Here is a 49,125-nt window from a genome sequence, read left to right on the forward strand (position 1 = left end):
TCGGCCGGCCGGATCGAGCGGGTCCAGGACCGGGTTGGCGATGTGGCCGACGTGCCGGACCCCGTCGTCGTCCGGGCAGTCGTACACGAACAGCCGCAGGTCGACACCTACTTGATTGGCCGCGAGCCCGGCCCCGTCGGCGACGTACATCGTCAGGAACATGTCGTCGATGAGCGCGGCGAGGTCGGGACCGAACTCGGTCACGTCCCGGCACGCCTTGTGCAACACCTCTTCACCCACCTCGGTGATCCGCCGCACCGATCCGCGAGCGGCCTCCGGCGTCAACCGGGGGTACGACGTGACGGGCTTTCCCTGGACGAACACACGGGGCATGGCTGGTTCTCCTTCGGCTGGTGTGTGGATGCTGTGGGCGGCCGGGCCGTGGCCTTCCGGCCTCCGGCGCCGCTCCCTACCCTCCCGTACTCATGACAACAGAACATTCGGAACAGTCCCAGGAGCACATCGGACACTCACGCAGACGCTTCCTCGCCGGTGCCGGAGGCGCCCTCGGCGCCGTCGCCTTATGGCCCGGGAGCGCGAGCGCCGCCTCCGGCAAGCGCATCGCCGTCCTCGGGGGTGGTGTCTCCGGCCTCAGCGCTGCCCATGAACTCGCCGAGCGGGGCTACGCGGTGACCGTCTACGAGTACTACGACGTCCTCGGCGGCAAGGCCCGCTCGATGGACGTCCCCGGAACGGCCGGCGGCGGCCGCAAGCCGCTGCCCGGCGAACACGGCTTCAGGTTCTTCCCCGGTTTCTACCGGAATCTCCCGGATGTGATGCGCCGGATTCCCTTCCCCGGCAACGCGAACGGCGTCCACGACAACCTCCGCGGCGGCACCGAGGCCCTCTTCGCCCGCACGGGCGGCCGGCCCGATCTGCACTTCCCGCTGCGGCGGGTGACCACCCCGCCCGCGCCCGGTGACATCACCCCGTCCTGGATCCGCGACCAGCTGCTGTCCGTCCTCGACCTGGGCACCCGGCTGCCCGCCCACGAGGCCGCGTACTTCGCCGACCGTCTCCTCGTCCACCTCACCAGCTGCGACGCCCGCCGCGAGGACCAGTGGGAGAAGACCTCCTGGTGGAACTTCATCCGTGCCGAGGAGATGAGCACGGAGTACCAGACGCTCCTCGGCATCGGCCAGACCCGCAACCTCGTCGCCACCCGCGCCGAGGTCGCCTCCACACGTACCGTCGGCCGCGTCATCATCGAGGCGCTGCTGCTGTGGGGCCTGCTCGGCCGTGGCATGGACGGCGAGGCCGCCGTCGACCGCGTCCTCAACGCCCCGACGAGCGAGGCGTGGATCGCGCCGTGGGAGGCGTATCTGCGCTCGCTGGGCGTCGAGTTCGTCATGCGTACCCAGGTGCGCGAGGTTCTGTACGCGGGCGGACGTGTCGCCGGCGTACGCGTCTCGGCCCCCGACGGAAGCCAGGAACGCACGATCACCGCCGACCACTACGTCTCGGCGATGCCGGTGGAGCACGCGCGCGGGACCTGGGGCCCGGCTCTGCGCGCCGCCGACCCGCAGCTCGCCAAGTGCGATGCCCTGAAGACGGACTGGATGGTGGGAATCCAGTTCTATCTGCGCACGCCGACGCCCGTGGTGCACGGGCACATCAACTGCCTCGACTCACCATGGTCGGTGACAGGCATCGGACAGGCCCAATTCTGGGACGTACGCGACTTTTCGGCCGACTACGGAGACGGCAGCGCCCACGACTGCCTCTCGGCCATCGTCTCCGAGTGGGACAAGCCGGGGATCCTGTACGGCAAGACGGCCCGTGAGTGCACCAAGGAGGAGATCGTCGCCGAGACCTGGGCGCAGCTCAAGGACGGCCTCAACGACTCCGGGAAGACGACGCTCATGGACGCCGACCGGCTCGGCTGGTTCATGGACCCGGCGGTGACGGGCCTCGGCGGTCCGGACCCGCAGAACCGCGAGCCGCTCCTCATCCACCCGACAGGGACCCTCTACAACCGCCCGTCCGCCCGCACGGCGGTGCCGAACTTCTTCCTCGCGGGCGACTACATCCGCACCGACGTGGACCTGGCGACCATGGAAGGCGCCAACGAGTCCGCACGCCGAGCCGTCAACGCACTCCTGGATGCGGACAATTCGGGCGCCGAACGGTGTGAGATCTGGGAGCTGTACCGGCCGCCGGAGATGGAACCCCTCAAGCGCGTGGACGAACTCCGCTACAAGCTGGGCCTGCCCAACACATTCGACCTCGGGTAGAGCGAGTTCGATCCAGGGCAATTCACCCCGGATGGGGCGAAAGGGCCGCCGCCCCCGAGGCGGCGGCCCTCAAGCCGTGTGGTTCGTGCGCCTTAGAGGACCCGCACCGCACCCGTCGCCGGGTAGCCCGAAAGGTCCTGAATCACCACACCCTTGGAGGGGTTGGCGGCGTCCAGGTACTGCCCGTTACCGATGTACACACCCACGTGGTACGCCGAGCCGGCCGAACCCCAGTACAGGATGTCGCCGACCTGGACGTTGGACAGCGAGACCGGCGTACCGGCCGTCGACTGGTCCTGCGAGACGCGCGGCAGGTCGACGCCGACCTGCTTGAACGCGGCCTGCACGAGACCGGAGCAGTCCCACGCGTTGGGGCCGGTGCCGCCCATGACGTAGGCGTCGCCGACCTGCGCCTTGAGGAAGGCGATGACGGTGGCGACACTGCCGCTGGCCGGCGCGGAGACGTTCGAGCTCGTGGAGGCGGACGCGGACAGGGTGGTCCGCTCCGAGGAGCGCGAGGCGGCCTGGGCGGCGGCGGCCTTGCGGGCGGCCTCGGCGGCCGCCTTCTTCTTGGCCTCCGCCTTCTTCTTGGCGTCGGCGAGGTCGGCCTTGGCCTGCTTGGCGGCCTTGGCGGCGGCCGCGTCACGCTCCGCCTGCAGCTCGTAGTTGGCCGCGGCCTGCTGTGTGGCGTCCGCCGACTGGGCGACCTGGGTAGCCAGGTCGGCCGTCAGGGTGGGCAGTTCGAGAGTCTGTGTCGTGGATTCGGCAGCGTTCGCCGCACCCGACGCACCGGCCACTGCCAGGGTGCTGAGAACGCCACCGGCAACTCCGGCGCGCATCGCGAGCGACGTCGCATTGCGGCGGGGCTTCCGGTGGCTTCGTATGTGAGCGGTGTGGGACATGGGTACAAGCGGTACCAGGGGCTCCTCCATACCTTCAAGAAACGTGTGGTGCGCCACAGTTGTTCAATCCGCGGCCGAATTTGGCTCGCGTCACTCTTTATTGACGCCGTAACGGGCATTGCGGACACGACCCATCAAGGCCGTGATCAAGGGCTTTCCGCATTACGTCCGAATTGCCTGCCGCCTACCACTGGTTTGAACGGATGGCCAAGCCCGGCTTATCTGACCCATAGGGAGATGTGGCGCAGGTCACGGAACGGTCACCGCGGAGGTGGCGTCCCGCGCGTGAGTCCCCGCCTCTTCCGCTCGTGAACGCGTGCACGCGTCCACACCCGTCCACGCACCTCCCCCTGAGGTGTGAATGCGGTCCTCTATCAAGGCGCCACGTCCAGCACCAATTTGCATGCAGAGGAAGTCTCTTGATATGGAGACGCCGCCCGGGACCTGCGGTGACGAGCGGAAATGTCACCTCTGGTGATCACCCGGACGCTTCGCGTATGAAGATCACTGCTCATCCGACTTCATGATCGTTCGTCAGGTGGTGGAGATCACAAAGCTTGTGTAATACCCCGTGTCGCAGATCACAGACCGGCGGGCATAGGATGCGAGGCAGTTGGGCTTGTGACCTGCTTCACATGTTCGCGATCTTCACCGGGACGGGTGGGGCTCGTGGGTCTGGTGGAGCGGAGCGCTTGCCCGCCGAACCGCCACCAGTCAGTGCCGACTGAGAGGAGCGAGGAGCGTGAACGCGTATGCGCCGATCCTCGTACTGGGAGCCCTCGGGGCAGGCTTTGCGATCTTCTCCGTGGTCATGGCCACGCTGATCGGTCCGAAGCGGTACAACCGCGCCAAGCTCGAAGCCTACGAGTGCGGTATCGAGCCGACCCCCACGCCGGCCGGCGGCGGGCGCTTCCCCATCAAGTACTACCTGACGGCGATGCTCTTCATCGTCTTCGACATCGAGATCGTCTTCCTCTACCCCTGGGCCGTCACCTTCGACGCCCTGGGTGTTTTCGGGCTCGTGGAGATGCTGCTCTTCGTGCTCACCGTCTTTGTCGCGTACGCGTACGTATGGCGGCGCGGCGGCCTGGAATGGGACTGAGGGGCCTTTAAGACATGGGACTCGAAGAAAAACTGCCGAGCGGATTCCTGCTGACCACCGTCGAGCAGGCTGCGGGCTGGGTGCGCAAGGCGTCCGTCTTCCCGGCCACGTTCGGACTCGCCTGCTGCGCCATCGAGATGATGACGACCGGTGCCGGGCGTTACGACCTGGCGCGCTTCGGCATGGAGGTCTTCCGCGGATCACCGCGCCAGGCGGACCTGATGATCGTGGCCGGCCGGGTCAGCCAGAAGATGGCGCCGGTGCTGCGGCAGGTCTATGACCAGATGCCCAACCCCAAGTGGGTGATCTCCATGGGGGTTTGCGCCTCATCGGGTGGAATGTTCAACAACTACGCCATTGTGCAGGGTGTCGACCACATCGTGCCGGTCGACATCTATTTGCCCGGCTGTCCGCCGCGGCCCGAGATGCTGATGGACGCGATTCTCAAGCTCCACCAGAAGATCCAGACCTCCAAGCTCGGCGTGAACGCCGAGGAGGCGGCCCGCGAGGCGGAGGAAGCGGCGCTCAAGGCGCTCCCCACCATCGAGATGAAGGGCCTGCTGCGGTGAGCGACGCGAACGGTAACGGGGCGAACACGTCGGGCAACGGCGTCAACCCCGAGAAGGACCTCGGCGCCCAGAACCTCCCCGGCCAGCGCGGCGAGGGTGGCGAGGAGATCCGCGTCCAGCGCGGCATGTTCGGCGCCAACAACGGTGGCGACACCTCCGGCTACGGCGGCCTGGTCCGCTCCGTCCGGCTACCCGGTCCGGCCGCCCGCCCCTACGGCGGCTGGTTCGACGAGGTCGCCGACGAGTTGGAAGGCGCCCTGGAGGAACAGGGACTCATCCCCGACAACGCCATCGAGAAGACAGTCGTCGACCGCGACGAGATCACCTTCCACATCGAACGCGAGTACCTGGTCCGCGTCGCCCAGACCCTGCGCGACGACCCGGCTCTCCGCTTCGAACTGTGCACGGGCGTGAGCGGAGTGCACTACCTCAGCGACAAGGGCCGCGAGCTGCACGCCGTCTACCACCTGCGCTCGATCACCCACAACCGGCTGATCCGCTTGGAGGTCAGCGCCCCCGACGCCGACCCGCACGTTCCCTCGCTCGTCTCCGTCTATCCGACGAACGACTGGCACGAGCGCGAGACGTACGACTTCTTCGGGCTGATCTTCGACGGTCACCCGGCGCTGACGCGGATCATGATGCCGGACGACTGGCAGGGCTTCCCGCAGCGCAAGGACTACCCCCTCGGCGGCATCCCCGTCGAGTACAAGGGCGCCCAGATCCCGGCTCCGGACCAGCGGAGGTCGTACTCATGAGCACGCAGACCCCTTCTTCTGCAGCATCCGCTGCGGCCCGGGAGACGACCGAAGGCACGGTATATACGGTCACCGGTGGCGACTGGGACGAGATCGCCCAGTCCGCGGCGAAGTCCGACGACGAGCGCATCATCGTCAACATGGGGCCGCAGCACCCCTCCACGCACGGTGTGCTCCGCCTCATCCTGGAGATCGACGGCGAGACGGTCACCGAGGCCCGCTGCGGCATCGGCTATCTCCACACCGGCATCGAGAAGAACATCGAGTTCCGCACGTGGACCCAGGGCACCACGTTCGTGACGCGCATGGACTACCTGACGCCGTTCTTCAACGAGACGGCCTACTGTCTCGCGGTCGAGAAACTCCTCGGCATCACGGACCAGATCCCCGACCGGGCCACGATCATCCGCGTGCTCCTGATGGAGCTGAACCGGCTCTCCTCCCACCTGGTGTGCATCGCCACCGGCGGCATGGAGCTGGGCGCCACCACGATCATGATCTACGGCTTCCGTGATCGTGAACTCATTCTCGACATCTACGAGCTGATCACCGGCCTGCGGATGAACCACGCGTACATCCGCCCCGGCGGACTCGCCCAGGACCTGCCTCCGGGGGCGGTGGACCAGATCCGCGAGTTCGTGAAGAAGATGAAGAAGAACCTTCCCGAGTACGACAAGCTCGCCACCGGGAACCCCATCTTCAAGGCCCGTATGCAGGACGTCGGCTACCTGGACCTGGCCGGCTGCATGGCCCTCGGCGCCACCGGCCCGATCCTGCGCTCCGCCGGTCTGCCGCACGACCTGCGCAAGAGCCAGCCGTACTGCGGCTACGAGACGTACGACTTCGACGTCCCGACTGCCGACACCTGCGATTCCTACGGGCGGTTCCTGATCCGTCTGGAGGAGATGCGCCAGTCCCTGCGGATCGTCGAGCAGTGCCTGGACCGGCTGCAGCCCGGCCCGGTCATGGTGGCCGACAAGAAGATCGCCTGGCCCGCCCAGCTCGCGCTCGGCCCCGACGGTCTCGGCAACTCCCTCGACCACATCAAGAAGATCATGGGCACCTCCATGGAGGCCCTGATCCACCACTTCAAGCTGGTGACCGAGGGATTCCGCGTCCCGCCGGGACAGGCGTACGCGGCGATCGAGTCGCCCAAGGGTGAGCTCGGGGTGCACGCCGTGTCCGACGGAGGCACCCGCCCCTACCGGGTCCACTTCCGCGACCCGTCCTTCACCAACCTGCAGGCCATGGCGGCGATGTGCGAGGGCGGCCAGGTCGCCGACGTCATCGTCGCCGTCGCGTCCATCGACCCCGTGATGGGAGGCGTCGACCGGTGACCACCACCCCCGAGGGCGTCAGCCTGGGCATGCCGCAACTGCCCGCGCCCGCCTACCCGGACGACGTTCGAGCCCGGCTCGAGGCGGATGCGCGCGAGATCATCGCCCGCTACCCGGACTCCCGCTCGGCGCTCCTTCCGTTGCTGCATCTCGTGCAGTCGGAGGAGGGCCATGTCACGCGCACGGGGCAGCAGTTCTGCGCGAACATGCTCGGTCTGACCACGGCCGAGGTCGCCGCGGTCGCGACCTTCTACTCGATGTACCGGCGCAAGCCGAGCGGTGACTATCAGGTGGGTGTCTGCACCAACACCCTGTGTGCGGTCATGGGCGGTGACGCGATCTTCGCGGCCCTCCAGGACCACTTGGGCGTCGGCAACGGCGAGACCACCGACGACGGCAAGGTCACCCTGGAGCACATCGAGTGCAACGCGGCCTGCGACTTCGCACCGGTCGTGATGGTCAACTGGGAGTTCTTCGACAACCAGACCGTCGACTCCGCCAAGCGCCTCGTCGACGACCTGCGCGAGGGAGCACAGGTCGAACCCACCCGCGGCGCCCCCTTGTGCACCTTCAAGGACACCGCCCGGATCCTGGCGGGCTTCCCCGACGAGCGTGAGGGAGCGGTCGAGGCCGGCGGCAGCGCGGGCCCGGCATCACTGATCGGGCTGCGCCTGGCCAAGGGCGAGACGCAGCCTGCGCGCGTAGTACATCCGCGTGGTGAGGATCCTCAGAATGAGCGGCCGTCCGGCCCGGCCGCAGAGGAGGGGGAGTGATGACCTTGGCACCCGAGCTCAACGAGACGAGCCCCGAGAAGCTGCTCGTACCCGTGCTGTCGGCCTTCTGGGACGAGGACGAGTCCTGGACGCTCGACGTCTACCGGAGGCACGAGGGGTACGAGGGGCTGCGCAAGGCGCTGGCCATGTCGCCGGACGACCTGATCGCGTACGTCAAGGACTCCGGACTGCGAGGCCGCGGTGGCGCGGGATTCCCGACGGGAATGAAATGGCAGTTCATTCCCCAGGGTGATGGCAAGCCTCACTATCTAGTTGTCAACGCCGACGAATCGGAGCCGGGAACCTGCAAGGACATCCCACTCCTCTTCGCGAACCCGCACAGCCTCATCGAGGGCATTGTGATCGCGTGTTATGCCATCCGGTCTTCGCATGCGTTCATCTATCTGCGCGGTGAAGTGGTCCCGGTGCTGCGGCGGTTGCACGAGGCCGTACGAGAGGCCTATGCGGCGGGCTACCTCGGCGAGAACATCCTGGGCAGCGGACTCGACCTCCAGCTCACCGTGCACGCGGGCGCGGGCGCGTACATCTGTGGTGAGGAGACCGCACTGCTCGACTCGCTCGAAGGCCGCCGTGGTCAACCGCGACTTCGTCCCCCCTTCCCTGCCGTCGCGGGCCTCTACGCGTGCCCGACTGTTGTAAATAACGTCGAATCGATCGCGTCAGTTCCCGCAATTCTGCACAAGGGCAAGGAATGGTTCAGGTCGATGGGCAGCGAGAAGTCCCCGGGCTTCACGCTCTACTCGCTCAGCGGCCATGTCGCCAGCCCCGGCCAGTACGAGGCCCCGCTCGGCATCACGCTGCGCCAACTCCTCGACATGAGCGGCGGAATGCGGCCCGGCCACCGGCTGAAGTTCTGGACGCCGGGCGGCTCCTCTACGCCGATGTTCACCGACGAGCACCTCGACGTCCCTCTTGATTACGAAGGAGTGGGTGCCGCGGGTTCCATGCTCGGGACCAAGGCCCTGCAGTGCTTCGACGAGACGACGTGCGTCGTCCGCGCCGTCACCCGCTGGACCGAGTTCTACGCCCACGAGTCCTGCGGCAAGTGCACACCGTGCCGCGAAGGCACGTACTGGCTCGTGCAGTTGCTGCGCGACATCGAGGCGGGCAAGGGCGTCATGTCCGACCTCGACAAGCTGAACGACATCGCCGACAACATCAACGGCAAGTCGTTCTGCGCCCTCGGCGACGGCGCCGCCTCGCCGATCTTCTCCTCGCTCAAGTACTTCCGCGAGGAGTACGAGCAGCACATCACGGGCCGCGGCTGCCCCTTTGACCCGGCCAAGTCCACGGCTTGGGCCGACCGCACGGAGGTGAACGCATGACGGTGACCACCAGCGCTCCCTCCGGTGGAGGAGAGGCTGCGGTTCCGCCGCAGGATCTGGTCTCGCTGACGATCGACGGCGTGGAGATCAGCGTGCCCAAGGGCACCCTGGTCATCCGGGCAGCCGAACAGCTCGGCATCGAGATCCCCCGCTTCTGCGACCATCCGCTCCTCGACCCCGTCGGCGCCTGCCGGCAGTGCATCGTCGAGGTCGAGGGCCAGCGCAAGCCGATGGCGTCCTGCACGATCACGTGCACGGACGGGATGGTCGTCAAGACCCACCTCACCTCCCCGGTGGCCGAGAAGGCCCAGCACGGTGTGATGGAGCTGCTGCTCATCAACCACCCGCTGGACTGCCCCGTCTGCGACAAGGGCGGCGAGTGCCCCCTGCAGAACCAGGCGATGTCGCACGGCAACGCCGAGTCCCGCTTCGAGGGCAAGAAGCGGACGTACGAGAAGCCGGTGCCGATCTCCACCCAGGTGCTGCTCGACCGCGAACGGTGCGTGCTGTGCGCCCGGTGCACCCGGTTCTCCAACCAGATCGCGGGCGACCCGATGATCGAGCTGCTCGAGCGGGGCGCGCTCCAGCAGGTCGGCACCGGTGAGGGTGACCCCTTCGAGTCGTATTTCTCCGGGAACACGATCCAGATCTGCCCGGTGGGCGCGCTCACGTCGGCGGCGTATCGCTTCCGCTCGCGCCCCTTCGACCTCATCTCCTCGCACTCCGTGTGCGAGCACTGCTCCGGCGGCTGTGCCACCCGCACCGACCACCGGCGCGGCAAGGTCATGCGGCGGCTCGCGGCTCCTGACCCCGAGGTCAACGAGGAGTGGATCTGCGACAAGGGGCGGTTCGCCTTCCGGTACGCGCAGCAGCGGGACCGGCTGGAGACACCTCTCGTTCGCGACGCGTCCGGTGAGCTCGTGCCCGCTTCCTGGCCAGAGGCTCTCTCGATCGCCGCCGAGGGGCTGTCGGGCGCCCGCGGCCGGACGGGCGTCCTCATCGGCGGTCGACTCACCGTCGAAGACGCCTACGCGTACAGCAAGTTCGCGCGCGTGGCTCTCGACACGAACGACATCGACTTCCGCGCGCGCGTGCACAGCGCCGAGGAGGCCGACTTCCTGGCCGCCCGGGTCGCCGGACGCGGACGCGACCTCGACGGTACGGGCGTCACGTACACCACTCTGGAGAAGGCGCCCGCCGTCCTGCTCGCCGGATTCGAGTCGGAGGAGGAGGCGCCCGGCGTCTTCCTGCGGCTGCGTAAGGCGTGGCGGGGACACGGACAGAAGACCTTCTCGATCGCCACGCACGCGACGCGCGGTCTGGAGAAGGCGGGCGGCACGCTGCTGTCGGCCGCGCCCGGCACCGAGATCGAGTGGCTGCACGCGCTCGCGAGCGGTGTCGGCCTGGAGGGCGACGGTGCCAAGGCCGCCGAGGCGCTGCGCGCCGAGGGTGCGGTGATCGCCGTCGGCGAGCGGCTCGCGGCCGTGGCGGGCGGGCTCACCGCCGCCGTGCGGGCCGCGACCGCGACCGGTGCCCAGCTGGTGTGGATTCCGCGCCGGGCCGGGGAGCGCGGCGCGATCGAGACAGGCGCGCTGCCGTCACTGCTGCCGGGCGGACGTCCGGCCACCGATCCGCGCGCGCGGGACGAGGTCGCGGCGGCCTGGGGAGTCTCCGAACTCCCGCACCGCTACGGCCGCGACACCGGTCAGATCGTCGAGGCCGTCGCCGGTGGCGAACTGCAGGCCCTGGTGGTCGCGGGTGTGGAGGTCGCCGACCTTCCCGACCCGGCACGCGCGCGTGCGGCGCTTTCCGAAGTGGGCTTCCTGGTGTCGCTGGAACTGCGCCCCAGCGAGGTCACCGAGCACGCCGATGTCGTCCTTCCGGTCGCCGCGGTCGCCGAGAAGGCGGGCACCTTCCTCAACTGGGAAGGGCGGGCCCGCTTCTTCGAGGCAGCGCTCAAGCCCGACCAGATGACCCGCCGCCTGGCGCCCACCGACGCGCGCGTCCTGCAGATGCTGGCCGACGCCATGGACGTACACCTGGGTCTGCCGGATCTGCGCACCGCGCGCGCGGAGCTGGACCGGCTCGGTGCCTGGGACGGACCTCGGGCCACCGAGCCCCTGGCCGTCGCCGCCCAGGTGCCGCGCCCCGCCGCCGGAGAGGCCGTACTGGCCGGGCACCGGCTGCTGCTCGACCTGGGCCGCCTCCAGGAGGGCGACGAAGCGCTCGCCGGGACCCGGCACGCCGCACGCGCGCGCGTGTCGGCCGCCACGGCCGCCGAGGCGGGCGTCAAGGACGGCGATCTCCTCGCTGTGACCGGTCCTTCCGGAGTGGTCGAACTGCCGCTGCAGATCACCGAGATGCCCGACCGGGTGGTCTGGCTCCCGCTGAACTCCACCGGAGGGGGCGTCGCCTCCGACACCGGGGCGCTGCCCGGCGCCCTCGTCCACATCGGCCCGGCGACCCTGGCTGCCGCGGCCCCCAAGGAGGTGGAGGCATGAGCCCGTACCTCGCCGCTGAAGACCTCTCCATGTTCGGCCGCGACCCCTGGTGGCTGGTCGTCGTCAAGGCGGTCTTCTGCTTCGCCTTCCTGATGGTGACCGTGCTGTTCTCCATCGTGTGGGAGCGCAAGGTCGTCGCCTGGATGCAGCTGCGCATCGGCCCGAACCGGCACGGCCCCTGGGGCATGCTCCAGTCGCTCGCCGACGGCGTCAAACTGATGCTCAAGGAAGACGTCATCGTCAAACGCGCGGACAAGGTGGTCTACGTCCTCGCACCGATCGTCGCGGCCATCCCGGCCTTCATGGCGATCGCGGTGATCCCCTTCGGACCGGCCGACAACGAGATCTCGATCTTCGGCCACCGCACCACGATGCAGCTCACCGACCTGCCGATCGCGCTGCTCTACATCCTCGCGGTCGCCTCGGTGGGCATCTACGGGATCGTGCTCGCGGGCTGGAGTTCCGGATCCACCTACCCGCTGCTGGGCGGTCTGCGGTCCTGCGCGCAGATGATCTCGTACGAGATCGCCATGGGCGCCGCCTTCGCCTCGGTGTTCCTCTACTCCGGGTCGATGTCGACCTCGACGATCGTCGAGCAGCAGAACGACCGCTGGTACATCATCCTGCTGCCGGTCTCGTTCCTGATCTACATCATCACGATGGTGGGCGAGACCAACCGCGCCCCCTTCGACATGCCGGAGTCCGAGGGCGACCTGGTCGGCGGCTTCAACACCGAGTACTCGTCCATCAAGTTCGCGCTGTTCATGCTCGCCGAGTACGTGAACATGGTGACGGTCTCGGCCGTGTCGACCACGCTCTTCCTGGGCGGCTGGCGGGCCCCCTGGCCCATCAGCACCTTCTGGGAGGGCGCCAACCACGGCTGGTGGCCGATGCTCTGGTTCGTGGTGAAGGTGCAGCTGCTGCTGTTCTTCTTCATCTGGCTGCGCGGCACCCTCCCGCGCGTCCGCTACGACCAGTTGATGAAGCTCGGCTGGAAGGTCCTCATCCCGGTCTCCGTGGTCTGGCTGATGCTCGTCGCGACCGTACGGACGCTGAGGAACGAGAACTACGACTTCGCGGACATCGCCCTGTACGTCGGCGGAGGCGTCCTCGTCCTGTTGCTGCTCTCGTTCGTCGTGGACATCTTCCGTGACAAGCAGGGAGCCCAGGAGGCGCCCGCCGAACCCGCCGCCTTCGACCCGATGGCGGGCGGATTCCCCGTACCGCCGCTGCCGGGACAGGAGCTTCCGCCGGTGCCGCGGCGCCGCCCGCGCCGCGAGCGGGAGTTGATTGTCAGTGGTGGGTCCGATACTGCGAGTGACGGATCGATTGACGGATCTCGTGACGGAAAGGAGGGGTCCGATGGCTGAGGAGCCGAAGGAGACCAAGCCCGGTTTCCAGAACCCCGTCGCCGGCTTCGGCGTGACCTTCAAGGCCATGTTCAAGAAGCGGCTGACCGAGCAGTACCCGGAGCAACAGAAGACCACCGCCCCGCGGTTCCACGGCCGGCACCAGCTCAATCGCCATCCGGACGGCCTGGAGAAGTGCGTCGGCTGCGAACTGTGCGCCTGGGCCTGCCCCGCGGACGCCATCTATGTGGAGGGCGCGGACAACACCGACGAGGAGCGCTACTCGCCGGGCGAGCGGTACGGCCGCGTCTACCAGATCAACTACGCCCGCTGCATTCTGTGCGGCCTGTGCATCGAGGCGTGCCCCACGCGCGCGCTCACGATGACGAACGAGTTCGAGCTCGCCGACAGCAGCCGCGCCAACCTCATCTACACCAAGGAGCAGCTGCTCGCCGGTCTCGACGAGGGCATGGTCGACACGCCGCACGCGATCTTCCCCGGCATGGACGAGCAGGACTACTACCGGGGCCTGGTGACGGAGGCGGCGCCCGGCACCGAGCGCCAAGTGGCCGTCTCCAAGGGCGAGCTTCATCCATTGGCAAGCCCTTCGGGCACGGCCGCTGGAGAGGAGGTGCAGGCATGAGCGCGCAGCTCGCCGCCTACTCCACCTCCACCGGAGAGGCCTTCCAGTTCTGGGTCCTCGGCACCGTCGCCGTGGTCGGCGCCCTGTGCACCGTCTTCATGAAGAAGGCCGTGCACAGCGCGCTCTGTCTCGCCGGAACCATGATCGTCCTGGCGGTGTTCTACCTCGCCAACGGCGCGTACTTCCTGGGCATCGTGCAGATCGTCGTCTACACCGGCGCGATCATGATGCTGTTCCTCTTCGTGGTCATGCTCGTCGGCGTCACCGCGGCGGACTCACTGAAGGAGACCATCAAGGGCCAGCGCTGGCTGGCCCTGGTGTGCGGGCTCGGCTTCGGCATCCTGCTGATCGCGGGCATCGGCAACGCGTCCATCAAGGACTTCAACGGCCTGGCCAAGGCGAATGCGAACGGCAATGTGGAGGGGCTCGCCGCCCTCATCTTCACGAAGTACGTGTTCGCCTTCGAAATCACCGGCGCCCTGCTCATCACGGCCGCCGTCGGTGCCATGGTCCTCACGCACCGCGAGCGCACCGAGCGCGCCAAGACCCAGCGCGAGCTGTCCGAGCAGCGTGTACGGGAGGGCAAGCACGTACCGCCGCTGCCGGCCCCCGGTGTCTACGCCCGGCACAACGCGGTGGACATCGCGGGCCTGCTGCCCGACGGCACCCCGTCCGAGCTGACCGTCAGCAAGACGCTGCGTGAGCGCGGGCAGATCCGTGACGTGTCGACCGAGGCGCTGAGCGACCTGAAGGCCCTGGAGCAGCGCGCCGAGGAGCGCCTGGAGCGCACGAACTCGGGAGAGGGGTCGAAGTGAACCCGGTCAACTACCTCTATCTCGCCGCCCTGTTGTTCACGATCGGCGCCACGGGCGTGCTGATCAGGCGGAACGCGATCGTGGTGTTCATGTGCATCGAGCTCATGCTCAACGCCTGCAACCTCGCGTTCGTCGCCTTCTCCCGTATGCACGGCAATCTCGACGGCCAGATCATCGCCTTCTTCACGATGGTCGTCGCCGCCGCGGAGGTCGTGGTCGGGCTCGCGATCATCGTGTCGCTGTTCCGTTCCCGCCACTCGGCCTCGGTCGACGACGCCAGCCTGATGAAGCTGTAAGGGGTCGCTGAATCGTGGAGAACCTGATTGCGCTGCTGATCGCGGCGCCTCTGCTCGGAGCGGTCGTACTGCTGTGCGGCGGACGGCGGCTGGACGCCGTCGGCCACTGGATCGGTACGGCTCTCGCGGCCACTTCCTTCGTGATCGGCATCGTGCTCTTCGCCGACATGCTGGGGAAGAACGCGGAGCACCGGGCCATCAGCCAGTACCTGTTCAGCTGGATCCCGGTCGGCAGCTTCCAGGCCGACGTCTCCTTCCAGCTCGACCAGCTGTCCATGACGTTCGTGCTGCTGATCACGGGCGTCGGCTCGCTGATCCACCTGTACTCGGTCGGGTACATGGAGCACGACGAGCGCCGCCGCCGCTTCTTCGGCTATCTGAACCTGTTCCTCGCGGCGATGCTGCTGCTCGTCCTCGCCGACAACTACCTTCTGCTGTACGTCGGCTGGGAGGGCGTCGGTCTCGCCTCGTACCTGCTGATCGGCTTCTGGCAGCACAAGCCCAGCGCCGCCACCGCCGCGAAGAAGGCCTTCCTGGTCAACCGCGTCGGCGACATGGGCCTGTCGATCGCCATCATGGTGATGTTCACGACCTTCGGGACCTTCGCCTTCGGGCCGGTGTTCGACAGCGTGGGCAAGACGGGCGAGGGCAAGCTCACCGCCATCGGCCTGCTGCTGCTGCTCGCAGCCTGTGGCAAGTCCGCCCAGGTGCCGCTGCAGTCCTGGCTCGGGGACGCGATGGAGGGCCCGACTCCCGTCTCGGCCCTCATCCACGCCGCGACCATGGTGACCGCGGGTGTGTACCTGATCGTCCGCTCGGGCGCGATCTTCAACGCGGCGCCCGACGCACAGCTCGTCGTCACCGTGGTCGGCGCCGTCACGCTCCTGTTCGGTGCGATCGTCGGTTGCGCGAAGGACGACATCAAGAAGGCGCTGGCCGGCTCGACGATGTCGCAGATCGGCTACATGGTGCTGGCGGCGGGCCTCGGCCCCATCGGCTATGTCTTCGCGATCATGCACCTGGTGACGCACGGCTTCTTCAAGGCCGGGCTCTTCCTCGGCGCCGGCTCGGTCATGCACGGCATGAACGACGAGGTCGACATGCGGAAGTACGGCGGCCTTCGGACGTACATGCCCGTCACCTTCGTCACCTTCGGCCTCGGCTATCTCGCCATCATCGGCTTCCCCGGCCTGTCCGGCTTCTTCTCCAAGGACAAGATCATCGAGGCGGCCTTCGCCAAGGGCGGCACCGAGGGCTGGATCCTCGGCGGCGCGGCTCTGCTGGGTGCCGCGATCACCGCGTTCTACATGACGCGCGTGATGATCATGACCTTCTTCGGGGAGAAGCGCTGGCAGCCCGATACCGAAGGCCATGAGCCGCACCCGCACGAGTCGCCCAGGTCCATGACGATCCCGATGATCGTGCTGGCCTTCGGATCGGTCTTCGCGGGCGGTCTCTTCAGCATCGGCGACAGTTTCGTGCACTGGCTGGAGCCGGTCACCGGGCACTCGGAGGGCAATTCGCCCGTCAGCGCTCTCACGGTCACCCTGGCCACCATGGTGCTGCTCGTCGTCGGCGCCGGAATCGCGTACGCCCAGTACGGGCGCCGTCCCGTCCCGGTCGTCGCCCCACGCGGTTCCCTGCTCACCCGGGCCGCCCGGCGCGACCTGCTCCAGGACGACTTCAACCACGTCGTGCTGGTGCGCGGCGGTGAGCACCTCACACGCTCCCTGGTGTACGTCGACCACACCTTGGTCGACGGGGTCGTCAACGGCACGGCGGCCTCGATGGGTGGCCTCTCCGGGCGGCTCCGCAAACTGCAGAACGGCTATGCGCGCAGTTACGCGGTCTCGATGTTCGGCGGTGCGGCGATCCTCATCGCCGCGACCCTGCTGATGAGGGCGGTCTGATACCGATGTCCTTTCCACTGCTGACAGCGACGGCGGCGCTCCCGGCCCTCGGGGCGATCGCCACGGCCGCCGTGCCGGCCGCGCAGCGCGTCGCCGCCAAGTGGCTGGCGCTGCTCGTCTCGCTCGGCACCCTGGTGCTCGCCGCCGTCACCCTGGTGCGTTTCGATCCCGACGGCGACCGCTACCAGCTGACCGAATCCCACGCCTGGATCAAGGAATTCGGGGTGCGGTACGAGCTGGGGGTGGACGGCATCGCGGTGGCGCTCATCGCGCTCACGGCGCTGCTGATCCCGTTCGTGATCCTCGCGGGCTGGCACGACGCCGATCCGCACGAGACCGGAAGCAGGCGCTGGCGGCCGACCCAGGGCTTCTTCGCCCTGATCCTGGCCGTCGAGGCGATGGTGATCATCTCCTTCGAGGCCACCGACGTCTTCCTCTTCTACATCTTCTTCGAAGCCATGCTCATCCCGATGTACTTCCTCATCGGCGGCTTCGGGGACAAGGCCCACGAGCACGGCGACGAGGTGGCGGCGACACAACGCACGTACGCCGCCGTGAAGTTCCTCCTCTACAACCTGGTCGGCGGCCTGATCATGCTGGCCGCCGTGATCGGTCTCTACGTAGTGGCCGGAAACTTCTCGCTCCAGGAGATCGTCGAGGCCCGCGCCAACGGTTCGCTGCACATGGCGACCAACACGGAGCGGTGGCTCTTCCTCGGCTTCTTCTTCGCGTTCGCGGTGAAGGCGCCGCTGTGGCCGCTGCACACCTGGCTGCCCAACGCCATGGGTGAGGCCACCGCCCCGGTGGCCGTACTGATCACGGCAGTCGTCGACAAGGTCGGCACCTTCGCGATGCTCCGCTTCTGCCTCCAGCTGTTCCCGGAGGCGTCGAAGTGGGCGACGCCCGTCATCCTGGTACTGGCACTGATCAGCATCATCTACGGGGCGCTGCTCGCGGTCGGCCAGCGGGACATCAAGCGGCTGGTCGCGTATGCGTCGATCTCCCACTTCGGCTTCATCATCCTGGGCATCTTCGCGATGACCAGCCAGGGCCAGTCGGGCGCGACGCTCTACATGGTCAACCACGGGATCTCGACCGCAGCCCTGATGCTGGTGGCGGGCTTCCTGATCTCGCGGCGCGGTTCGCGTCTGATCGCCGACTACGGAGGGGTGCAGAAAGTCGCCCCGGTGCTCGCGGGCACCTTCCTGATCGGTGGACTCGCGACCCTCTCGCTCCCTGGGCTCGCGCCCTTCGTGAGTGAATTCCTGGTCCTGGTCGGCACGTTCACGCGTTACCCGGCCGTCGGCATCATCGCCACCCTCGGCATCGTCCTCGCCGCGCTCTACACGCTCGTCCTCTACCAGCGGACGATGACGGGCCCGGTGAAGGCCGAGGTCGCCGAGATGCCCGACCTCAGGGTGCGCGAGCTCCTGGTGGTCGCCCCGCTGATCGCTCTGCTGATCTTCCTGGGCGTCTACCCGAAGCCGGTCACCGACATCGTCAACCCGGCGGTCCAGCAAACCATGTCAGACGTACACCAGAAGGACCCCAAGCCCGAGGTGGAGGCGGCCAAGTGAGCGCAACAGCCGTCCACAGCCTGTGGACAACCGCGGCCGATCCGATCTCCAAGATCGACGCGCCGAAGATCGAATACGGGCAATTGTCGCCCACCTTGATCGTCATCGGCGCGGCGATCGTCGGGGTGCTGATCGAGGCGCTCGTGCCGCGCAAGTCGCGCTACTACGCCCAGGTGTTCGTCTCCGTCGTCGCGCTCGCCGCCGCGTTCGCCGCGGTCGTCGCGCTCGCGGCCGGCGGATACGGCACCACGAAGGCGCACATCGCGGCGATGGGCGCGATCGCGGTCGACGGGCCTTCCCTGTTCCTGCAGGGCACGATCCTGCTCGCGGGCATCCTCGGCGTATTCACCTTCGCCGAGCGCCGGCTCGATCCGGAGGTGCACGGCAACCGCGTCGACTCGTTCGCCGCGCAGGCCGCCTCCGTGCCCGGGAGTGACAGCGAGAAGGCCGCCGTGAAGGCCGGGTTCACCACCACCGAGGTCTTCCCGCTCCTGCTCTTCGCGATCGGCGGCATGCTGGTCTTCCCGTCGGCCAACGACCTGCTGACGCTGTTCGTCGCGCTGGAAGTCTTCTCGCTGCCCTTGTACCTGCTGTGCGCCGTGGCCCGCCGCAAGCGGCTCATGTCGCAGGAGGCCGCGGTCAAGTACTTCCTGCTCGGCGCCTTCGCCTCCGCGATCACGCTCTTCGGCATCGCCCTGCTGTACGGCTACGCGGGCTCGGTGTCGTACGCGACGATCGCGCAGGTCGTCGACGGCACGATCACGAATGTCGACCCGGCGCTGGCCGGCACCATGGGCAACGACGCGCTGCTGCTGATCGGCGCCGCCATGGTCGTCATGGGTCTGCTCTTCAAGGTCGGCGCCGTGCCGTTCCACATGTGGACGCCGGACGTCTACCAGGGCGCGCCGACACCGGTCACCGGCTTCATGGCGGCGGCGACAAAGGTGGCCGCCTTCGGCGCGCTGCTGCGCCTGCTGTACGTCGTCCTGCCGGGCCTGCGCTGGGACTGGCGGCCGGTCATGTGGGCCGTCGCGATCGTCACCATGCTGGGCGGCGCGATCGTCGCGATCACCCAGACCGACATCAAGCGGCTGCTGGCGTACTCGTCGATCGCGCACGCGGGCTTCATCCTCGCGGGTGTCATCGCGACCTCGCCCGACGGCGTCTCGTCCGTGCTCTTCTACCTGGGTGCGTACTCGTTCGTCACGATCGGCGCCTTCGCCGTCGTGACGCTCGTCCGGGACGCGGGCGGCGAGGCCACGCACCTGTCCAAGTGGGCGGGGCTCGGACGCAGGTCCCCGCTGGTGGCGGCCGTGTTCGCGGTCTTCCTGCTTGCCTTCGCGGGCATCCCGCTGACCTCAGGTTTCGCCGGAAAGTTCGCCGTGTTCAAGGCGGCGGCGGAGGGCGGCGCGGGTGCGCTGGTCGTGGTCGGTGTGATCTCGTCGGCGATCGCGGCGTTCTTCTACATCCGCGTGATCGTGCTGATGTTCTTCAGTGAACCTCGGCCGGAGGGGCCGACGGTCGCCGTGCCGTCGCCGCTGACGATGACGGCGATCGCGGTGGGCGTGGCGGTCACACTCGTGCTGGGTGTGGCGCCCCAGTACTTCCTCGACCTGGCAGGTCAGGCGGGGGTCTTCGTTCGCTGAACCGCGCGGGTACCGGGCCTCGCTCCCTTCTCGGGGGCGGGGCCCGCGGCATGTTCAGGGGGCTGCGTGGGCGGAGTGCGTCGAGGGGGGCCGCGTCGGCCGGGCACGTCACCGTGGGACTCCACCGGTCGAACAGGCCGGAAGGGGCCGACACGCTGAACGCCGACGGGGGGCGCCGCCCGGGGGAGCGCGGTGGGCCGGATGCCGGTGCGCACCGAAGCCGTCCGGTCGCAGCCTGTGGATAACTCTGAGGCTGTCGGTGCGGGGCCCTATGGTGGCTGTCGTGGGCGAAGCACGACATACGGGGGACGACGGGCGATGAGCGGGACGGGCGGGGCAGGTGCGATGACCGGAGCGGACATGACGGAGACCCTGGGCGACGGCGAGGCACTGGCCACGCTCCATCGGGTCTTCGGGTACGACGCCTTCCGTGGCGAGCAGGAAGCGATCATCGAGCATGTGGTGGCGGGCGGTGACGCCGTCGTCCTGATGCCGACGGGTGGCGGCAAGTCGCTCTGCTACCAGATCCCTGCGCTGGTCAGACCAGGTACGGGCGTCGTGGTCTCCCCTCTTATCGCACTGATGCAGGACCAGGTGGACGCGCTGCGCGCGCTGGGCGTGCGCGCCGGGTTCATGAACTCCACGCAGGACTTCGACGAGCGGCGGGTGGTGGAGGCGGAGTTCCTGGCGGGGGAGCTGGACCTGCTCTACCTGGCCCCGGAGCGCCTCCGTCTGGACTCGACACGGGACCTGCTGTCACGCGGGAAGATCTCCGTCTTCGCCATCGACGAGGCGCACTGTGTGGCCCAATGGGGCCACGACTTCCGCCCCGACTATCTGGCGCTGTCGCTACTGGGCGAGCGCTGGCCGGACGTTCCGCGGATCGCGCTGACGGCCACCGCCACCCGCGCGACGCACAAGGAGATCACTCAGCGCCTCGGCATGCCGAAGGCCCGGCACTTCGAAGCGAGCTTCGACCGCCCCAACATCCAGTACCGGATAGTTCCGAAGGCCGACCCCAAGAAGCAGCTGCTGTCCTTCCTGCGCGAGGAGCACGCGGGCGAGGCGGGCATCGTGTACTGCCTCTCGCGCAACTCGGTGGAGAAGACGGCCGAGTTCCTCTCCCGCAATGGCATCGAGGCGGTGCCGTACCACGCGGGGCTGGACGCGGGCACCCGTGCGGCCCACCAGTCGCGCTTCCTGCGCGAAGAGGGACTGGTCGTGGTCGCCACCATCGCCTTCGGTATGGGCATCGACAAGCCGGACGTACGGTTCGTCGCGCACCTCGATCTACCGAAGTCCGTCGAGGGCTACTACCAGGAGACGGGCCGCGCGGGCCGTGACGGACTCTCGTCCACGGCATGGATGGCGTACGGCCTTCAGGACGTGGTCCAGCAGCGCAAGCTGATCCAGGGCTCGGAGGGCGACGAGGCGTTCCGCCGGCGAGCGGCCGCCCATCTGGACTCGATGCTGGCGCTGTGCGAGACGGCCCACTGCCGGCGCTCCCAGCTCCTGGCCTACTTCGGCCAGGACCCGCACACGCCCGCGTGCGGCAACTGCGACACATGTCTGACGCCGCCCGAGACCTGGGACGGCACGGTCGCGGCGCAGAAGGTGCTGTCCACGGTGGTGCGGTTGCAGCGTGAGCGGGGACAGAAGTTCGGCGCGGTCCAGATCGTCGACATCCTGCTGGGCCGCCGGACCGCCAGGGTGATCCAGTTCGACCACGACCAGCTGTCCGTCTTCGGCATCGGAGAGGAGCTTTCCGAGTCCGAATGGCGGGGTGTCGTACGGCAGTTGCTGGCCCAGGGGCTGCTCGCGGTCGAGGGCGAGTACGGGACGCTGGTGCTCACCGAGGCCAGCGGGACGGTGCTGCGGCGCGAGCGTGAGGTGCCGCTGCGCAAGGAGCCGCCGAAGCCGGTGACCTCACGGTCGGGGTCCGGTTCGGGCTCGGGCCGGGGCGAGCGCAAGCCCAAGAGCGCCGTGGCCGAGCTGCCTGTCGAGCTCGTCCCCGCCTTCGAGGCCCTGCGCTCCTGGCGCGCCGAACAGGCCCGCGAGCAGGGCGTCCCCGCGTACGTCATCTTCCACGACGCCACACTCCGGGAGATCGCCACGGCATGGCCCGCCTCGGTGGCCGAACTGGGCACCGTCAGCGGCGTGGGCGAGAAGAAGCTGGCGACGTACGGGGAGGGCGTGCTGGGGGTGCTTGCCGGACTGGGCGGTGCTCCCGGGGTGACTCCGGCTCCAGCGGCCGCCGAGGCACCGGATCCGGATTGGCCCGAGATGGACGCGGAACCGGAGCCCGAGGACTGGATATAGGTGCGCGGCGCGTTCGTAGCCGCCTGCGCTGTGGGCATGCGTGCCGCTGGGAACGGCACGGGTGGGCACGGCTGCGGCAGCGTCTCGACCAGCTCGCGCAGCGAGGCGGCGGCGGGCGGGTCCGTGCCGGTACATCCGCCCGTCCCGGTGCGGGCGTCTTCGGGGCGGTTGAACGTGCCTGTCGAGAGTGACGGGCAAGCGATGTACCGGCACGGATTCTTCGGCGAAGCCGTGGACGACGGCAGGCTTGTGTCAAAGGGTTGATACAAGACGCGGATGACGCCGTCCCGCGCTCGGGCCCCGGGCGGCCGTCTCCGCTCAGGTGCCCGGCGTGATCCGACCCGTCACCTCGCCGAGGCCCACACGCGTGCCGCCCGGACCCGGAGCCCACGCCGTCAGGGTCACCTCGTCGCCGTCCTCCAGGAAGGTGCGCTTGGCGTCGGGGAGGGCGAGGGCGTCGCGGCCGTTCCAGGTGAGTTCGAGGAGGGAGCCGCGTTCGGTCTCGGCAGGACCGCTGACGGTGCCGGAGCCGTACAGGTCGCCGGTGCGCAGGGAGGCGCCGTTGACCGTCATATGGGCCAGCTGCTGGGCGGCGGTCCAGTACATGGTGGAGAAGGGGGGTTCGGAGACGACGTGGCCGTTGATCGCGACGGAGATACGGAGGTCGTAGCCGCCGGGATCCTCGGAGGAGTCGTCGAGGTAGGGGAGCAGGGGGTGCGTGCGGGTGGGGGGAGCCACCCGGGCGTCCTCCAGGGCGTCGAGCGGGGTGATCCACGCCGACACCGATGTGGCGAAGGACTTGCCGAGGAAGGGGCCGAGGGGGACGTACTCCCACGCCTGGATGTCGCGGGCCGACCAGTCGTTGAGGAGGCAGAGGCCGAAGACGTGGTCGCGGAAGGCGGAGAGCGGGACGGGGGTGCCCATGGGAGAAGGCGTGCCGACCACGAAGCCGACTTCCGCCTCGATGTCCAGGCGGAGGGAAGGACCGAAGGTGGGCGCGGCGTCGGCGGGGGGCTTGCGCTGGCCGGACGGGCGTACCACCTCCGTGCCGGACACCACCACCGTGCCGGAGCGGCCGTGGTAACCGATCGGCAGGTGCTTCCAGTTGGGGGTGAGGGAGTCGGCGGCGTCGGGACGGAAGATCTGGCCGACGTTCCTGGCGTGGTTCTCGGAGGCGTAGAAGTCGACGTAGTCCGCTACGTCGAAGGGGAGGTGCAGGGTCACCTCGGAGAGGGGGTGGAGATGGGGTGCGAGGGTCTCCCGGTGGGCCGGGACCGTCACCCAGGCCGTGAGCGCGCGCCGCACGTCGGACCAGGCCGTGCGGCCTGCCGCGAGCAGCGGGTTCAGGGTCGGCTGCGCCAGCAGATCGGCGTACGGGGAGCCGAGGGCGCGGGCCGCCGCGCCCGCGTCGAGTACGTGGTCGCCGAGCCGGACGCCGACGGTTCGCTCGGACGAGCCCACCCGGCTGAAGACGCCGTACGGAAGGTTGTGCGGGCCGAAGGGATCACCCTCGGGGACATCGAAGGGGGGCATCGGGTGCTGCCTCACTTTCGGATTCGTACTCGTCATGTGATTCATGTGTTCCATGTGGTCGGGGCACACGTTACGGGGGAGTGACGGTGCTGTGGCAGTGCCTAAAGAGTTTGCAATGTCCGAATTGGTCTTGTCGGACGCGGTAATTCCGGCTTAGCGTCCTTTGGGGGACACGGACGGGGTGGGTCCGGTCCGTAGGGGGGACGCGTGGGGGGACCCGTGGCCAGGAGTTCCAGCAGTGTGCCGGTCGACGCCGATCGGGAGGTCCCGGGCCTCATCGTGAAGTTCGGCGACTATCCGCTGCACCACGGTGGGGTGGGCGCCATCCGCAGTCTGGGCCGGCTCGGGATACCGATGTATGCGATCACCGAGGACCGTTACACGCCCGCTGCGGCCTCGCGCTATCTGCGGCGTGCCTTCGTCTGGCCGACGACCGGGACGGAGGAACCGGAGCGGCTGGTCGAGGGGTTGCTGCGGATCGGGCGGCGGATCGGACGGCCGACGCTGCTCGTCCCGACGGACGAAGAGGCCGCGGTACTGATCGCCGAGCACCAGGACGAGTTGGGGGGCCGCTTTCTCTTTCCGCGTGTGGACGCCAAGCTGCCGCGCCGCCTCGCCAGCAAGCAGGGGCTGCACGAACTGTGCGTGGAACACGGCATCCCCAGCCCGCAGGCGGCCTTTCCCCAGTCGTACGAGGAGATCGTCGCGTTCGCGGAGAGCGCCCGCTTCCCGCTCGTCGCGAAGAACCGCGAGGCGTTCGTGCGCCGCAGCCGGCCCGCGGTGAACGGGACGACGCGGATCGCGACCCGTGAGGGGCTGCTGACGCTCGCCCGGGACTGGGGCGCGCAACCGGGCGTGATCCTCCAGGAGTACCTGCCGAGGGAGGAGGCGGAGGACTGGATCGTGCACGCGTACTTCGACGCGGACTCGACGCCGCTCGCGATGTTCACGGGGGTGAAGGTCCGCTCCTGGCCGCCGCATGCGGGAATGACGGCGAATGCGTACGTCGTCGACAATCCGGAACTCGCGGACCTTGCCGCGCGTTTCATCAAACAGATCGGCTTCAGCGGCGTCATCGACCTCGACCTGCGCTTCGACCGGCGCGACGGACAGTACAAGCTCCTTGACTTCAACCCACGGATGGGCGCGCAATTCCGGCTCTTCGAGAACGAGTCGGGGATCGATGTCGTCCGTGCCATGCATCTGGACCTGACCGGACGCACCGTTCCAGAGGGGGAACAGCGCGCCGGTCACCGGTACATCGTGGAGAACATCGACCTGCCGGCCCTGCTCGCCTACCGGCGCAGCGGCTACACGACACCGCACGCGCCGGCTCGCGCGAGCGGTACCGAGCTGGCGTGGCTCGCAGGTGACGACCTGCGGCCGTTCTTCACGATGCTCGCGCGCTTCGTGCGGCCGGGCGCGAAGCACCTGTATCAGCTGTGGCGGACCAACCGCCGTGGCAGCACCAGCAGTTCCACCGCGAAGTAGACGTAGTACGTCCTGGGGAGGGGACTTCGTGATTCATCCGGTAGCAATCATCGGTGCCGGGCCATTCGGCCTGTCCACCGCCGCCCATCTGCGGGCGCGCGGTGTCCCGGTGCGTGTCTTCGGCGAGCCCATGGTGAGCTGGCGCGATCACATGCCCGAGGGGATGCTCCTCAAGTCGACCCCGGCCGCCTCCACCATCGATGCCCCGCAGAGCGGGTACACGCTCCTCGACTACTGCAACGCGGCGGGGATACCGCGGCTGGTCACGGACGAGGACATCATCCCGGTCGAGACGTTCATCGCGTACGGGGAGTGGTTCCAGCAGAAGCTGGTGCCCGAGCTGGAGCGGGTGCGGGTCGTCTCGGTCGACCACAAGGACGGCCGCCATGGCTCCAGTGACTTCGAACTCAAGCTGGACTCGGGGGAGTTGTTCACCGCGCGCGCGGTCGTGGTGGCCACCGGCCTGTCCGGACTCGCTCATCTGCCGGCAGAGCTCGCGGGAGCGGCGGCCGACGGACCCACCCCCACGGGCCCTGTCTCCCACAGCTCCCAGCACCATGACCTGACCCGGTTCTCGGGCAAGGAGCTCATCGTCGTCGGCGCGGGCCAGTCCGCGCTGGAGACGGCCGCGCTCGCGGCGGAGGCGGGAGCGCGGGTGCGGGTGGTGTCACGCGGCAAGGGCGCCGTCGACTTCGGCGCACCCCCGTGGCAGCAGCCCAGGCTGCGCCCCGAGTCGCCCTTCGGCCGCGCCTGGTCCCTGTGGGCGTTGAGCTACTACCCGCAGCCCTACCGCCATCTGCCCGCGCAGGCCCGGCACTACCTGGTCCGCCGGGTGCTCGGTCCGCTCGGCGCCTGGTGGCTGCGCGACCGCTTCGAGGGCAAGGTCGACGTCCGCGAGGTCTCCCGGATCGTCCGCGCCGACGCCCGCGACGGCCACCCTGTCCTCTCCGTCGTGACCCACGGCGGCCGGACCGAGGAGCTCTCGGCCGATCACGTCCTGGCCGCGACCGGCTATCGCGTCGACATCGCCGCGATGGACTTCCTCGGTCACGAGCTCCGCACCGAGCTGGCGGTCAGCCGGGGTACGCCGAAACTCGGCGCGGGGTACCGATCGTCCGTGCCCGGGCTGTACTTCACGGGGTTGCCGGCGGCGGCCTCATACGGGCCGGTGATGCGGTTCGTGTGCGGGACGGAGTTCGCTTCACCGCGGCTGGCCAAGCACTTGGTGGCTGCGCACGCGTGAGTCGGGGGCAGGGGGCGCCCTTGCCTGTGGGTGCGCCCCCTGTCGTCGCATCACATCAGCGCGCGTCCGGACGCTCGGCCCGCCCGCGTGCTTGAGACGGGCCAACTCCGCATCTGGGAGCGGCCGTTGGACGCGGACACGGTGGCGCACCTGGGAGTGGGCGGAAGTGAACTACCCATGGCCGGTACCGCCCGTACCACCCGTACCGCCCATACCGTCCGTGCGGTGAACGGCGTTGCTGACGGGATACCGGACGTCGTCCGGTTCACGCCGGGCCGATGAGTCGTTCGATCCGTATTCTTCGGATCATGGCCGCTCCGACTGCATATTCACTCATCGCCACTGACCTGGACGGAACGCTGCTGCGCGGCGACGACACACTCTCCGACCGGTCGCGCGCCGCGTTGGCGAGAGCCACGGCCGAGGGTGCCCAGCATCTGGTGGTGACGGGACGGCCGGCGCCGAGGGTGCGACCGCTCCTGGACGAACTCGGCGGCCAGGGACTGGCGGTGTGCGGGCAGGGAGCGCAGTTGTACGACGCCGGGGCGCACCGCCTGCTGTGGTCGGTGACCCTGGACAGGGAGCTGGCGGAGACCGCGCTCGGCAAGATCGAGGCAGAGGTCGGGCTGCTCTACGCGGCGGTGGACCAGGACGGTGTGGACGGCCTGACGCTCATCGAGCCTGGGTATGTCATGCCGCATCCGACGCTGCCGGCGGTACGGGTGCCGCGCCGCGACGACCTCTGGTCGGAGCCGATCAGCAAGGTGCTGCTCCGGCATCCGTCGTTGTCCGACGACGAGTTGGCATCGGCGGCGAGGGGAGTGGTCGGTTCGCTGGCGACGGTCACCATGTCGGGGCCGGGCACCGTCGAACTCCAGCCATGCGGCGTGACCAAGGCGACGGGGCTCGCCCTCGCCGCCGCCCACCTCGGCCTCGGCCGCGTCACCACCCTCGCCTTCGGCGACATGCCCAACGACATCCCCATGTTCGACTGGGCCGCTCATGGCGTCGCCATGGCCAACGCCCACCCGGAGCTGAAGGCGGTGGCCGACGAGGTGACCCTGTCGAACGAGGAGGACGGAATCGCGGTGGTGCTGGAGCGGCTCTTCGGGACGGAGGGTCAGGGCCAGGGCCTGGCCCTGGGCTTGGCCTAGCCCAGGGCCAGGTCAGGACCGGCGCTCGTGCCAGGGCTGGCGCCGGCCGGTCGCCCGCCGAGGGGGGGCGGCGGTGCGGGAGCGGCCGTTCTCCGTCAGTACGCTCCGTGGACGTTGTCGATCGAGCCGTACTTGGCCGCCGCGTAGTTGCAGGCCGCCGTGATGTTCGCGACCGGCTCGTAGGGGTCCCACGAGGTGCCGGGGACGTGGTACGCCTTGAAGGTCGGGTCGATGACCTGGAGCAGGCCCTTGGACGGGATGCCGGCGGCGGCGTTGGAGTCCCAGTTGTTGATGGCCCGGGGGTTGCCGGAGGACTCGCGCATGACATTGCGGTGGATGCCGTTGTAGGTGCCCGGAATGCCCCGCTTGGCCATGATGTCCAGCGAGTGCTTGATCCAGCCGTCGAGGTTGTTGGTGTACGTCTTGGAGGAGGGGGCGGCGGCGGTCGCCGCGGGCTTGGTGGTCGCCGTACCCAGCTTGACGGTCCTCGTGCCCACGGTCAGCGTCAGGCCCGGGGGGAGCACCGTCGGGTTCGGGCCGATGACCGCGCGGTTGGCGTCGTACAGCTTCTTCCAGCCGCCGCTCTTGGGGAACTTCTGCGCGATCTTGGACAGGGTGTCGCCCGCGACCACCTTGTAGGTGACGAGCTGGACGTCGGAGATCGTGACCGTGGCGGGCTTTGTGGCCTGCGTCACCTGCGTCACCTGCGTCGGCTGGGCGGCGTGCGCGCCGGTCGCGCACACGAGGGGGAGTGTGAGCGCGACTCCGCCCGTGCCTGCGGCGATCATGCTGCGGATGAGCGGGTTGGGCTTGGGGTGGCAGTTCTGGCCACGTGCGGGCATGACGACTTTCCTCTCCGGCGCCTGCGAGGTGAGCTGTCGGGTTCGGGCGGGAGGTGCCCGGCCGCGTGGGGGGCGCGGCTTTACCCCAAGCCGTTCCGGTGTCCGGATCGGCGGCTTACCTGGGTCCCCCGCTCCTGCCGTGCGTGCGTGGGTGGGTGGGTTTTCCGAGCGGCGGCAGGATTCGGCGATCCGCTCGGATCGGGGCGAACGTATGCGAGAGCACATGTCGGGAACAAGCCCCGAATTCAATGATCAGTCCGTTTTAATCCCGGAAAAGGATGGAGCGAATTGCCCGATTCCGCCGGAATGTGATCCTCAACTTACCTTTTGCGAATGGGTAATCGAGGTGGTGGGGTGTGGCGCCGGGGCGACTCGAGAGTGACCCAATTCACGCGACCAAGGCACACTAAAGCGGCAATGCTTTCAATTCGGGCATTACGCTTCGAGCGTCCAGGGCGGGGAATGCCGGGGAGGAGCCGGGCGCACCTCCCGCACGGAGAGGTCCGTGTCGGGGTCGTCGTCGGGGAGGCGGCCCGCGTCGGGCTTGAAGTAGAGGCCGTAGCCCCAGTATTCGGGGAGTTCGTGGCACATCGGGTCGGGATACGGCTCGAACTTCCGTCCCTGGTATGCCCTGTTGATCCGCGCGACGGCTTCCGCCCGTGAGATCCCGAAGCGCAACAGGCCCTAGCCCGCTGTTCGGGGGATCCGCTTCTCCCAGGTCCGGTGGAAGACCACCTGGTCGCCGTCCTTGCAGATCACCTCGTTGGAGGTGATGAAGTCCTCGGCGTCGCAGGTGATTTCGGAGATCGTCGAGATGCGTGCGTCCCACGGCAGGTCCGGGCGGTGCAGACGGACCGACCACGTCGAGCGGGCGCGAGCGGAGAGTGGAGCGGAGTCCTTGATGGTGTAGGTCTCCAGCGCGTTCTCGGTGAATTCGAGGCCGTCGGGGTAGACGCGCGTGCCCCCGTAGCGCGGGTCGACCTCCAGACGCCACGCGCCGGCGGCCACGTCGCGGACCATCAGGCGTTCCGGGCGGGGTTCGTCCAGCGTCGTCGGCACGACGACCCCCAGCGGTTCGGACTGCTCCGGTTCCTCGAACGTGATGGAGGACGTCGACTCCCGTGTTCTCACCGGGAGTTCCAGCACACTGCCCATCGGGTCCAGGGTGAAGCCGGCCTCCGAGCCCGGCTGGGGCCAGATCCAGGGCCAGTACGCGGAGGAGACGGAGAGGCGGATGCGGTTGCCGGGCGGGAACGCGTAGCCGATGGCGTTCAGGTCGAGAACCACCTCCTCCGTAGCCCCCGGTTTCCAGGGAACCGCCTGGTCGCGGCCGTGACGCGCTGACAGATTCAGTACACCCCGAGTGACGAGTGTCGAGGCTCCGTGGGGGGCCACGTCACAGAGGCGGGCGATCACCTGGCCCCGGGGAACCGAGGACCGCAGCCGCAGCCGGACTCTCGGACGGCCCAACACCCAGGTCTCCTCCGGTACTTCGAATTCGAAGCAGGCGGATCTCGCGTCCTCCTCCCGCTGGTCCGGGGGCAGGTCCGCGTCGTTCCCGAGGGGGAGGAAGCGCCCCGCGTCCGCCCCCGTGTGCTGGGGCGAGCGGATCAGCACCGGGTCGCCCTGGAGCGCGTACGAGACGGGGGTGACCGAGGGGGAGGGCCAGGCCGGGTCGCCCACCCAGCGGCCGGGGAGCTCCGGGTACACCGTCGCTGGGAGGTGTGCGTCCATCACGTACGAGCGCAGGAGGGGGGTGGACAGGGCGCCCGTGTCCTTGTCCCGCAGCCAGTGGTCCCACCAGCGCAGGGTCTCCTGGAGGAAGCCGATCGCCGGGCCGGGCGGCTGGCCCCGGTCGGGGTACTGGTGCGACCAGGGGCCGATCAGGCCGCGCACGCGATCCCGCGGAAGGTGTTCCACCAGTCGCAGCACCGCGTCGCGGTACGGGTCGTGCCAGCCGCCGACCGCGAGGACCGCAGCCCGGATCGTGCCGTAGTCCTCGCAGACGCTGCCGTGCCGCCAGTAGGCGTCCCGGGTCTGGTGGGACAGCCAGCTGTGGATGGCCGGGTCCACCGCCCGCAGGCGCTCCACCCACATGTCGCGCCACATCACCTGGCCCACGTGCAGCGGGTCGGGCGGGCGGGAGACGAAGGCGAGCAGGGTGGCCGCCCAGGCGTGCATGTCGATGGCGAGGACGGAACCTCCCATGTAGTGCGCGTCGTTGTCATAGCGATCGTCCGTCGAGCAGACCGTGACGATCGCCTTGAGCGGCTCGGGCGCGAGGGCCGCGATCCGAAGGGAGTCGAAGCCGCCCCAGGAGATGCCGAACATGCCGACCTTGCCGGTGCACCAGGGCTGGGACGCGAGCCAGTTGACGACCTCCACCCCGTCGGCAGGCGCCACCTCCGCGTACTCGTCCGTCGGCAGGCCCTCCGAGTTGCCGTGGCCGCGGACGTCCACCCGGACGGAGGCGTAGCCGTGGCCCGCGTACCAGGGATGGCGTTGCCAGTCGCGGGGCGCGGTCCAGTCCGTGAGGCGGCACGGGAGGTATTCGAGGAGCACGGGCACGGGTTCTTCGGTCAGCGGGCGCCATACGCGCGCGTACAGACGGGTCCCGTCCGGAAGCGGGATCCAGATGTCCTCGTGAGTGGTCTCGTACGGAAAGGACGTACGGATGTGCATGACAGTCACCCCAGTGGCTTCAGTGGACCGGGTGCGTCGTGCGGCGCAGCCAGGGAGCGAGGGCCGGCACGGCCGGGCCCGCGGCGACGGCGATCGCGCCCTTGGCGCCGAAGCGCGCTGTCAGCCGTCCGGCGGCGAGGAGTACCGCGCGCACGGCTGCCGTCGGCGGCCGCGGGGCGATCCGGCGGACCGCGCGGCGCGACGCGCCGGGCACGCGGGCGGAATCCGCCGCGTGTCCGCGTCCGGCCGGCCGACGGCGGCCCGCCATGTACGGGATGAGGCCGAACGCCGTCCCGATGGTCGCCGCCGAGAATCCCCCGTCGCGGCCGGTGGGCCGGCCGCCCGCGAGGGAGACCGGATGGACGAGCGTTCCGTATGTCGCCGACACGGGTGTCGCCGTGCCCGCGGTGATGCGCACGCCGCCGTGGCTGACGGGGTCGGAGAGACAGCGGACCAGGATCGCCCGCACGCCGAGGAAGGAGAAGCCTGCTCGGACCTCCGGGCCGGAGAGGGTCGGCAAGCCCCTTCGCCGGCCGGAGAAGGCCTGGTCACCACCCGGCGGCTGCCCGCTGCCGGGCTCGGTCTCGACGGCGCTTCGGGACACGGCGGGGTCCCTCCGGATGGGTCGTTGCATGTCCGGTCGTATCAGCTGATCAAGAACATACCGCTCGTGATCCGATATCGCCCGGGCGAGCGGGGGTACCTGCTGCTGGAGCGAAGTCGAGCGGGGGGGACGGTGGGCGCTCGTGGTGATCGAAACGTGACCGGATACGCTGACTTGAGTGATGGCAGCGACACATCGACAAACCGTGTCATCGACCGAATGATCGACCGAGTTCGCCATGTGATCGTCAGCAGACAGGAGAACCTCTCGTGACCGTCGTCGGGCCGTTCGGGCTGAGCGTGCGGGACCAGGCTCTCGAAGCCGATGTCCAGGCCGGATTGGCGGCTGTGGAGGAGGGCTTGCTCGAAGTCACCAAGAGCGAGGTCCCCTTCATTACGGAGGCCGCGCAGCATCTCCTCCGGGCCGGTGGCAAGCGGTTCCGTCCGCTGCTCGTGATGCTCGCCGCGCAGTTCGGTGACCCGTACGCGCCGGGTGTCGTGCCCTCGGCCGTGGTCGTCGAGCTGACCCATCTCGCCACGCTGTACCACGACGACGTGATGGACGAGGCGGACGCGCGGCGCGGGGTGCCCAGCGCGAACACCCGCTGGGGCAACTCGGTGGCCGTCCTCACCGGTGACTTCCTGTTCGCGCGTGCGTCGCACACCCTGGCCGACCTCGGACCCGAGGCCGTCCGGATCCAGGCCGAGGCGTTCGAACGGCTCGTGACCGGGCAGATCCTGGAGACCGCGGGGCCGCGCGACGGGCGTGACCCGGTCGACCACTACCTGGATGTGCTCGGCGGGAAGACCGGCTCGCTGGTCGCCGTCGCGTGCCGGTTCGGGGCGATGATGTCGGGCGCCGACGAGACGGTCGTGGACGTGCTGACGCAGTACGGGGAGCGGCTGGGTGTCGCCTTCCAGCTCGCGGACGACGTGCTGGACATCGCCTCCGACTCGCACGAGTCCGGGAAGACGCCGGGGACGGATCTGCGCGAGGGGATTCCCACGCTGCCCGTGCTGCGGCTTCGCGAGCGGGCGGAGCGGCTGGGACTTGCCGAGGACATCGCGCTGTGCGAGCTGCTCGACTCCGACCTGACGGATGACGCCCGGCATGCCGAGGCGCTCTCCCGGCTGCGGGTCCATCCCGCGCTGGAGCAGGCTCGACGGGACACCGTGCGGTACGCGGAGGATGCGCGGGCCGCGCTGGCTCCGCTGCCGGAGTGTGACGCGAAGGCCGCGCTGACGGAGCTCGTGGACGCGGTGGTGCACCGGGCCGGGTGAGGTCCGCCAGGGCGTCGCGACGCCGCGGAGATCCATCAGAAGCCCCCTAGGGGCGACGACGGCTCGGCTGCGACCCCACCCGGCGTGCACGGTCGCAGCCGGGGCGGCTGTCTCAGTAGCCGGTTCCTCCCGTGTTCGTTGCCGGTGTGCCCGACGCCTTCGCTCCTGTGGGCGTCACCGCGAACCATGTGCCGTCCACGCCCTGGCCGTACGCCTCCTTCGGTTCGTCGTCCTTGATGTAGCGGTACAGGGGCCAGCCGGCGAGCGTGAGCTGGGTGGTGCCGTCCGTGCGCTTCACCGTGGAGACGAGGCTCTTGTCGATGCCCTTGGTCGTGATGGCGCCCTGGGCCGTCGCGGCGGGCCAGAGCTTGGCGCAGCCGTCGTAGCAGGTGACCTTGGTCGGGTTCGCGGAGTCCGCGTCGAAGCGGTAGAGGACGTAGCCCTTGCTGTCGGTCACGACCGTGCCGACGCTCTTGACGTCGGCGGCGGTCAGCGTGGCCCCCGAGGCCGTCGAGGTGCCGGCCTTCTCGCCGCCACCGCCACCGCTTCCGCCGCTTCCGCATCCGGCGAGCGTGAGCGCCACCACCGCGGTGCCCGTGGCCGCGTAACCAATGATGTGCCGCATGGCTACCCCCTTGGCCGATGCCGATTGCTCCCACCCCGATGTACGGATTTGGGCGGGTTATCGCTTGGCCTTGGAGTCATGTGATGCAGGTCACATTGTTGGATTGAGTCCAGGGTCGGATTCAGTCCGTACTCATGCCCAGAAGCTGACGCAGGGGGTGTCGGCTGAGATACGGGGAGAAAACAGAATCATGGGATCGAACGCCACGTTCACCACGCGTCGCAAGAGCCTGATCCTGACCGGCGTCGCGGTGGCCGCCGCGGCCGGTGTCGCCGCCGCCGTCATCCCGGCGGTCGCCGACAGCGGCAGCCACGGCAAGAGCCACAGCGGTACGAGCCACTCGATGCACGGCGACCGGACCATCGTCACGCAGAGCGGCGTCATGGGCGGCAGCGGCGGCACCATCCTCGCCACCAGCCTCAACGGTGCCAACGAGGTGCCCGTCCAGGGCGGCCCCGCCGTCGGTGACAAGGACGGCGCGGCGCTGGAGTTCATCAAGGTCAAGGGCAACAAGGTGTCCGTCGCCGTGACCTGGCGCGGCACCGGCAGGCCGACCCTGCTTCACATCCACCAGGGCGCCAAGGGCACCAACGGTGGTGTCAAGGTCGACTTCACCAAGTTGCTCGACAAGATCAAGGGACACAGTGTCGTCGGTACCGTCAAGGTCGAGGATGCGGCTCTGCTCGCCGCACTGAAGTCCGACCCCGGTTCCTTCTACGCCAATCTGCACACCGCCGAGTTCCCGGGCGGTGCCGTCCGCGGCCAGCTCCACAAGGTCACCAGCTCCTTCGACTTCCGGCACGCCCTGAACAACTTCCAGGCGTCCGTCGTCAAGGGCAAGCAGATCTACGAGTGCAAGCCGGTCGAGGGCGGCGGGTACGCCTTCGCGCAGCGCGATGTCGCGGCCCTGCTCGGCGGCCATATCGCACACTCGTTCGTGAAGCCCAACTCTGGTACGCCCCAGTGGGTCGCGCCCGACCGCAGCGCGGTCACCGGCGCGCTGATCTCCAAGACCCCGAACGGCGACAAGAACATCCCCGAGCTCGACCTCAAGGCCACCCAGTCCGGCAAGCACCGCGGCCTGCTGGCGGGGACGCAGGAGATCCTGCGCCTCAACACCGTGGGCGGCGTGGCCCCGGCCGGGTCCTGCTCGCCGGGGACGATCGTGGGGGTCCCCTACCAGGCGGACTACGTGTTCGTGCAGCGTTGATCGACCGAGCGCATGGAAGGCGGTGTCTCCGTCGACCCCTACGGGTCGGGGGAGGCACCGCCTCCTCACGTCATACCGCAGGAGTACGTGGAGTTGAGTCCGGGGTCTGACGCTTCTCTGCGGCCGATTTGGTCAGATTGAGTACACCACTCCTCACCGGTTCGGGTGAGAATGGCGGCTCAGGGGTGGAAGAGCGTGAGGACGGTAGGCCGCCGCCGACGACGGAGGTAAGGCACACATGGCACCGTACGAATCCGACGACAGCACGAAGGCCGACGAGGCCGAGGATGTGCGCGCCGGGCGACGCAAAGCCGCGCGGTACGTCGTCCCGGTCGCGGTGGTGGGGGTGGCGGCGGCGACCATCGGTCTCGTCCCGGCGCTCGCCGACTCCGGCGACCCCGACCTGCCGAAGATCACCGCACAGCAGCTCATCGAGAAGATCGCCACGTCGGACGTCCAGCAGCTGTCCGGCACCGTGAAGATCAGCACCGATCTCGGCCTGCCCAACCTGGGCGGCCTGGAGAGCGGCCTCGTGTCCGGCGCCGCCAAGGGCGACGGCGGCTCCTCCGCCGACCCGCAGTCCAAGCTGCTCGAACTCGCCTCCGGCACGCACACGCTGCGCGTCGCGGCCGACGGCCCGGACAAGGGCAAGGTCTCCCTGCTGGACAGCGCCGCCGAGTACAGCGTCATCCACAACGGCGACGAGGTATGGGCGTACGACAGCAAGTCGAACGAGGCCTACCACGCGACCGCGCCCAAGTCCGAGAGCCAGAAGGAGAAGGAGGAGGTCCCCTCCACGCCCAAGGACTTCGCCGACGAGGCCCTGAAGTCGGTCGACGACACCACCTCCGTGACCGTCGACGGCACCGCGCAGGTCGCCGGCCGTGACGCGTACAAGCTGCTCATCAAGCCGAAGCAGTCCGGCTCCACGGTCGGCGCGATCAGCATCGCGGTGGACGCGAAGACCGGGATGCCGCTGAAGTTCACGCTGACCCCGGCGAGCGGTGGCGCCGCCGTCGTGGACGCGGGCTTCACCAAGGTCGACTTCGCCAAGCCGGCCGCGTCGACGTTCGACTTCACGCCGCCCAAGGGCGCGAAGGTCACTGAGGGCGATGACCTGAAGAGCGAGGACAAGGCCCAGCCGAAGGGCGACGAGGACTTCGCCGAGGGCCTCGACGGCCTGAAGACCCTCGGCAAGGGCTGGAACTCCATCGCCGTGTTCGACACGGGCGGCCAGGGCATGCCGTCCGGCTCGTCCGGCAACGGCGACGTCGACGGCTTCCTGAACTCCCTCGGCGACCACGTCACCGGCAAGTTCGGCTCGGGCACGGTCTTCTCGACCCGCCTGGTCAACGCGCTGATCACGGACGACGGCAAGGTGTACGCCGGTGCCGTCACCAAGGACGCGCTGGTGAAAGCGGCCGACGCCGCCCGGTAGTCACGGTATGCGCACCATGAATTGAGGGAGCCCATGGAGGAACTGTCCGCCGCGGAACCGGACATGGTGGACACGGGAGGCGCAGTTCTCGCGGAGGACACCGTGATCGCCACCCGCGCGCTCACCAAGCGCTACCGCGGCGGACAGCTCGCCGTCGACGGCCTGGACCTGACCGTCCCGGCAGGCAGCGTCTTCGGCTTCCTCGGGCCGAACGGCTCGGGCAAGACCACCACCATCCGCATGCTGATGGGCCTGATCGAGCCGACCTCGGGCACGGCACGCGTGCTGGGGCAGCCCATGCCCCGGGCCACCCGCGCCGTGCTCCCGCATGTCGGCGCCCTCATCGAGGGCCCCGCGCTGTACGGCTTCCTCTCCGGGCGCGACAACCTCGTCCGGTACGACGCCGCCGACCCGACCGCCGACCCCCGCACCCGGCGTACGCGCGTCGCGGCCGCCCTCGACCGGGTCGGGCTCACCGCCGCGGGCGGCAAGAAGGCGAAGGCGTACTCGCTCGGTATGAAGCAGCGGCTCGGGCTAGCGGCAGCGCTGCTCCAGCCCCGCCGACTGCTCGTTCTGGACGAGCCGACCAACGGCCTGGATCCGCAGGGCATGCGTGAAATCCGCTCCTTGGTCAGGGAGTTGGCCTCCGACGGCACGACCGTCTTCCTCTCTTCGCACCTCCTCGACGAGATTGAGCAGGTGTGCACACACGCGGCCGTGATGGCGCAGGGGCGGCTCATCACCCAGGGCGCGGTGGCCGATCTCGCGGCGGGCGCGCGGGGCCGACTCGTCGTGACCACCCCCGACCCCGGGGACGCGGCGCGCGTACTGAAGGAACAGGGCGTCACGGATCTCGTTGTGACCGATACGGGCGTGACCGCCGAGCCGCCGGACCGTGAACTCGCCGAGCTGAACGCCGCGTTGGTCGAGGCCGGCGTCCGGGTCCGCGGCTTCGGGGTCGAGCGGGCCTCCCTGGAGGACGCGTTCGTGGCGCTGACGGGGGAGGGATTCGATGTCGCGGGCTGAGGCGGTACCGGGGTCCGAGGCGGTGCCTGTCGAGGGCACAGCCGTACGGAAGCCGAGCCCCCTGTGGACCTTCGGACTCTTCCGCAGCGAGCTTGTCACCACCTTCCGGCGCTGGCGGACGATCGCGCTCCTCGGCGTGCTGGCGGCCGTGCCGATCCTCATCGGCATCGCGATCAAGATCGAGACGAGCGACGGTTCGGCGGCGGGCGGTGGCGGCGGCGAAGGTCCGGCGTTCATCTCGCAGATCACCAACAACGGCCTGTTCCTGGTGTTCACGGCGCTGGCCGCGACGCTCCCCTTCTTCCTGCCGATGGCGATCGGTGTCATCGCGGGCGACGCGATCGCGGGCGAGGCCAACGCGGGCACGCTCCGCTATCTCCTGGTCGCCCCCGCGGGCCGTACGCGCCTGCTCCTCACCAAGTACGCGACCACGATGACGTTCTGCCTGGTCGCGACCCTGGTCGTGGCGGCGTCCGCGCTCATCGTGGGGGCGCTGCTGTTCCCGCTGGGTGAGCTGACCACGATCTCCGGGACCCGGATCAGTTTCACCGACGGGCTCGGGCGGGCCCTGCTCATCGCGCTGGTCGTCGCCGCCTCACTGACCGGCGTCGCGGCGCTCGGCCTGTTCATCTCCACCCTGACCAACAGCGGCATCGCGGCGATGGCGACGACGGTCGGCCTCCTCATCACCATCCAGATCCTCGACCAGATCCCCCAGCTCCACGCGCTCCAGCCGTACTTCTTCTCCCACTACTGGCTGTCCTTCGCCGACCTCATGCGCGACCCGGTGTACTGGGACGACCTGTTCCGCAACCTCGGACTTCAGACGCTGTACGCGGCGGTGTTCGGGTCGGCGGCGTGGGCGCGGTTCACCGCGAAGGACATCACGGCGTAGGACTCACCGGGCTGCGGCCTCGTACGGGAAGCGGGCGAGCGGCGGGTCCTGTGCGAAGAAGGTCTTCGCGCGCGCCAGTGCCTGCGTGTCGTTCAGTACATCGCCCCGCGCGCTGCCGTTGCCCAGCAGCACCCCGCCGAAGCGCATCTTCAGATACGCGGCGGAGTTGTTGAGCGTGCCGATCAGCGGCTCGGCGACCTCCGGTTCGCTGTCCGCGAGGGCGCTGACACCCCAGAGCGTGCGACCGGCCAGGGTCGCCTTGAAGTCGACACCGGGGGTGCGCAGCCAGCCCGACCAGTAGTCCAGGTAGCGCTTGGTGAGGCTGGAGACCGAGTACCAGTACAGCGGCGAGGCGATCACGATGTCGGTGGCCGCGAGTGTGGCCTCGAGCAGCAGCGCCGGGTTGCTCCCGGCGGGGGAGCGCACATGGTCGCTGTCGCGCCGCAGGTCCACGAAGTCGGGCAGCGGATGCTCGGCGAGGCTCAGCCAGCGCTGCTCGACATCCGCGGGCAGTTGTTCCGCGGCTTTGCGGGCCAGTATCTCGGTGTTGCCGTCAGCGCGGCTGCTGCCGAGCACGAACAGGAAGTGGCGGCTCATGGGTCCCCCTGGAGCGCGTGAGTTCGCGTGAGTGCACGGCGAACGGTGACTACATGCGCACACAATATATGCGTGCGCATTTACTGTCCAGGGGTGCTGCCTCGGCCACGCCACGGCACGGCACGGCACGGCACGGCACGGCGGCACGGCACGGCACGGAGCGGCACGGCACGGCACGGAGCGGCACGGAGCGGCACGGAGCGGTTCAGATGTCAGGCTTCGAGCAGGGCTGCCCAGGCTCCCAGGTCCAGCAGGAGAGCCATGACGCCGATCAGTGTCGCGCTGCTGACGATCTCCCGGCGGGCGATCATCCCGGGGATGTCGGCCAGCGGGATCCACTCGAGGCGGTCCGACTCATTGCGTTCGGTCGGCTCGCCGACCCGGGTCGCCCGATCCGCGCGGAAGACGAAGTGCTGGGAGTCGGTGATGCCGCCCGCCGGCTGCGCGTAGATCAACTCTCGCAGCGAGTCCGGGCGCCAGCCGGTCTCCTCCTCCAGCTCCCGCGCCGCCGTGTCCTCGGGACGTTCCCCCTCCTCGACCAGGCCCATGGGCAGCTCCCAGCCCCAGGTGTCCGTGACGAAGCGGTGCCGCCACATCATCAGTACGCGCCGCTGTCCGTCCACCGCCGCGGTGACGGCGACGTCCCGCAGCCGGACGACGTGGTAGTCGCCCCGGGTGCCGTCGGGCCTTTCGACATCGAGGGAACGCACGCGGACCCAGGGCGTGTCGTGCAGGGTGCGCTCGCCGTGGACGGTCCATCGCATCAGTGCAGGTCCTGTTCTCTCGTCCGATGGAGCTCGTTCAGCTGCGCGACCCGTAGGAGCAGCGGCTCGGCACCGTGCCGGGCCACGAACTGGAGGCCGACGGGGCAGCCGTCGGGGCCGAAGCCCGAAGGGATGCTTGTCGCGGGGTGGCCACTCAGGTTGAACGCCCAGGTCAGAGCGGTGGAGTAACGGTCGCCCGGTCCCTCGTGGCCGTGCGGTGGGTTCGGTGTGGTCGGGGTCAGCAGCAGTGGAATCTCGGCGAAGAGCCCGGCGAGCAGGTGGTCGTTCGCCTCCCGGAGCGGCTGAGCCACGGCGGCATCGGCACCCGGCGTCCGCAGCGCCAGCCAGGCGGGGGCGGGGTCCTCCAGGCATACGTCGCGGGACACCAGCCGTACGATCCCCGCCTCGACGAGCCGCTCCACCGCGCCGTGAGCGACGGCCGCGATGTCCGCATCGGTGTCGGCGAAGCCGAGGTCGGGGGACCAGACGGCGGGGAGGGGGGACGGGGCCGGGGGGCGGCTCGGGTGTGGGTCCGGGTTCTGGCTCGTGGTCGGATCCGGGCTCGTGGTCGGACCTCGGCCCGCGTGGCCTAAATCCTGACCCCGGTTCGGTGCCCGGTCCGGTGTCCGGTCCAGTCTCGGCGGTGTGCTGCCGGACACGACCCGCCAGTACGCGGCCGCGTCGGCCGCGTTGCGCGTCAGAACGCCGGCCGCCGTGAGGCCCGTACGGTCGGTGGACGGGAGTCGGCCGTTCGTGCTCTTGAGGCCGAAGGCGCCGCACCAAGCGGCGGGGATCCGTACGGAGCCCGCGCCGTCGCTGCCGGTGGCCATCGGTACCAGTCCCGCGGCGACGGCGGCCGCGGACCCGGCCGAGGAGCCGCCCGGGGTCCGGTCGGCCCGCCAGGGGTTGACGGTCCGTCCATGTGCCCCGAGCCCCCAGGTCTGCGAGGCCGTACCCGGCCCTGGTACCGACGTGGCCCCTACGGGCACACACCCGGCGGCGACCAGCGCGCCCGCCGTACGCAGCCCGCGGCGCCCCTTCACGCCGATCGGTACCCCCGCGAGCGGCAGCCACTCGCCCGCGGCGATCCGCGCGTCCACCTCGCCCGCCCGCCGCAGCGCCTCCTCGCCCCACACCGCCGCGAACGCGGAGAGGGCCGGGTCCACCCGTTCGATCCGCGCCAGCGAGGCAGCGACCACGTCCACCGCGCCGACCGTGCGCGCCTGGACGGCGGCGGCGATGTCCTCGGCCGACAAGGACGGATAGCCGTCCGGCGACAGATCCAGTTCCATGGGTTCTCGGGGACTCCTTCGGAATGACTCGTACGGCGTGACACGTACGGCACAACTCGTACGCGGCTCAGCGGGCGGGACGCCCGCCGGGGCCCGGTGGTTTCGGCTGCCGGGGGAGCTTGGGGACGGAGACCGTGTGCAAGGTGCTCATGGGGTCGTCTTCCCGGTCAGTCGGGCCAGTGATGCGATCTCGCGCGGCAGCGGTCCCGTGAGGTCGCCGGTGCGCCACGCGGGCACCCAGGGCACCCGGTAGACGTCGATGACAGAGCCGATCACCTTGATGTGCTGGGTGAGTTGACGAGGCAGCCGCCCCGGCGCGTCGGCGACCAGGACGATGGCGTCGAGGTCGAGCCGCGGGGGCGCGTCGCCGCGCCGGAAGATGTCGAGGGCGTGCGAGACGGCTTCCAGGCCGGCCGCGTGCGTACGCCCCACGAGGAGGACGGAACCCGGCTCGCCCTGCTCCGGCCGGGGCCAGTTGCGGCCCGCGTCGTGACCACCGAAGACAGCGGCGAGCGTGGAGGCACCGGCGCCGCCGTGTGTGGCGACCCAGGCGTACTGCCGTGTGCTCACCGGGAGTTGGTGGGATTCCGGCCCCTCCTCCTGCGGCCGGTGCGGCTCCGGTTCGCCGACCGGCCCGCGGATCCATATCTCGGGCCCGTCCGGCCCGCGCCGCTCGTTCCCGTGCATCGCCACCCCCTGCATCGCCACTCTCCTCCGTCGTCGCTCACCGATCTTCACGGCGCCCGAACAGGTTAGGTAACAGGGCGTGAGTTCCTGGGACGAGCCTGTGACGCCGTGGTGACGCATGGAGGGGGTGGGAGCCGAGAGACTCAACTGCATGTACGCGACCGGATTTTGTGGCTGAGGGGAGCCGATGTCCAACGGGGGCGGAAGCACCATTACCTGGGTGGTCGGCGGCTGTCTCGCCGCGGTGATCACGCCGGTGGTCATGATGGTCGCGGTACGCGGATCGGAGAGCGAGGCGGATACGGGGTCGGGGGCGGGCGGCGGGCTGGAGAACGGCAGCGTGCCCGCGGCGTACGTGCCCCGGGTCCTGAAGGCGGGCGCGGGTACGGAAACCGTGTGGTGATCTCCCACGGAACCATCGAATGGCGACCAGATCTCGACGACCTACAACCACACGTCCGCCATCGACGTCAGTGTCGAACAGAAGGCGAAGGTCGGCCGGCAGGTCGGCGCGGTGGGTCCCACCGGTCACTCGACCGGACCGCACGCGCACTTCGAGGTCATGCAGAACGGCACGTACGTGGATCCGGCACCCTGACTGGGGCTGAAGTGAGGAGGGGGGCGAGGATGAGGACGCGTACGAATACGGGTACGAGGACAGGTACGACGACGATGCCTACGAGGAAGATCCCCGTGGCGGTCGTGTCCGTGACGGGGCTGTGGGCGTTGACGGGCTGTGGTTTGCCGGATCACCGTGAATCGGTGGGCGTGCCCGGCTCGTCGCCCTCCGGGATCCCGTCGGTGGTGCCCCAGGCGCCACTGCCGTCGGGCAGGCCGCTGGGCGCCGACGCACGGGTGCCGAGCCCGTCGGGCGTCGACGGGACGGATGCGACAGAGGTATCGGAGGCGTGGGCGGAGGTGGCGTACGGCTATGACACGAAGTACGACTCCGGTCCACACGATGCCGTGCTGCGCTCGGCCCGCTGGTTCACGGCGAAGAAGGACGCCGCCGAATGGTCGTACCGACCCGCGTGCGGGGCGGGCAACGACTGGAACACCTGGGCCGGCCACAAGGCGTGGAGCACGATGGACGTGACCGCGGACGACGACGGCGACGGGCCCGTCGACACGGCCGTCGCGGCGCACCGCGCCCTCTTCGTCGACTGCACGGCCCCAGGTCACGCCGGCTGGACGGGCACAGGGCCGCGCGCGAACGTCTGTCTCAAGCTGACCCGTGCGGGTCGGGGGCAGCCGTGGCACGTCGACGAGGTGACAGCGGTGGAGGCCGCGGTTCCCCCGTCCCCCTCTCCTTCGTCCCCCTCCCCTTCGTCCTCGTCTCTCTCTTCCTCGTCCACCCCTTCGTGAGGGAACCGATGTCTCGACTCAGCCGCGAACAGAAGCGGGAACTCAAGCGGCAGCGCGCGGGCGGTGCCGTGCCCGGGGGGCAACCGGCCGTCGGGGTGACACCGATCGAGGTGCGGGTGCCGGCGTCCGCGGGTGGCCCCACAGGTGGTGACACCGGTGGGGCCACGGTCGGCGGCATGCCGGTTTTCGCCGCGCCCGGCGAGACCGTCCACGCCGCCGTCCTGAACTACCTCCACCGCCTCGCGCTCGCCACCGGCCACCCCGTCCTCGCCACCATCCACGACGAACGCATCGGCTACGTCGTACCGCTCCAGGTGTACGTGGACGGCTCCAGCCGATATGCCGGGGAACCGGTGCGGGTGGGGGCCGGGACGTCGGCGGTGCCGGGCGACTGGCCGGCGGGGAACGCGACGGAGCCGCAGCCGCGGGGCCAGGTCCGGCAGCCGCAACCGCGAGTCCAGCAGTCGCAGCCGCATTCGCATCCGCAGGAGCAGCTGGGGCTGGGCGAGGCTCGCGAGTCCGGGGGCGCGCAGGCACCGCGACAGCAGCCGCGTGAGCCTGAGATTCGGCAGTCGCCGCGGCCACCGGCGCCGCCGGCCGCACCGGTTCCGCCTGCCCCCGTCGTCCCTCCGGCATCCGGTGACCGGGCGCCCGAGGGTCCGGCGACCGGAGCGCCGACAGCGCCCGAAGCACCGCCGGTTCCGCGCCGGGACAAGGCGACCTACGTGCTCCGAGCGGTACCGGAACCGACACCCGAGCCTGCCGCTGCGCCTGCCACTGCGCCTGCCACTGCCCATGCGCCTGTCGCGGAGCCTGAGCGCCCGCCTGCGCCTGAGCCCGCGCCTGCCGCGAGGCTTGAGCGGGCGCCCGCGCCGGTGCCCGTCGCGGAGCCGGAGCTCGGCCCCGCACCTGTACAGAGCCCGGAGCCGGCGCCGGCACCCGCCCCGAATCCGGAGCCCGCGCCCACGCGTTTCGCCGAGCCGGAGCGTGCGCCCAAGCCCGCGCCCCCGCCCACGTTCCCGTCCGCACCCGAGCCCGCGCCCGTGCCCCCGCCCCCGCCCTCGCCCACATTCCCGTACGCACCCGAGCCCGAGCCGGTGCCGGCACCGGCACCGGCACCGGCGAGGCCCGCTGCGTCCGCCGATCCGGCGCCCCTTCCGACGGCCGCCGCGCTGTCCTCCACACCGGCACCGGCGCCGGTTTCGGCGAGTGCCGTCCGGCCCCCGGCGCCACTGCCCGTGGGTGAGCCCGTGGCGCCCGCCCCGGCTCCCGTGTCGGCGATTCCCGCCGCACACACCGCCCCGACACTGGAACCGGCACCTGCTCCGGCGCCCGCTGCCCCGGCACCTGATCCCGTACACGCCTCGGCACCCGCCGACCCGGCCGCCGAACCCGTACGCCCGCCGGCGCCTCCCGCTCCGGCCACCGAACCGCTGCGTCCCGCGGCGCCCCCCGTCGCCCCCGAGCCCAGCACCCCCACCCCGTCGACCTTCGTGCTGCGGGCGGTGCCCGAGCCCAAGCCGCTGCCCGGGAGCGCGGCGACGCATGTGCTGCGGGCGGTGCCGGAGTCGGCGGCCGGGGTTGTGGCGGCTCCGACGGGGGAGTTCGGGCCGGCTCCGGTGGCCGATGGCGTTCCCGTGCGGAAGCCGGTCCCGGGGATGGAGGCCATGGCCATGCTGGATCCGGAGCCCGAGCCGAAGCCCGCACCGGTGCGGGGCTTCGACGCTGTCGCCGAGGCGGTGCTGGCGCCGAACCCGGCCCAGGAGGGCGACGCCGCCGCGGCGTTCCTCGTGGAACCGGTGGCGCGGATCAACGAGGCCGTGAAGATGGGGCGGATCGAGGCGGCCTCGGGGATGGCGGAGCGAGCCGTCGCGGAGGCGGCGCAGTCGCTGGGCGAGGAGCACCCGGAGGTGTTGAAGCTGCGCGAACTGACCGCGTACATCGCCTACTTGACCGGTGACGCGCTCAGGTCGTTCCACCTGTCGCTCGACCTCGCCCGGGTTCGCCGACGCCACCGCGACCCGCGTGCCGCGTACGGCAACGTACAGAGCGCGGCTGCGGCCTGGCGCGCCGTCCGCGACCCGCTGCAGGGACTGCACCTCGGACGCGATCTGATCAGCGTGTGGACCGAGCTCACAGCCGAAGGCGGCCCCGCCGCCGACGACATCGAGCAGCTCGAATCGGCCCGCACCCGCATGGGCCGCCTCGCCGAACGCGCCCGCGTCCTGGCCGACAACCCCTACACCCAGAGCCCGCAAGCCCCTGGCCAGTGACGACCGAAGGGATCGAGGGACGGGAGCACGGAGGCCGGACCAGTCCGTCGTCGGTGGTGACGGCGGACTGGTCCGGCTCGACCACGGCGAGGCAGCGGCGACGGCGACCGGGCCGACGCCGCCCGCCGTCGCTCAGCGCGCCCGCACGAACCGCGCCCGCACGAATCGCGCCCGAATGACGCGCGCACGCGAACCGCACCCCTTCGACCCGCGCCCGCGCATCGAGGTGTACGTCAACGAGCCGACCGGCACGATGAGGTGGCGCACGCTCGCCGCTTCCGGCGGAACCGTCCAACGTGGCGGCCCGCGCGCCCGCGTCGCCTCCCGGGGCGCCGCCCCCATTCCTACGCACTCGGCCGCCGTACGCAGCGCGGTGAGCGTCCCGGTCGAGACGCTCAGCCCGGACCAGCTGCGGCATCACCTGGCCCAGGTCGGCGCCCTGCGCTCCCGTGTCGCGGCCGACCTGGCGCTCTCGAAGGGGCGTGGCCGGAGCTAGTGCACGCAGAACTCGTTCCCCTCCGGATCCGCCATCACCACCCACGCGCCCGCCGGCTCCTTCACCTGCCGGAGCACGCTCGCCCCCAGCCCCTCCAACCGCTCGACCTCGTCCGTGCGCCCCTCGCCCGGGTGCAGATCGAGATGGAGCCGGTTCTTGACGGTCTTCGGCTCCGGTACGCGCTGGAAGAGGAGCCGTCGGCCGAGGCCGGTGCCGCGCTCCTTGTCGTACGGGTCGTCCGGGTGCCGTACGGCGATCAGGTCCCGGAAGGCCGGGCGGCCGTGGAACTCGACGGTGGCCTCGGCCGGCAGGGCGCCGAGGCTCAGCAGCCGTTCCACGAGGGCGCTGTTGTCCTCGACCTCGTAACCGAGTGCGGCGGCCCAGAAGTCGGCCTGGGCGTGTGGGTCGGCGGCGTCGATGACGAGCTTCCAGTGCAGGGGAGTAGGCGTCATGGGTACCACTTATAACGTCCCGCCCCGGCCGCTGTGCGCCGCCCGGGTTTTCTCGCCCCTCCGCCGTGCGGTCCGGTGGGGGGCGTTCGCCAGGCCGCTACGCCGGCTTCAGTGACCCTCGGCGGTTTCGTGCTCGCTGCCGTCGCGTACGGGCTGTTCCTGCCGGTCCGGCGCGGACTGGTCGTACGCGGCGATGTTCCGACGCTGATCATCGTGGGCACCGCGTTCGCCCTCGCCCACGGGCCGCTGACCATCGCGGCGACGGACGGTGTGGCGGAGGAGGTGCAGGGCCTGGCGAGCGGGCTGCTGCACACGGCCACATGGTTCGGCTCGGCGTTCGGGATCTCGGCGGTGGCCGCGGTCTACGGCTTGGCGTCCACGGGGCCGGGTCCGGCCGCCACGCTGTCCGCCTTCCGTGCGGCGCTGACCGTGCCGGTGGCGATGGTCGTCCCGGGGGTCCTGGTCTCGGCCCTGAGCGTGCGCGCCGCACGACGCGCGGTGCGCAGCGCGTCGAAGGTGAGCAGCGACAGTGCCAGCCAGACCAGCGCGAACCCGGCCCAGCGCTCGGGCGGCATGGCCTCGTGGAAGTAGAAGATGCCGAGCAGGAACTGGAAGACGGGTGCGAGGTACTGGAGGAGCCCGAGGGTGGACAGCGGGACGCGGATGGCGGCGGCCCCGAAGCAGACGAGGGGAACGGCGGTCACGAGACCCGTCGCCGCGAGCAGCGTCGCGTGGCCCGCGCCCTCCGTGCCGAAGGTCGCGTCACCCTTCGTCCCCAGCCACAGCAGATAGGCCAGCGCGGGCAGGAACTGGATCGCGGTCTCGGCGGCGAGCGACTCGATGCCGCCGAGGTTGACCTTCTTCTTCACCAGTCCGTACGTGGCGAAGGAGAAGGCGAGACAGAGGGAGATCCACGGCGGGCGGCCGTATCCGATCGTGAGGACGAGGACCGCGGCGAAGCCGACGCCGACCGCCGCCCACTGCACCGGCCGCAGCCGTTCCTTGAGGAGCAGGACGCCCATCGCGATGGTGACGAGCGGGTTGATGAAGTAGCCGAGCGAGGCCTCGACCACGTGCTCGGAGTTCACGGCCCAGATGTAGACGCCCCAGTTGACGGTGATGACCGCCGCCGCGATCGTGATCAGACCCAGCTTGCGCGGCTGCCTGATCAGCTCGCCCGCCCAGGCCCAGCGCCGCATCACCAGCAGCGCGGCGCCGACCACGGCGAGGGACCACACCATTCGGTGGGCGAGGATCTCGACCGCCCCGGCGGGCTTCAGCAGCGGCCAGAAGAGGGGGACGAGCCCCCACATGCCGTACGCCGCGAAGCCGTTCAGCAGACCTATGTGCTGCTCGCCCCTCGACTTCCGGGCCACCGGCGCCTCCTTCTCGTATGACGGCCGCTCCTGTGTGGCGGAGCAGCCTGAAAGAAGGTAGCGCCGAGCGCCCCCACCTGTCATGCCCGTATCGCCATACGGTCATGACAGGTAGGGGTGCGGAGGGCGGCACCCAGGGCCGGGAGAGGGAGTCGGCCCGGGTGGCCGCCGGGAGGTCAGCCCTGCAGCGCCGCCTTGATCGACTCGGTGATCGGCGTGGTCGGGCGGCCGGTCAGGCGGGACAGGTCGCCGGTGATGACGGCCAGCTCGCCCTTCTCGATGGACGTGTCCACGCCCGCCATGATGGCGACGAGGCCCTCGGGCAGGCCGGCGCCGGTCAGGATGCCGGAGTACACCTCGACGGGAACGGCGTTGTAGACGATCTCCTTGCCGGAATGCTCGGCGATCCCGGCCGCGTACTCGGCGAAGCCGAAGGAGGTGTCGCCGCTCAGCTCGTACGTCTTGTTCTCGTGGCCCTCGCCGGTCAGCACCGCCACGGCGGCAGCCGCGTAGTCGGCTCGCGCGGCGGAGGCGACCCGGCCCTCGCCGGCGGCCTGAACGACGGCGCCGTGCTCGAGGACGGGGGCGAGGTTCTCGGTGTAGTTCTCGTTGTACCAGCCGTTGCGCAGCAGGGCGTACGGCAGACCGGATGCCAGGATCGCCTCCTCCGTGGCCCGGTGGTCGTCGGCCAGGGCGGCCGTCAGGCTGCCGGGGGCGCTGGTGTAGGCGAAGAGCGCGGCACCGGCGGCCTTGGCGGCATCGAGGACGACCTGGTGCTGGGCGACGCGGCCGAGATGGAACTCGTTGCCCGAGATGAGCAGCACCTTGTCGCCGGCGGAGATGACACCGTCGAAGGTCTCGGGCGCGTTGTAGTCGGCGACCGCGATCTTCACGCCGCGCGCCGCGAAACCGGCGGCCTTCTCCTGGTCACGGACGACAGCGGTGATCCGGTCCGCCGGGACCTTCTCCAGCAGCCCCTCGATGACGAAGCGGCCGAGGTTTCCGGTGGCTCCGGTGACGACGATGCTCATGTCTGAAACAACTCCTTGTGGGGTGGGTATGCCACTTACTCTAGGAGCTGCACTAACCCTTCGAAAGTACCCACTTTGAAGTAAGGTACTGGCATGGCCGTAAGTACCACAGCAGTCAGCAAGTACGACATCGGCGAAGCGATGTGCCCGTACCGCCTGGTCCTGGAGCACGTCACCAGCCGCTGGGGTGTACTCGTTCTGATCGAGCTTCTGGAGCGCCCGTACCGTTTCAGCGAGCTGCGCCGCGCCATCGGGCGCGTCAGCGAGAAGATGCTCACCCAGACTCTGCAGACCCTGGAGCGCGACGGTCTCGTCCACCGCGACGCCAAGCCGGTCATCCCGCCGCGCGTCGACTACTCGCTCACCGACCTGGGCCGCGAGGCCGCCGTGCAGGTGAAGGCGCTCGCGATCTGGACCTCGGACCGGATGGACGACGTCGAGAAGGCCCGCCGCGCATACGACGAGGCCCGGGCGGCGAGCGCCCGGGCCTCGTGAACCACCGGTTCGGCTAGCCGACGACCGTCCAGGTGTCGCCGCCCGCCAGCAGCGCGGCGAGCTCGCCCTTGCCGTTCTGCTCGATGGCCGTGTCCAGCTGGTCGGCCATCTGGGTGTCGTAGACCGGCCGGTCCACGGAGCGGAGCACTCCGATGGGGGTGTGGTGGAGGGTGTCGGGGTCGGCGAGCCTGCTGAGC

46 protein-coding genes, 1 pseudogene and 1 riboswitch (1 of these 48 cut by a window edge) are annotated in these 49,125 nt (G+C 69.7%); of the genes and pseudogenes, 30 read left to right on the forward strand and 17 right to left on the reverse strand.

Translation table 11 applies throughout. The annotated features are described in order from the left end of the window. Positions 1-333, reverse strand: partial view of a peptide deformylase gene (def, locus tag IEY95_RS38205; RefSeq protein ID WP_189190800.1) — the 5' portion only. 294 nt of this gene lie to the left of the window's left edge; only the first 333 of its 627 coding nucleotides appear in the window; the start codon lies at positions 331-333; its stop codon lies off the left edge, out of view. Between the two features lie 92 nt (positions 334-425). Here def and IEY95_RS38210 point away from each other — a divergent pair, with 92 nt between their 5' ends. Then, entirely contained in the window at positions 426-2,234 is a 1,809-nt protein-coding gene (locus tag IEY95_RS38210; protein WP_189190801.1) for a hydroxysqualene dehydroxylase, read from the forward strand. 92 nt (positions 2,235-2,326) lie between these two features. On the opposite strand, the gene IEY95_RS38215 is transcribed toward IEY95_RS38210, so the two are convergent. After that, complete coding sequence (locus IEY95_RS38215; RefSeq protein WP_189190802.1) at positions 2,327-3,166, reverse strand: C40 family peptidase; 840 nt, start codon at positions 3,164-3,166, stop codon at positions 2,327-2,329. Between the two features lie 712 nt (positions 3,167-3,878). Between IEY95_RS38215 and IEY95_RS38220 the strand changes: the two genes are divergently transcribed. From IEY95_RS38220 to recQ, 15 genes are all read left to right on the forward strand, one after another. Beyond that, the gene (locus IEY95_RS38220) at positions 3,879-4,238 is read left to right on the forward strand and encodes an NADH-quinone oxidoreductase subunit A (RefSeq protein ID WP_007383963.1); all 360 of its coding nucleotides are present in this window, start codon (positions 3,879-3,881) and stop codon (positions 4,236-4,238) included. A gap of 14 nt (positions 4,239-4,252) precedes the next feature. After that, positions 4,253-4,807, forward strand: coding sequence for a NuoB/complex I 20 kDa subunit family protein (locus IEY95_RS38225; protein ID WP_003998928.1), 555 nt, complete (start codon positions 4,253-4,255; stop codon positions 4,805-4,807). Continuing rightward, positions 4,804-5,565, forward strand: coding sequence for an NADH-quinone oxidoreductase subunit C (locus IEY95_RS38230; protein ID WP_189190803.1), 762 nt, complete (start codon positions 4,804-4,806; stop codon positions 5,563-5,565). Before IEY95_RS38225 ends, IEY95_RS38230 begins: the two co-directional genes overlap by 4 nt. Then, positions 5,562-6,902, forward strand: coding sequence for an NADH-quinone oxidoreductase subunit D (locus IEY95_RS38235; protein ID WP_189190804.1), 1,341 nt, complete (start codon positions 5,562-5,564; stop codon positions 6,900-6,902). The genes IEY95_RS38230 and IEY95_RS38235 overlap by 4 nt, the downstream gene beginning before the upstream one ends. Next, entirely contained in the window at positions 6,899-7,675 is a 777-nt protein-coding gene (gene nuoE, locus IEY95_RS38240; protein WP_229703631.1) for an NADH-quinone oxidoreductase subunit NuoE, read from the forward strand. Before IEY95_RS38235 ends, nuoE begins: the two co-directional genes overlap by 4 nt. Further along, entirely contained in the window at positions 7,675-9,021 is a 1,347-nt protein-coding gene (nuoF, locus tag IEY95_RS38245) for an NADH-quinone oxidoreductase subunit NuoF (RefSeq protein ID WP_373294630.1), read from the forward strand. Before nuoE ends, nuoF begins: the two co-directional genes overlap by 1 nt. After that, entirely contained in the window at positions 9,018-11,522 is a 2,505-nt protein-coding gene (locus IEY95_RS38250) for an NADH-quinone oxidoreductase subunit G (protein WP_189190806.1), read from the forward strand. The genes nuoF and IEY95_RS38250 overlap by 4 nt, the downstream gene beginning before the upstream one ends. After that, positions 11,519-12,892 carry an NADH-quinone oxidoreductase subunit NuoH gene (gene nuoH, locus IEY95_RS38255; protein ID WP_189190807.1) on the forward strand — a complete coding sequence of 458 codons (1,374 nt, stop codon included), beginning with the start codon at positions 11,519-11,521 and terminating at the stop codon, positions 12,890-12,892. Before IEY95_RS38250 ends, nuoH begins: the two co-directional genes overlap by 4 nt. Beyond that, entirely contained in the window at positions 12,885-13,514 is a 630-nt protein-coding gene (gene nuoI, locus IEY95_RS38260; protein WP_189190808.1) for an NADH-quinone oxidoreductase subunit NuoI, read from the forward strand. Before nuoH ends, nuoI begins: the two co-directional genes overlap by 8 nt. Next, the gene (locus tag IEY95_RS38265; RefSeq protein ID WP_189190809.1) at positions 13,511-14,329 is read left to right on the forward strand and encodes an NADH-quinone oxidoreductase subunit J; all 819 of its coding nucleotides are present in this window, start codon (positions 13,511-13,513) and stop codon (positions 14,327-14,329) included. The genes nuoI and IEY95_RS38265 overlap by 4 nt, the downstream gene beginning before the upstream one ends. Beyond that, positions 14,326-14,625 carry an NADH-quinone oxidoreductase subunit NuoK gene (gene nuoK / locus IEY95_RS38270; protein WP_003974374.1) on the forward strand — a complete coding sequence of 100 codons (300 nt, stop codon included), beginning with the start codon at positions 14,326-14,328 and terminating at the stop codon, positions 14,623-14,625. The genes IEY95_RS38265 and nuoK overlap by 4 nt, the downstream gene beginning before the upstream one ends. 14 nt (positions 14,626-14,639) lie before the next feature. After that, positions 14,640-16,535, forward strand: a complete 1,896-nt coding sequence (gene nuoL, locus IEY95_RS38275; protein ID WP_189190810.1) for an NADH-quinone oxidoreductase subunit L — start codon at positions 14,640-14,642, stop codon at positions 16,533-16,535. 5 nt (positions 16,536-16,540) lie between these two features. Next, positions 16,541-18,112 carry an NADH-quinone oxidoreductase subunit M gene (locus IEY95_RS38280; RefSeq protein ID WP_189190811.1) on the forward strand — a complete coding sequence of 524 codons (1,572 nt, stop codon included), beginning with the start codon at positions 16,541-16,543 and terminating at the stop codon, positions 18,110-18,112. Continuing rightward, positions 18,109-19,758, forward strand: a complete 1,650-nt coding sequence (gene nuoN, locus IEY95_RS38285; RefSeq protein WP_189190812.1) for an NADH-quinone oxidoreductase subunit NuoN — start codon at positions 18,109-18,111, stop codon at positions 19,756-19,758. Before IEY95_RS38280 ends, nuoN begins: the two co-directional genes overlap by 4 nt. Positions 19,759-20,076: 318 nt before the next feature. Further along, entirely contained in the window at positions 20,077-22,077 is a 2,001-nt protein-coding gene (gene recQ / locus IEY95_RS38290) for a DNA helicase RecQ (protein ID WP_189190813.1), read from the forward strand. A gap of 318 nt (positions 22,078-22,395) precedes the next feature. Here recQ and fahA read toward each other — a convergent pair whose 3' ends face one another. Then, positions 22,396-23,610 carry a fumarylacetoacetase gene (gene fahA, locus IEY95_RS38295; RefSeq protein WP_189190814.1) on the reverse strand — a complete coding sequence of 405 codons (1,215 nt, stop codon included), beginning with the start codon at positions 23,608-23,610 and terminating at the stop codon, positions 22,396-22,398. A 219-nt stretch (positions 23,611-23,829) separates the two neighbouring features. Between fahA and IEY95_RS38300 the strand changes: the two genes are divergently transcribed. The 3 genes from IEY95_RS38300 to IEY95_RS38310 all read left to right on the forward strand — a co-directional run bounded on the left by IEY95_RS38300 (position 23,830) and on the right by IEY95_RS38310 (position 27,498). Then, on the forward strand, positions 23,830-25,101 hold the full coding sequence (locus tag IEY95_RS38300; RefSeq protein ID WP_229703633.1) for a carboxylate--amine ligase: 1,272 nt from the start codon (positions 23,830-23,832) through the stop codon (positions 25,099-25,101). Between the two features lie 28 nt (positions 25,102-25,129). Next, positions 25,130-26,344 (forward strand): FAD-dependent oxidoreductase, encoded by a 1,215-nt coding sequence (locus IEY95_RS38305; RefSeq protein WP_189190815.1) that lies wholly within the window; start codon positions 25,130-25,132, stop codon positions 26,342-26,344. 308 nt (positions 26,345-26,652) lie between these two features. After that, positions 26,653-27,498, forward strand: coding sequence for an HAD family hydrolase (locus tag IEY95_RS38310; protein ID WP_189190816.1), 846 nt, complete (start codon positions 26,653-26,655; stop codon positions 27,496-27,498). A 95-nt stretch (positions 27,499-27,593) separates the two neighbouring features. On the opposite strand, the gene IEY95_RS38315 is transcribed toward IEY95_RS38310, so the two are convergent. The 4 genes from IEY95_RS38315 to IEY95_RS38330 all read right to left on the reverse strand — a co-directional run bounded on the left by IEY95_RS38315 (position 27,594) and on the right by IEY95_RS38330 (position 31,626). After that, positions 27,594-28,340 carry a LysM peptidoglycan-binding domain-containing protein gene (locus IEY95_RS38315; protein WP_189190817.1) on the reverse strand — a complete coding sequence of 249 codons (747 nt, stop codon included), beginning with the start codon at positions 28,338-28,340 and terminating at the stop codon, positions 27,594-27,596. A 3-nt stretch (positions 28,341-28,343) separates the two neighbouring features. Then, positions 28,344-28,504: riboswitch (cyclic di-AMP (ydaO/yuaA leader) on the reverse strand. A 271-nt stretch (positions 28,505-28,775) separates the two neighbouring features. Continuing rightward, positions 28,776-28,931 carry a hypothetical protein gene (locus IEY95_RS38320; protein WP_189190818.1) on the reverse strand — a complete coding sequence of 52 codons (156 nt, stop codon included), beginning with the start codon at positions 28,929-28,931 and terminating at the stop codon, positions 28,776-28,778. 93 nt (positions 28,932-29,024) lie between these two features. Next, positions 29,025-31,022, reverse strand: a complete 1,998-nt coding sequence (locus IEY95_RS38325; protein WP_189190819.1) for a CocE/NonD family hydrolase — start codon at positions 31,020-31,022, stop codon at positions 29,025-29,027. A gap of 19 nt (positions 31,023-31,041) precedes the next feature. Next, positions 31,042-31,626, reverse strand: a complete 585-nt coding sequence (locus IEY95_RS38330; protein WP_189190820.1) for a hypothetical protein — start codon at positions 31,624-31,626, stop codon at positions 31,042-31,044. Between the two features lie 269 nt (positions 31,627-31,895). Between IEY95_RS38330 and IEY95_RS38335 the strand changes: the two genes are divergently transcribed. After that, the gene (locus IEY95_RS38335; protein WP_189190821.1) at positions 31,896-32,906 is read left to right on the forward strand and encodes a polyprenyl synthetase family protein; all 1,011 of its coding nucleotides are present in this window, start codon (positions 31,896-31,898) and stop codon (positions 32,904-32,906) included. Between the two features lie 112 nt (positions 32,907-33,018). On the opposite strand, the gene IEY95_RS38340 is transcribed toward IEY95_RS38335, so the two are convergent. Continuing rightward, positions 33,019-33,531 carry a hypothetical protein gene (locus IEY95_RS38340; protein WP_189190822.1) on the reverse strand — a complete coding sequence of 171 codons (513 nt, stop codon included), beginning with the start codon at positions 33,529-33,531 and terminating at the stop codon, positions 33,019-33,021. Positions 33,532-33,721: 190 nt separating this feature from the next. On the opposite strand from IEY95_RS38340, the gene IEY95_RS38345 reads away from it, so the two are divergent. The 4 genes from IEY95_RS38345 (at position 33,722) to IEY95_RS38360 (ending at position 38,100) form a co-directional block, all read left to right on the forward strand. Continuing rightward, the gene (locus tag IEY95_RS38345; protein ID WP_189190823.1) at positions 33,722-34,741 is read left to right on the forward strand and encodes a CHRD domain-containing protein; all 1,020 of its coding nucleotides are present in this window, start codon (positions 33,722-33,724) and stop codon (positions 34,739-34,741) included. 238 nt (positions 34,742-34,979) lie between these two features. After that, positions 34,980-36,179 (forward strand): LolA family protein, encoded by a 1,200-nt coding sequence (locus IEY95_RS38350; protein WP_189190824.1) that lies wholly within the window; start codon positions 34,980-34,982, stop codon positions 36,177-36,179. A 33-nt stretch (positions 36,180-36,212) separates the two neighbouring features. Then, on the forward strand, positions 36,213-37,205 hold the full coding sequence (locus tag IEY95_RS38355) for an ABC transporter ATP-binding protein (protein ID WP_189190825.1): 993 nt from the start codon (positions 36,213-36,215) through the stop codon (positions 37,203-37,205). Beyond that, positions 37,192-38,100 carry an ABC transporter permease gene (locus IEY95_RS38360; protein ID WP_189190826.1) on the forward strand — a complete coding sequence of 303 codons (909 nt, stop codon included), beginning with the start codon at positions 37,192-37,194 and terminating at the stop codon, positions 38,098-38,100. Before IEY95_RS38355 ends, IEY95_RS38360 begins: the two co-directional genes overlap by 14 nt. Positions 38,101-38,103: 3 nt before the next feature. Here IEY95_RS38360 and IEY95_RS38365 read toward each other — a convergent pair whose 3' ends face one another. The 4 genes from IEY95_RS38365 to IEY95_RS38380 all read right to left on the reverse strand — a co-directional run bounded on the left by IEY95_RS38365 (position 38,104) and on the right by IEY95_RS38380 (position 41,455). Next, the gene (locus IEY95_RS38365) at positions 38,104-38,697 is read right to left on the reverse strand and encodes a flavodoxin family protein (protein WP_189190827.1); all 594 of its coding nucleotides are present in this window, start codon (positions 38,695-38,697) and stop codon (positions 38,104-38,106) included. 212 nt (positions 38,698-38,909) lie between these two features. After that, complete coding sequence (locus IEY95_RS38370) at positions 38,910-39,461, reverse strand: NUDIX hydrolase (protein ID WP_189190828.1); 552 nt, start codon at positions 39,459-39,461, stop codon at positions 38,910-38,912. Continuing rightward, positions 39,461-40,753, reverse strand: coding sequence for an amidase (locus tag IEY95_RS38375; protein ID WP_189190829.1), 1,293 nt, complete (start codon positions 40,751-40,753; stop codon positions 39,461-39,463). Before IEY95_RS38375 ends, IEY95_RS38370 begins: the two co-directional genes overlap by 1 nt. Positions 40,754-40,900: 147 nt before the next feature. After that, entirely contained in the window at positions 40,901-41,455 is a 555-nt protein-coding gene (locus tag IEY95_RS38380) for a DUF6668 family protein (RefSeq protein ID WP_229703634.1), read from the reverse strand. Between the two features lie 172 nt (positions 41,456-41,627). Here IEY95_RS38380 and IEY95_RS49620 point away from each other — a divergent pair, with 172 nt between their 5' ends. From IEY95_RS49620 to IEY95_RS38400, 5 genes are all read left to right on the forward strand, one after another. Further along, the gene (locus tag IEY95_RS49620; RefSeq protein WP_229703635.1) at positions 41,628-41,843 is read left to right on the forward strand and encodes a hypothetical protein; all 216 of its coding nucleotides are present in this window, start codon (positions 41,628-41,630) and stop codon (positions 41,841-41,843) included. Between the two features lie 60 nt (positions 41,844-41,903). Further along, entirely contained in the window at positions 41,904-42,038 is a 135-nt protein-coding gene (locus IEY95_RS49625; protein WP_229703642.1) for a M23 family metallopeptidase, read from the forward strand. A gap of 95 nt (positions 42,039-42,133) precedes the next feature. Then, positions 42,134-42,805 (forward strand): hypothetical protein, encoded by a 672-nt coding sequence (locus IEY95_RS38390; RefSeq protein ID WP_229703636.1) that lies wholly within the window; start codon positions 42,134-42,136, stop codon positions 42,803-42,805. 8 nt (positions 42,806-42,813) lie between these two features. After that, positions 42,814-45,078: a single stranded DNA-binding domain-containing protein gene (locus IEY95_RS38395; protein ID WP_189190831.1), complete on the forward strand. Its 2,265-nt coding sequence runs from the start codon at positions 42,814-42,816 to the stop codon at positions 45,076-45,078. 175 nt (positions 45,079-45,253) lie between these two features. Then, on the forward strand, positions 45,254-45,574 hold the full coding sequence (locus IEY95_RS38400) for a hypothetical protein (RefSeq protein ID WP_189190832.1): 321 nt from the start codon (positions 45,254-45,256) through the stop codon (positions 45,572-45,574). Here the strand turns inward: IEY95_RS38400 and IEY95_RS38405 are convergent. The 4 genes from IEY95_RS38405 to IEY95_RS38420 all read right to left on the reverse strand — a co-directional run bounded on the left by IEY95_RS38405 (position 45,571) and on the right by IEY95_RS38420 (position 48,433). Then, the gene (locus IEY95_RS38405; protein ID WP_189190833.1) at positions 45,571-46,026 is read right to left on the reverse strand and encodes a VOC family protein; all 456 of its coding nucleotides are present in this window, start codon (positions 46,024-46,026) and stop codon (positions 45,571-45,573) included. The two genes, IEY95_RS38400 and IEY95_RS38405, sit on opposite strands and share 4 nt — an antisense overlap. A gap of 108 nt (positions 46,027-46,134) precedes the next feature. Continuing rightward, positions 46,135-46,338 carry a hypothetical protein gene (locus IEY95_RS38410; protein WP_189190834.1) on the reverse strand — a complete coding sequence of 68 codons (204 nt, stop codon included), beginning with the start codon at positions 46,336-46,338 and terminating at the stop codon, positions 46,135-46,137. 50 nt (positions 46,339-46,388) lie between these two features. Next, complete coding sequence (gene rarD / locus IEY95_RS38415) at positions 46,389-47,402, reverse strand: EamA family transporter RarD (protein WP_189190835.1); 1,014 nt, start codon at positions 47,400-47,402, stop codon at positions 46,389-46,391. A gap of 176 nt (positions 47,403-47,578) precedes the next feature. Then, a complete protein-coding gene (locus IEY95_RS38420; RefSeq protein WP_189190836.1) occupies positions 47,579-48,433 on the reverse strand; it encodes an NAD(P)H-binding protein in 855 nt (284 codons plus the stop codon). A gap of 93 nt (positions 48,434-48,526) precedes the next feature. Between IEY95_RS38420 and IEY95_RS38425 the strand changes: the two genes are divergently transcribed. Then, complete coding sequence (locus IEY95_RS38425; RefSeq protein WP_189190837.1) at positions 48,527-48,928, forward strand: winged helix-turn-helix transcriptional regulator; 402 nt, start codon at positions 48,527-48,529, stop codon at positions 48,926-48,928. Between the two features lie 13 nt (positions 48,929-48,941). Here the strand turns inward: IEY95_RS38425 and IEY95_RS38430 are convergent. Then, a pseudogene (locus IEY95_RS38430) lies at positions 48,942-49,125 on the reverse strand (2-oxoacid:ferredoxin oxidoreductase subunit beta); the annotation flags it as partial.

The organism is Streptomyces albiflavescens, assembly GCF_014645835.1.
GTDB lineage: Bacteria > Actinomycetota > Actinomycetes > Streptomycetales > Streptomycetaceae > Streptomyces > Streptomyces albiflavescens.

What these genes read in the sequence shown, in the direction of transcription:
- IEY95_RS38210 (WP_189190801.1), top strand. Translation starts at nt 426, where the DNA reads ATGACAACAGAACATTCGGAACAGTCCCAGGAGCACATCGGACACTCA.
- IEY95_RS38215 (WP_189190802.1), bottom strand. Translation starts at nt 3,166, where the DNA reads ATGGAGGAGCCCCTGGTACCGCTTGTACCCATGTCCCACACCGCTCAC.
- IEY95_RS38225 (WP_003998928.1), top strand. Translation starts at nt 4,253, where the DNA reads ATGGGACTCGAAGAAAAACTGCCGAGCGGATTCCTGCTGACCACCGTC.
- IEY95_RS38235 (WP_189190804.1), top strand. Translation starts at nt 5,562, where the DNA reads ATGAGCACGCAGACCCCTTCTTCTGCAGCATCCGCTGCGGCCCGGGAG.
- nuoF (WP_373294630.1), top strand. Translation starts at nt 7,675, where the DNA reads ATGACCTTGGCACCCGAGCTCAACGAGACGAGCCCCGAGAAGCTGCTC.
- IEY95_RS38250 (WP_189190806.1), top strand. Translation starts at nt 9,018, where the DNA reads ATGACGGTGACCACCAGCGCTCCCTCCGGTGGAGGAGAGGCTGCGGTT.
- nuoH (WP_189190807.1), top strand. Translation starts at nt 11,519, where the DNA reads ATGAGCCCGTACCTCGCCGCTGAAGACCTCTCCATGTTCGGCCGCGAC.
- nuoI (WP_189190808.1), top strand. Translation starts at nt 12,885, where the DNA reads ATGGCTGAGGAGCCGAAGGAGACCAAGCCCGGTTTCCAGAACCCCGTC.
- IEY95_RS38265 (WP_189190809.1), top strand. Translation starts at nt 13,511, where the DNA reads ATGAGCGCGCAGCTCGCCGCCTACTCCACCTCCACCGGAGAGGCCTTC.
- IEY95_RS38280 (WP_189190811.1), top strand. Translation starts at nt 16,541, where the DNA reads ATGTCCTTTCCACTGCTGACAGCGACGGCGGCGCTCCCGGCCCTCGGG.
- recQ (WP_189190813.1), top strand. Translation starts at nt 20,077, where the DNA reads ATGAGCGGGACGGGCGGGGCAGGTGCGATGACCGGAGCGGACATGACG.
- fahA (WP_189190814.1), bottom strand. Translation starts at nt 23,610, where the DNA reads ATGCCCCCCTTCGATGTCCCCGAGGGTGATCCCTTCGGCCCGCACAAC.
- IEY95_RS38310 (WP_189190816.1), top strand. Translation starts at nt 26,653, where the DNA reads ATGGCCGCTCCGACTGCATATTCACTCATCGCCACTGACCTGGACGGA.
- IEY95_RS38315 (WP_189190817.1), bottom strand. Translation starts at nt 28,340, where the DNA reads ATGCCCGCACGTGGCCAGAACTGCCACCCCAAGCCCAACCCGCTCATC.
- IEY95_RS38320 (WP_189190818.1), bottom strand. Translation starts at nt 28,931, where the DNA reads ATGTGCCACGAACTCCCCGAATACTGGGGCTACGGCCTCTACTTCAAG.
- IEY95_RS38325 (WP_189190819.1), bottom strand. Translation starts at nt 31,022, where the DNA reads ATGCACATCCGTACGTCCTTTCCGTACGAGACCACTCACGAGGACATC.
- IEY95_RS38340 (WP_189190822.1), bottom strand. Translation starts at nt 33,531, where the DNA reads ATGCGGCACATCATTGGTTACGCGGCCACGGGCACCGCGGTGGTGGCG.
- IEY95_RS38345 (WP_189190823.1), top strand. Translation starts at nt 33,722, where the DNA reads ATGGGATCGAACGCCACGTTCACCACGCGTCGCAAGAGCCTGATCCTG.
- IEY95_RS38350 (WP_189190824.1), top strand. Translation starts at nt 34,980, where the DNA reads ATGGCACCGTACGAATCCGACGACAGCACGAAGGCCGACGAGGCCGAG.
- IEY95_RS38355 (WP_189190825.1), top strand. Translation starts at nt 36,213, where the DNA reads ATGGAGGAACTGTCCGCCGCGGAACCGGACATGGTGGACACGGGAGGC.
- IEY95_RS38360 (WP_189190826.1), top strand. Translation starts at nt 37,192, where the DNA reads ATGTCGCGGGCTGAGGCGGTACCGGGGTCCGAGGCGGTGCCTGTCGAG.
- IEY95_RS38365 (WP_189190827.1), bottom strand. Translation starts at nt 38,697, where the DNA reads ATGAGCCGCCACTTCCTGTTCGTGCTCGGCAGCAGCCGCGCTGACGGC.
- IEY95_RS38370 (WP_189190828.1), bottom strand. Translation starts at nt 39,461, where the DNA reads ATGCGATGGACCGTCCACGGCGAGCGCACCCTGCACGACACGCCCTGG.
- IEY95_RS38375 (WP_189190829.1), bottom strand. Translation starts at nt 40,753, where the DNA reads ATGGAACTGGATCTGTCGCCGGACGGCTATCCGTCCTTGTCGGCCGAG.
- IEY95_RS38380 (WP_229703634.1), bottom strand. Translation starts at nt 41,455, where the DNA reads ATGCAGGGGGTGGCGATGCACGGGAACGAGCGGCGCGGGCCGGACGGG.
- IEY95_RS49620 (WP_229703635.1), top strand. Translation starts at nt 41,628, where the DNA reads ATGTCCAACGGGGGCGGAAGCACCATTACCTGGGTGGTCGGCGGCTGT.
- IEY95_RS38395 (WP_189190831.1), top strand. Translation starts at nt 42,814, where the DNA reads ATGTCTCGACTCAGCCGCGAACAGAAGCGGGAACTCAAGCGGCAGCGC.
- IEY95_RS38400 (WP_189190832.1), top strand. Translation starts at nt 45,254, where the DNA reads ATGACGCGCGCACGCGAACCGCACCCCTTCGACCCGCGCCCGCGCATC.
- IEY95_RS38405 (WP_189190833.1), bottom strand. Translation starts at nt 46,026, where the DNA reads ATGACGCCTACTCCCCTGCACTGGAAGCTCGTCATCGACGCCGCCGAC.
- IEY95_RS38420 (WP_189190836.1), bottom strand. Translation starts at nt 48,433, where the DNA reads ATGAGCATCGTCGTCACCGGAGCCACCGGAAACCTCGGCCGCTTCGTC.
- IEY95_RS38425 (WP_189190837.1), top strand. Translation starts at nt 48,527, where the DNA reads ATGGCCGTAAGTACCACAGCAGTCAGCAAGTACGACATCGGCGAAGCG.